At 47.2% G+C, this 46,212-nt stretch carries 34 protein-coding genes; 25 read left to right on the top strand and 9 right to left on the bottom strand.

Features of this window, described 5'->3' with window-relative positions:
- From PF479_RS17460 to PF479_RS17490, 7 genes are all read left to right on the top strand, one after another.
- Nucleotides 1-440: hypothetical protein (locus PF479_RS17460; RefSeq protein ID WP_298009303.1), on the top strand; the 440-nt coding region annotated here is incomplete at its 5' end.
- Nucleotides 441-460: 20 nt separating this feature from the next.
- Complete coding sequence (locus PF479_RS17465; protein ID WP_298009306.1) at nt 461-1,408, top strand: hypothetical protein; 948 nt, start codon at nt 461-463, stop codon at nt 1,406-1,408.
- 12 nt (nt 1,409-1,420) lie between these two features.
- Complete coding sequence (locus tag PF479_RS17470) at nt 1,421-2,488, top strand: GGDEF domain-containing protein (RefSeq protein ID WP_298009310.1); 1,068 nt, start codon at nt 1,421-1,423, stop codon at nt 2,486-2,488.
- Between the two features lie 122 nt (nt 2,489-2,610).
- Complete coding sequence (gene prfA, locus PF479_RS17475) at nt 2,611-3,681, top strand: peptide chain release factor 1 (RefSeq protein ID WP_298009313.1); 1,071 nt, start codon at nt 2,611-2,613, stop codon at nt 3,679-3,681.
- Entirely contained in the window at nt 3,678-4,526 is an 849-nt protein-coding gene (gene prmC, locus PF479_RS17480; protein ID WP_298009315.1) for a peptide chain release factor N(5)-glutamine methyltransferase, read from the top strand. Before prfA ends, prmC begins: the two co-directional genes overlap by 4 nt.
- A complete protein-coding gene (locus PF479_RS17485; RefSeq protein WP_298009318.1) occupies nt 4,523-6,559 on the top strand; it encodes a RelA/SpoT family protein in 2,037 nt (678 codons plus the stop codon). Before prmC ends, PF479_RS17485 begins: the two co-directional genes overlap by 4 nt.
- 14 nt (nt 6,560-6,573) lie before the next feature.
- Nucleotides 6,574-7,092, top strand: coding sequence for a tRNA (cytidine(34)-2'-O)-methyltransferase (locus PF479_RS17490; RefSeq protein ID WP_298009321.1), 519 nt, complete (start codon nt 6,574-6,576; stop codon nt 7,090-7,092).
- 15 nt (nt 7,093-7,107) lie between these two features.
- Here PF479_RS17490 and PF479_RS17495 read toward each other — a convergent pair whose 3' ends face one another.
- Entirely contained in the window at nt 7,108-8,871 is a 1,764-nt protein-coding gene (locus tag PF479_RS17495) for a formate--tetrahydrofolate ligase (protein WP_298009324.1), read from the bottom strand.
- Between the two features lie 237 nt (nt 8,872-9,108).
- Between PF479_RS17495 and PF479_RS17500 the strand changes: the two genes are divergently transcribed.
- Nucleotides 9,109-9,936 carry a hypothetical protein gene (locus tag PF479_RS17500; protein ID WP_298009327.1) on the top strand — a complete coding sequence of 276 codons (828 nt, stop codon included), beginning with the start codon at nt 9,109-9,111 and terminating at the stop codon, nt 9,934-9,936.
- Nucleotides 9,937-10,018: 82 nt separating this feature from the next.
- On the opposite strand, the gene PF479_RS17505 is transcribed toward PF479_RS17500, so the two are convergent.
- Nucleotides 10,019-11,053, bottom strand: a complete 1,035-nt coding sequence (locus tag PF479_RS17505; protein WP_298009330.1) for a peptidoglycan bridge formation glycyltransferase FemA/FemB family protein — start codon at nt 11,051-11,053, stop codon at nt 10,019-10,021.
- Nucleotides 11,054-11,056: 3 nt separating this feature from the next.
- Nucleotides 11,057-13,219, bottom strand: coding sequence for a methionine--tRNA ligase (gene metG / locus PF479_RS17510; RefSeq protein ID WP_298009333.1), 2,163 nt, complete (start codon nt 13,217-13,219; stop codon nt 11,057-11,059).
- Nucleotides 13,220-13,422: 203 nt separating this feature from the next.
- On the opposite strand from metG, the gene hflK reads away from it, so the two are divergent.
- Both hflK and hflC read left to right on the top strand, forming a co-directional pair.
- The gene (hflK, locus tag PF479_RS17515) at nt 13,423-14,412 is read left to right on the top strand and encodes an FtsH protease activity modulator HflK (protein ID WP_298009336.1); all 990 of its coding nucleotides are present in this window, start codon (nt 13,423-13,425) and stop codon (nt 14,410-14,412) included.
- The gene (gene hflC, locus PF479_RS17520; RefSeq protein ID WP_298009339.1) at nt 14,409-15,392 is read left to right on the top strand and encodes a protease modulator HflC; all 984 of its coding nucleotides are present in this window, start codon (nt 14,409-14,411) and stop codon (nt 15,390-15,392) included. Before hflK ends, hflC begins: the two co-directional genes overlap by 4 nt.
- A gap of 72 nt (nt 15,393-15,464) precedes the next feature.
- Here the strand turns inward: hflC and PF479_RS17525 are convergent, their stop codons facing one another.
- From PF479_RS17525 to topA, 3 genes are all read right to left on the bottom strand, one after another.
- Nucleotides 15,465-16,901: a sodium:glutamate symporter gene (locus PF479_RS17525; protein WP_298009342.1), complete on the bottom strand. Its 1,437-nt coding sequence runs from the start codon at nt 16,899-16,901 to the stop codon at nt 15,465-15,467.
- 134 nt (nt 16,902-17,035) lie between these two features.
- A complete protein-coding gene (ftsH, locus tag PF479_RS17530) occupies nt 17,036-19,264 on the bottom strand; it encodes an ATP-dependent zinc metalloprotease FtsH (protein WP_298009345.1) in 2,229 nt (742 codons plus the stop codon).
- A 191-nt stretch (nt 19,265-19,455) separates the two neighbouring features.
- Complete coding sequence (gene topA, locus PF479_RS17535; RefSeq protein ID WP_298009348.1) at nt 19,456-21,948, bottom strand: type I DNA topoisomerase; 2,493 nt, start codon at nt 21,946-21,948, stop codon at nt 19,456-19,458.
- Nucleotides 21,949-22,084: 136 nt separating this feature from the next.
- Between topA and PF479_RS17540 the strand changes: the two genes are divergently transcribed.
- Together PF479_RS17540 and PF479_RS17545 are read left to right on the top strand one after the other, a co-directional pair.
- A complete protein-coding gene (locus tag PF479_RS17540; RefSeq protein WP_298009351.1) occupies nt 22,085-23,635 on the top strand; it encodes an NAD(P)/FAD-dependent oxidoreductase in 1,551 nt (516 codons plus the stop codon).
- Nucleotides 23,636-23,703: 68 nt separating this feature from the next.
- Complete coding sequence (locus PF479_RS17545; RefSeq protein WP_298009354.1) at nt 23,704-25,218, top strand: UDP-N-acetylmuramoyl-L-alanyl-D-glutamate--2,6-diaminopimelate ligase; 1,515 nt, start codon at nt 23,704-23,706, stop codon at nt 25,216-25,218.
- Nucleotides 25,219-25,309: 91 nt separating this feature from the next.
- Here the strand turns inward: PF479_RS17545 and PF479_RS17550 are convergent, their stop codons facing one another.
- Nucleotides 25,310-25,771, bottom strand: coding sequence for a divergent PAP2 family protein (locus PF479_RS17550; RefSeq protein WP_298009357.1), 462 nt, complete (start codon nt 25,769-25,771; stop codon nt 25,310-25,312).
- A gap of 147 nt (nt 25,772-25,918) precedes the next feature.
- Here PF479_RS17550 and PF479_RS17555 point away from each other — a divergent pair, with 147 nt between their 5' ends.
- Genes PF479_RS17555 through PF479_RS17570 form a run of 4 tightly spaced genes read left to right on the top strand, consistent with a single transcriptional unit; the run spans nt 25,919 to nt 31,605 of the window.
- Nucleotides 25,919-27,007, top strand: coding sequence for a D-alanine--D-alanine ligase family protein (locus PF479_RS17555; protein ID WP_298009360.1), 1,089 nt, complete (start codon nt 25,919-25,921; stop codon nt 27,005-27,007).
- Nucleotides 27,008-27,054: 47 nt separating this feature from the next.
- On the top strand, nt 27,055-28,134 hold the full coding sequence (locus PF479_RS17560; RefSeq protein WP_298009399.1) for a 6-phosphofructokinase: 1,080 nt from the start codon (nt 27,055-27,057) through the stop codon (nt 28,132-28,134).
- Between the two features lie 5 nt (nt 28,135-28,139).
- Nucleotides 28,140-30,230, top strand: coding sequence for a polyphosphate kinase 1 (gene ppk1 / locus PF479_RS17565; RefSeq protein ID WP_298009363.1), 2,091 nt, complete (start codon nt 28,140-28,142; stop codon nt 30,228-30,230).
- Between the two features lies 1 nt (nt 30,231).
- Entirely contained in the window at nt 30,232-31,605 is a 1,374-nt protein-coding gene (locus PF479_RS17570) for an HAD-IG family 5'-nucleotidase (protein WP_298009366.1), read from the top strand.
- Nucleotides 31,606-31,610: 5 nt separating this feature from the next.
- On the opposite strand, the gene PF479_RS17575 is transcribed toward PF479_RS17570, so the two are convergent.
- Nucleotides 31,611-33,398 (bottom strand): family 20 glycosylhydrolase, encoded by a 1,788-nt coding sequence (locus PF479_RS17575; RefSeq protein WP_298009369.1) that lies wholly within the window; start codon nt 33,396-33,398, stop codon nt 31,611-31,613.
- 224 nt (nt 33,399-33,622) lie between these two features.
- Between PF479_RS17575 and PF479_RS17580 the strand changes: the two genes are divergently transcribed.
- The 6 genes from PF479_RS17580 to PF479_RS17605 all read left to right on the top strand — a co-directional run bounded on the left by PF479_RS17580 (nt 33,623) and on the right by PF479_RS17605 (nt 41,875).
- A complete protein-coding gene (locus tag PF479_RS17580; protein WP_298009372.1) occupies nt 33,623-34,798 on the top strand; it encodes an ROK family protein in 1,176 nt (391 codons plus the stop codon).
- A 91-nt stretch (nt 34,799-34,889) separates the two neighbouring features.
- Nucleotides 34,890-36,182 carry an ABC transporter substrate-binding protein gene (locus PF479_RS17585; RefSeq protein WP_298009374.1) on the top strand — a complete coding sequence of 431 codons (1,293 nt, stop codon included), beginning with the start codon at nt 34,890-34,892 and terminating at the stop codon, nt 36,180-36,182.
- Nucleotides 36,183-36,275: 93 nt separating this feature from the next.
- Nucleotides 36,276-37,190: a carbohydrate ABC transporter permease gene (locus tag PF479_RS17590; RefSeq protein ID WP_298009377.1), complete on the top strand. Its 915-nt coding sequence runs from the start codon at nt 36,276-36,278 to the stop codon at nt 37,188-37,190.
- 2 nt (nt 37,191-37,192) lie between these two features.
- Nucleotides 37,193-38,299, top strand: a complete 1,107-nt coding sequence (locus tag PF479_RS17595) for a carbohydrate ABC transporter permease (protein WP_298009379.1) — start codon at nt 37,193-37,195, stop codon at nt 38,297-38,299.
- A gap of 70 nt (nt 38,300-38,369) precedes the next feature.
- Nucleotides 38,370-40,799 (top strand): glycoside hydrolase family 2 protein, encoded by a 2,430-nt coding sequence (locus PF479_RS17600; protein WP_298009382.1) that lies wholly within the window; start codon nt 38,370-38,372, stop codon nt 40,797-40,799.
- A gap of 119 nt (nt 40,800-40,918) precedes the next feature.
- Entirely contained in the window at nt 40,919-41,875 is a 957-nt protein-coding gene (locus PF479_RS17605) for a chemotaxis protein CheX (protein WP_298009384.1), read from the top strand.
- Here PF479_RS17605 and PF479_RS17610 read toward each other — a convergent pair.
- Entirely contained in the window at nt 41,867-42,517 is a 651-nt protein-coding gene (locus PF479_RS17610; RefSeq protein ID WP_298009387.1) for a haloacid dehalogenase-like hydrolase, read from the bottom strand. The two genes, PF479_RS17605 and PF479_RS17610, sit on opposite strands and share 9 nt — an antisense overlap.
- A gap of 194 nt (nt 42,518-42,711) precedes the next feature.
- Here PF479_RS17610 and PF479_RS17615 point away from each other — a divergent pair, with 194 nt between their 5' ends.
- From PF479_RS17615 to PF479_RS17625, 3 genes are all read left to right on the top strand, one after another.
- Nucleotides 42,712-44,010 carry a glycosyltransferase family 4 protein gene (locus PF479_RS17615; protein WP_298009390.1) on the top strand — a complete coding sequence of 433 codons (1,299 nt, stop codon included), beginning with the start codon at nt 42,712-42,714 and terminating at the stop codon, nt 44,008-44,010.
- A gap of 376 nt (nt 44,011-44,386) precedes the next feature.
- A complete protein-coding gene (gene hydG / locus PF479_RS17620; protein ID WP_298009393.1) occupies nt 44,387-45,769 on the top strand; it encodes a [FeFe] hydrogenase H-cluster radical SAM maturase HydG in 1,383 nt (460 codons plus the stop codon).
- A gap of 9 nt (nt 45,770-45,778) precedes the next feature.
- Nucleotides 45,779-46,212, top strand: a 434-nt coding sequence (locus tag PF479_RS17625; protein WP_298009396.1) for a radical SAM protein, incomplete at its 3' end; no start/stop codon positions are given.

Here is a 46,212-nt window from a genome sequence, read left to right on the forward strand (position 1 = left end):
TGGTTATCCCTTCTGATATTGCCTGGGTTCCCCCAGTCCCTGCGGCAGCTGGTGACATTGCCTGGAGCAGCAAGGTGTATTACTATCAGAAGATCAATAACTGGATCAGCTGGTTTTACAAGGAAAACAAAGAGATTTTCGGAGTGAGATATTACACGGAATCCCTTGATACGGCCGGTAATGGAAAACCAAAAAGATCATCCCTGGCCTATGAACATACCCTCTCCAGAACAGTACCCGCATGGTCGGATGACAGCTGGTTTTCTGATTACCTGGACTGGATTTTCACTGATAATGATGAAGAGAATCTGTCAGAAACAGTGATCCGTTATGAAATAGGAACCAATGGCCAAAAAACCGTTAAGTCTTCCACAAAAGTGGTTCCCACCTTTGGAGAAACGTTCACCATTGACAATCAGATGGATTATACCTTTGAATAAGACCTGATATGAGAATTTCAATGAATAGACCTTCCCTCTTATGGGGGAAGGTGTTTCTTAATTTAATGATCATCCTCCTTCCAGTGATCAATCTGTCGGCGATGAGCGAATCAAATACACTGGTAACCGTCGTTGTTCAGTTTGAAATGAAGACTGACATGATCCGCTCTGAAGAATCCTATAGAATGGCCATGGAAGAGGCGATGGCAAAAGCCATGGCAGAGGGAGAGGCTGATCTTGTCATTTTTCCTGAATATCTGGGTGTTTTTGCTTCTTTGATTCCCTGGTATTCCTACCTGAGTTCTGAAATGCCCATGGAAGACGTTTGGAAAACTCTGGTTCATGACCATCCCGGATTGACCATTAATGAGCTGTTTATAAGGGAATCTCAGGAATGCGATAGCTTTCTGAATGACTTGTGGGGGGATTTAGCGTCCCGATATGATGTCTTTATCCTCAGCGGTACCCGCTTGAATTACAGCCGGGACAGAAAAGGTCTGGTGAATCAGGCTGTGGTGTATAACCCCCGGGGGGAAGTCGTCTACAGGCAGAATAAATACTTCCTGACAGAGTTTGAAGAGGATATATTGAATCTCAGATCAGGGGATATTCGCAAAACTCCGGGATTTATGGTGAAAGATCATCATATCAGACTCACCATCTGCCGTGATACCTTCCTCAAAGAGTGGGAAACACTCTACAAAAATGGTGATCTCTGGATCGATATCAAGGCCAATGGAGTAGAATACACCGAAGACCAGGTAACTCTTTTTACCAGGGCTTTACCCGCCCGATTGGGTCAAACAGCCATTCCATTTGGCATTACCGCCTGTCTGACAGGACATTTTCTTGATTTATTATGGGAAGGTGAGTCAAATTTCCTTTATAATGAAAAAGGTAAGGTCAGTTATCTGGATGTAAGTGAAGCCGTAGACAGCTTTGAAATCTTGAGGAGACAAATTCCCTGACCCGGAGGATGAATGCAAAGGCTCTCCAGGCGCACACAAAAAATATTATATCTGCTCCCTTTCCTTCCAGTCCTGAGTGTGTTTGCAGATGTTTCAACCACGAAGAAGATTCATCAACTTCCCTCAGAATTGAAATTTTCCCAGGATCTATTTCTGATTATATTGATGATTCTTGTGGTCCTGGTTTCCAGAATACTGATCCGTATCACTGAAAGGAAACGCCTTACCCGCCTTTTGAAGAATTGCAATGAAACCATATTAATCTGCGATGTTTCGGGAAACCTGAAAGAGCGTATAACTGGTATTTTCTGGGAGGGCTCTCTTTTAGATTTTTTTGAGAAGGAAAACCACTGGGAGCTTGTCCAGAGTCTTCAGACTGTGGCCGCCATGGCTCCGGATCATCTGATGTGTTTGAATCTGACGTCCCTGGATCTGGAGCAGGAACGATACTATCAGATTGTTCTGCAGAATATGTTGAAGTACAGAAACATCCAGGGCATTTCAGTGACCATAACAGACATTTCTGAAGCAAAATGTCTAGAGAACCGCTTGTTCCGTTCCAGAGAAACAGCCAGCCATGAGGCCCGGCATGACCCTCTCACAAGCATTCCCAACAGACTCTATTTCAATGAAGCCATCAAACGTCGTTTTGCAAGGTTGGAACGCCATAAAGAAGAAACGATTAGCCTTCTGATGATGGATCTGGATCACTTTAAACAAGTCAATGATTCCAAGGGGCATGATGTGGGAGATCTTGTTTTAATCCATTTGAGCAAGATGTGCAGCGAAATGATTCGCGGAGCCGATGTTTTTGCCCGGTACGGAGGTGAAGAATTCATCTGCTATCTTGATGATCTAAATCCAAAAGATGCCCTGGAAGTTGCCGAAAGAATGAGATTGAAGGTTGAAAAATCGGAAGACTGGCCCGAAGGAGTCAAGCTGACGGTCAGCATCGGCATTGTAGAATTCAAGGGAGAAACCCTGCCGGATGATCTCATCAAGAAAGCTGATATAGCCCTTTATAAAGCGAAAGCTACCGGCAGAAACAGGGTCTGTGTTTTTGATGATGACTGCAGATAATTGAGAGTTCAATTGAGAGTGTCTTTACTTGCGGATAGAGCTTATTTCTGATATAAAAGGGGATTGCGCTGACATGAGTGATTACAATCCCTTAGGTTTCTCTTATGCAGCAGGGAGAATAGATGCTTAAAAAACTCGATGGTCTGAAGGGCCGTTACAATGAACTGACTAAACTGATCTCTGATCCGGAACTGGTGAAAGATCAGAAAAAATATAAAACTGTCATGCAGGATTACACTCATCTGTCGGAGATTATGGAGGCGGCCAACTCCTATCAGGAATTGATCTCCTCACTGGCTGATGCCAGGGAGATGCTGTCTGCCGAAAAAGACCCGGAAATGAAAGAAATGGCTAAGGAAGAAATTGACAGCCTCGAAAAGGATGTTGAGGAGATGGAACAAAAAATCCGATTCCTCATGGTCCCTAAGGACCCTCTTGACGGAAAAAATATTATCATGGAAATCCGGGCCGGAACCGGTGGTGACGAAGCGGCTCTTTTTGCAGCCGATCTATACCGGGCCTATTCCCGCTATGCAGAAACAAAAAACTGGAAAGTTGAAATCATGTCCTCCAATGAAATTGAACTGGGGGGATTCAAGGAAATTGTCTGTTCCATCAGCGGCAAGAGTGTCTATGCCGACCTCCGTTATGAATCGGGAGTTCACCGGGTCCAACGAGTTCCGGCCACTGAGTCAGGCGGCCGTATTCATACTTCGGCCATCACCGTAGCCGTACTGCCCGAAGCCGAAGAGACGGATCTGAAAATCAGGACAGAGGACCTGAAGGTCGATGTGTTCCGCTCTTCAGGTCCCGGGGGACAGAGTGTAAACACAACCGACTCTGCCATCAGGATCACTCACCTTCCCACAGGAGTGGTAGTCATCTGTCAGGATGAGAAATCCCAGATTAAAAATAAGGCCAAGGCCCTGAGAGTCCTGAGGTCCCGGCTTCTTGAAGCGGAAGAGGCAAAAAAGAATTCAGAAAGAGCCGAAGCCAGACGAAGCCAGGTCGGCTCGGGAGACCGGTCCGAGCGCATTAGAACATATAACTTTCCTCAAAACCGTGTCACCGATCATAGAATCAATCTGACACTGTACAAGCTGGATGCGGTCATGCAGGGAGATCTTTCTGATTTTTTTAACGCCTTGAAGATGAGTGCACAGGAAGAGGCATTAAAAACCGAGAGAATATGATAGACCTTCAGGAAAGAATCATCCGTGAAGTTCTGAGAGAAGGGTCTCAGAAATTAAAAGATTCGGAAACACCCTGGCTCGATGCGACAGTGCTTCTGGCCAGTCTGCTGAAATGCAGCCGTGAAAAATTACTGGCCTCTTATCCTGAGAGACTGGAGGAAGAACTCTTCCACTCTTTTATGGACCTCATTGAAAAGAGACGATCAGGGCATCCTGTAGCCTATCTGACAGGGAGCAAAGAGTTTTTCGGGCGGTCCTTTTTTGTGGAACAGGGAATTCTCTGTCCCCGGCCCGACACTGAAGTACTCATTGAAGCCGCTTTGGATCAGATTGAAAGGCGGGGGTATCGCCGAATTCATGACCTTTGCGCGGGGAGCGGCTGCATTGCCCTGACCCTGGCTCTGGAGAACAGTGAGCTGCGGGTCAGCGCTTCTGACATTTCATCGACTTCCGAGTCTGTTTTTGAAAAAAACAGAAATAACCTGTGTGCCGGGAATGTCAAGTTCAGACTTGCTTCCCTGCTCAAAGGCCTGGAAGGTCCCCTGGATCTGATCGTCAGCAACCCCCCTTATCTAACAACAGTGGAAACTGAGGACAGAATGGATCAGAATTGGAGGGAGCCGGCACTGGCACTGGACGGCGGAGAAGATGGGCTTGATCTGATCAGAGAAATTATCCGGGATGCCCCCCTCCTTCTGAACAAAAAGGGAATGCTCATGATGGAAGCCGATCCACGCCAGATGGATGAAATGGAGCGATTAATGGGAGCAGCAGGGTTTGATAAAATTAAGAGGGTCCAGGATCTGGCCTCTCATGAAAGAGTCATTCAGGGAGAGATTCCATGATTGATGTTGCTCTGGTTACTCCGGATAAGGTGGAAGTTCTTATTCAGGAATTTCTAGAAAAGCTCGGCCATTTCAGCGAAGAGGATCAGCAGGAAATACTAAAAGCCTGCCGCTGGGCTCAGGAGCTGCATTCAAAGCAGAAACGGGCCAGTGGTGAACCTTATGTCATCCATCCCATTCATGTTGCAGAGATACTTCTGAGTTTGCAGCTGGATGCCACGGCGATCAAGGCAGGACTCCTTCATGATATTCTGGAAGACACGACTGTCACCAGGCAGGAAATCAAAGACCGCTTCGGTATGGAAGTTTTTCATCTGGTCAATGGTGTTACAAAAATCAACATCGTCAATGTTAAGAATAAACGTGTTCAGGAAAGAGAAACCATCCGCAAGATGATCCTGGCCATGGATAAGGATATCAGGGTTGTCCTGATCAAGCTGGCAGACAAGCGGCACAACATGAATACCCTTCAGTACATGCCCGAGGATAAGCAGAAGCGAATTGCCCGGGAATGTCTGGATATTTATGCCCCTCTGGCAGGGAAGCTTGGTATCTACTCCCTGAAAACAGAGCTGGAAGACCTGTCTCTCAAATATCTAAAGCCTGAGGTTTATGATGAAATAAAATTCTTCCTCAGTCAAAAGAAAGAGGAGCGTGGAGAGTTTCTGAAACTGGTTCAGGAACAGATTATCAAAGCGGCAAGGGAAGAAGAGATAGAAATCAGCATAAAAACAAGGGCCAAACACTTCTATTCCATCTATCTGAAGATGAAACACAAGGGGAAAGAACTCAATGAAATCTATGATTTTCTGGGTATCCGAATCCTTTGTAAAACCCAACCCCAGTGTTATGCCCTTCTGGGTCTGGTGCATCATCTTTACAAACCCCTGTCGGGACGTTTTAAAGACTACATTGCCATGCCCAAGGAAAATGGCTACAAGAGTCTGCATACGACGGTAATGACATCATCAGGAAAGCCCCTGGAAATTCAGATTAGAACCGATAAGATGAATAATACCGCCGAATACGGTGTTGCCGCCCACTGGGCCTACAAGGAAGGAAAGCAGACGGCCGATTTGGATAGTTATAATTCAAACCTCCTGAAAAAGCTAAGGGATATCAACAGTGAAGATTATGGTACCAGCGATTTTTTCAACAGTCTGAAAGAAGATGTACTCACGGATACCCTCTTTGTGTTCACCCCCAAGGGAGACACCATTGAGCTTCCCAGCGGCTCAACAGCCATTGATTTTGCCTACCACATCCATACGGATATTGGCGATCACTGTCTGAGCGCCAAGGCGGATGATATGATCATCCCTCTGAATAAATCCCTTAAAAACACTCAGACGATTTCTGTTCAGACCTCTGCCAATGCCCATCCTCATCTGAACTGGCTGCGTTTTGTAAAAACAACCCGGGCCCGGTCAAAAATACGAAACTGGCTGAACAGACACGATAGTGATATTGTCATTGACCGCCATATAGTTGCCAAAAAGGCCTTGAAACGCCAGTCAACTGCACCAGCACCAGTCAAGAATGCCCTGGAAGAAAAGCCTTTCCAAAACAAGATGATGGACAGCAGCAAAATCGGGATCAGCATCGATAAAGAGCGGAATATCATGATTAAACTGGCTGGCTGCTGCAACCCTACAGCAGGAGACAAGATCATCGGTTTTATTTCACGGGGCCGGGGTATCATTGTGCATAAAGCCGACTGTTACAACCTGAAAGGCATCAATGATTTTGAAGAGCGGAAAATTGATGTGGAATGGGAAAATTACTCCGATAAGGCGACCCAGAGTTTCAAGGTGGGCGCGCGGAATGTGGCAGATCTCTTTTCAGAAATTGAAGGAGCCATCCGCAAGTACCAGGGTCACCTCATCTCCGGCAGTATCAATGAAACCGACAGGGGAGATCTGGAGGGATATTTTACGGTGGAAATGAACAAAATGGATGATTACAAGAAGATAGCGAAAAGCATAAGAACCATACCTTCCGTAATGAATATACAAAAAGTGAAACAATTTTAAGGAGGATAGGACCCATGAGCCTAAACATTGTCTTGCATGAACCGGAAATTCCCCAGAATACTGGAAATATTGCCAGAACCTGTGCTGCAACCGGCGCAGCTCTGCATCTGATCGAACCCCTCGGTTTTTCTATCGATGAAAAAGCAGTTCGCAGAGCCGGTCTTGACTACTGGTCAAAACTGTCCCTCTTCGTTTATGCCAGCATCGAAGATTTTTTTGAACAGAACAGCGACGGTCCCTACTTTTTCTGCACGACCAAGGCTAAAAATACCTATGCCGATGTGTCCTACCCTTCTGGAGCCTATCTGATTTTTGGAAAGGAATCCAAAGGTATTCCAGAAGAGATCCTGGGTACACACCCGGGAAACTGTATCCGGATTCCCATGAAAGAGGAAATCCGGTCGTTGAACCTGTCCAATGCGGTGGCCATCATTACCTATGAAGCCCTGAAGCAGCAGAGTTTTCATGGGATGGAGCTGGAGGGAGAACTTCACAACCTTTCATGGGAAGAGAGCCTGAGCCAAACCAGTTGAACCCGGACTGCCTGATTAAAACAACCCGATAATACGCCCGGTATCGGTATCAATATCGATACCCATAAAGGCCGGTTTGCATCCCAATCCGGGCATGGTCATGATATTCCCCGCCAGGGGATACAAAAAGCCTGCTCCCGCACTGAGGCGTATGTCCTCCACAGGAAAACTGTATCCTTTGGGCGGTACATTCTTCCAAAGGGGGTTATGAGACAGGGAGTACTGGGTTTTCGCCATGCAGATAGGCAGCTCATCGTATCCCATATCGCTGTAGGTCTTTATTTTTTTCTCTGCAACAGACGAATATTCCACCTTAGCGGCCCCATAAACCTCTGTAGCCAGGATTTCAATCTTCTCCTTGACGCTTGTCTTCAGATCATAGAGATAACGGAATTCTGAGGGAGTGTTGCTTGCTTTGATGACAGCTGCCGCCAGATCGGCCGCCCCTTCTCCTCCCAGCTCCCAATGGCGTGAAATAACAGCATCCGCCGCACCCGCCGCCAGGGCTTCTTCCCTGATGATCTGCCACTCTTCGGGATCATCCGTCGGAAAGACATTGATGGCCACAACCACGGGTACCCCGAATTTCGCGACTGTCTGAATATGGGCGATCATATTGGCACAGCCCTTTTTAAGAAGCTCCGTATTTTTTTCTTTATAGATAGGATCAAGCTCCTTCCCCGGAGTGACCGCCGGTCCGCCTCCATGCATCTTTAGAGCCCTCACAGTGGCGACCAGCACCACCGCATCGGGGGTCATCCCGCTGGTACGGCATTTGATATGAAAGAATTTCTCCATCCCCACATCGGCCCCGAAACCGGATTCAGTCACCAGATAATCGGCCATCCGGATTCCCATTCTGTCGGCAATGACAGATGAATTCCCGTGGGCAATATTGGCAAAGGGGCCCGTATGAACCAGAGCAGCCTGCTCTTCCATGGTCTGCATCAGATTGGGCATCAGGGCATCTTTTAAAAGGACTGTCATGGCACCGGCCACTCCGAAATCTTCGGCAGTCAGGGGTTGTCCTTTTTTATCCAGAGACATAACCATCCGGCCGATCCTTTCCCGCATGTCTTTTAAATCCCGGGACAAGGCAAGGATCGCCATCAGCTCACTGGCAACGGTGATATCAAAACCACTCTGTCTGAGGGGACCATCTCCCAACTCACCCATGCCGACCATGATATTCCTGAGGGCTCTGTCATTCATATCCAGAACACGCCTCCAGAGGATGGCATAGGGATTTGGATTCAGCCGGGTCAGCCCCTGTTTGGCAAGGAAGGCGTCGCTCCAGCGGCTCTCATGATAGATCCGGGCATCCAGACCCGCCGCACCCAGGTTGTGGGCGGCAGTGACCGCATGGAGGTCTCCAGTGAGGTGAAGATTGAACTCTTCCATGGGGACAATCTGGCTGTACCCTCCTCCGGCAGCTCCGCCCTTGATTCCAAAGGTCGGACCCATGGAGGGTTGACGGATGGCACAGATCGCTTTATGACCCAGATAGGCCAGTCCTTCGGTCAAACCGATGGTCGTTGTCGTTTTGCCTTCGCCCAGGGGAGTCGGTGTGATAGCAGTAACATCGATATATTTTCCAGAGGGCTTTTTTTCCAGATCCTTCAGGGCATCCAGACGGATTTTCCCCTTCTCCGTCCCGTATGAAATCAACTGGTTCTCTGGAAGACCATACTTTGCGGCAATCTGAAGGATGGGTTGGATAGAGGCAGATTGAGCGATGTCTAAATCTGAGGGGGGGGGTGATATGCGGGTAACGGCCATTTTATGCTCCTGGACAAAAATTTCTTATGCAATATCAGCCCCTCACCGGGAGCGGCTTTTTGCACAAATCTATAAGAAATGATAACCCGGTTAGGTAAAAATAGGTTAAGAAATTTTACAGGGTCTGACCTTTATACATCTGAACCATATGATCTTTTTATTAACCTTTTTTCTCTTTTTTTGATTCACGGGACGAAATATTTCCGTTGTTTTATGTATCAATAAAAGGAGTCCACTATGAAGATGATGATTCTATCAATTTTACTGGTTCTGTTCTGGGGTTGCCATAATATGGATGAACCTGAAGCGAGTCCAAGCGGATCTATTAGAATAAGCATCGGCAATAACAACAATAAAGCTATTGGGATGGAAGATTCAACTACAGCCTCGAGTAATACGGATTTGTACGAAGTTTTAATTTACAATGAAACAACTGTCATATCTGCACTGCTGGATCTAAGCAACAGCACGACAACTCTATCTGTTGAGGTAGGGAATTACACGGTATTGATTCTTGCGGGGAACTGCTCCGGTTCGGAAGGAATATTATTAGGATCAGGATTTCAGGAGTCTGTAGCCGTTACAGAAGATTGCCTGACCGATGTCTCTGTTGCATTGACATCTATCAGCCATGAATTCACGGTACCTGAATCAGTTTCCTGCACAGAAACTTACACAATTTCCGTTGCCGGAAATACAAATAACCCGCTGCTGCAAGTCAGCAGCGGCGGGACTATCATGGAGAACAAACCCTATATAGAAATTGGCGATGATGCTACCAATCGTTATTTAAGCTGCTCCCACTCCGGTTCCTCCTGGTCCGGAACCATCGATCTCAATGCGCCGATTCTTTCGGATCAGACAAATATCCAGCTTTACGGGAGTAACATAAAAATTGTTGATCCCCAGTTCGGCCTTGATAGTGATCTGAAAATATTCGGGTCGATAAATTGGAAATGGATAAACAGCTCCCTGATCCCTGAAGGGATCAGGATGGAATCAGACAAGAATATTGAGTTTACCAGTGCCAATACGGGACTGAATATCGAAATTATCTGGAGTTGATATATAAAGGAGAAAAAGGCCGCCGATTTTGCTGCCTTTTTAAAATCCCAGAGCAATCATATACCTGCAATAACACCTCAAGCTAGCGCTTCTTCCAGCTCTTGTAATAATACTTTCTGGCAGCTTCCAAAAGGCGGTAAAAAAGATAAATCAGACGGCTGTAGGGATAATCCCAGGCTCCTGGTCTATGACGGATTTCTCCACCAAATCCAGTTTTAAAACGATACAGTCCCGCCATGGGATGGTCCGGGTCCTCACTGGGAGGAATTCCGAACATGTCATAACTGGTGCAGCCCCGTCTGCAGGCCTCCTGCAGGGCCGCTGACTGCAGAGCATAAGCGGGCATGAGGTTTCTTTTTTCATTGGATGATGCCCCGTAGAGATAAACCGCTTCCTTCTGGTGAAAAAGAACGATAATTCCTGCCAGAAGTTCAGCTTCTGAATAAGCCAGAAACAGTTTTAAACGAGCTTGCTTGTTGTCTGAAAGAAGAGAAAAGAGGTTTTCATAGTAGGAGAGAGGATGAATTCCAATTTTATCCCTCAGGGCAGTGATCCGGTAGAGTTCGTACCACTCCTTCAGCCTGTCGGCACCGGCGATCTCCACAGTGACTCCTTTTTTGGCGGCCAGGCGAATGTTGTAGCGTGTCTTTTTATGCATCCCCGGAAGCAGGGCATCGTATCCCTCCCGGAGGTCAAGAACCACCGTGTCGGGAGGCTGAATGTCGAGAGGAGCCTTTTTTAAAATGTCCGGAAATACGGGAGCCAGGGTATCAAAGGTAGAATATTCAGGTAGATCGTAACGGATAAAGAAACAACCCAGGGGCAGGATGCCCCTCAATTCCATGGACAACTCCACCAGAAAGCTGTCTCTGTCCTCCTGTCCTGCAGAGGCGGGAGGCCCTCCGGGGACATAGGCCAGAGACAGACCGGCAGGAAGGGAACGGATGAGGATCAAGAGAACACCTTCTTTCTCCCCCCGATTCCAGCGTATGGCCTCGGCTTTCCAGCCGAAAGAGGCTTTCTGTTTTGCCCAGAAGGCGGTCTGGAGAAAACCAGCCGTTTCTGCCCTGGAGCTCAGTTCTTCCAGGGAAATTCGTTCAGCAATCAGGACGGCCAAAGATCAGCCTACTTCTCCATTGACGACTTTTTCGGTTCTCACAGGCTGTCCGGAGATGCATAAGGCCGTTTCTCCCACCATGACGGCATGGTCTTTCACAAGGATGGGACCCTCAAAAAAACGATCAACCTTGATCTTCTTGCCGGGGGCGGTCAGATCCGAGTTATCTCCTTCCAGAAGAACTCTGTCACCGGGCTGCCCGCTTGCAGAAAACAGAACTTCCATGTGTTCCTTGTTCTCGGCGGCGAGGAGCATTCCGTTGCTCTTTATCCCCCGCAGTTTGGCTGGTTTCAGGTTGAAGGCCAGAATAATATTCCTGCCTTCAAGCTCATCAATGCTGTAATGTCCCACCAGTCCGGAACAGATGGTTCTGCTCTCCGCCTCGCCCCCGTCCAAGGTGATAACATACAGTTTGTCGGCCTCGGGATGCTGGTCAACCTTGAGAATCTTTGCGACCCTCAGGTCGATGACTGCTCTGAAATTGGACTCGGGATTGTCCTCAGCTCCAGCAGCGGTTCTATCGGCCTGAGAACCTGCAAAGCGGAGAATCTGTTCTTCCACAAAGTCGTCTTCCAGCTTCTTAAACAGGATTTCAGGCTGTCCGATGGTGCCGACACCCTTCATTTCACAGAGATGTTCCCATTTCAGGTCTCTCAACCCCAGTTGGGAAGCGATGCGGTCGGATGTTCCCGGAAGATAGGGATGAACCAGAATAGCCAGGTCTCTCACCAGGTAGAGCAGGTTCATAAGGAGGCTGGCTGCCGCCTCGGGATCGTCATTTCTGGTTCTCCAGGGTTCACCTTCCTGAAAAGCCTTATTCCCCAGGCTGGAGAGATAGAGCATTTCCTTAAAGGCATCCCGCAACTCGGCTCTATCCAGCTTAGAGGTAATGACCGCCTCTCTTTCACTGATATCTTTCCAGAGGGCTTCATCTACCTTTCCCTCTGGGATTTTACCGTCGTAAAAGCGGTTTGTGAAGGTCAGAGTTCTGTTGACCAGGTTTCCCAGATTCCCGATGAGTTCGGAGTTTACCTTTTCCTGAAAATCTTTCCAGGTGAACTGGGTGTCCGATTTTTCGGGTCTGTTATAGAAAATATAAAATCTCCAGACATCCGCCGGGATACCTGTGTCCTGACAATCGTTGCCGAAGACACCGATTCCCTTGCTTTTAGAGAATTTTGTGTTTTCATAGTTAAGGTATTCACTGGAGGACATATGATGAAGCATGGTCCAGTTTTCTCCCGATCCGAGCAGTGTAGAGGGAAAGATGACAGTATGAAAGGGAATATTATCTTTACCGATAAACTGAAAGAGTTTCACATTTTCAGGATTCTGCCACCAGGATTTCCACTCGGGAGTATAACAGGCTGAAATGGAGATGTACCCGATGGGAGCGTCAAACCAGACGTAGAAAACCTTGTCTTCAAAGCCCTCTTTAGGAACGGGAATACCCCATTTCAGGTCTCTCGTGATGGCTCTCTCTTTCAGGCCGTCCCGAATCCAGCTCTTTGTCATTTGAATGGCATTTCGAGCCCAGAAACCGTCTACTGAGGCTTCTTCCATCCAGGCTTCCAGCTTGGGAAGCACAGCGGGAAGGTCAATATAGAGGTGACTGGTGTTTTTTAATTCCGGGGTGGCCCCGCAGGTTCCGCAACGCGGCTCGATCAGTTCGATGGGCTCCAGAAGTTTGCCGCAGTCTTCACACTGGTCTCCCCGGGCATTGATAGATTCACAGTGAGGACAGGTCCCATGGACATAACGGTCTGCCAGGAAACGATCGCAGCTGTTGCAAAAAAGCTGTTCAATCGTTTTTTCATTGATTAGACCAGCGTCATCAATTTTTTTAAAAAGCCCCTGAACGATTTCGGTCTGCTCGGGTGTTGAGGTTCTTCCAAAATAGTCAAACTCAATATTGAACCATTTATAGATATCTGCATGGACCTTATGGAAGCGGTCACAGAGCTCCCGGGGAGTCACGCCTTCTTCCAGGGCCTTTGTTTCGGTGGCGGTTCCGTATTCGTCGGTGCCGCAGACATAAAGGGTTTCATAGCCGTACTGGCGGCAAAACCTGGCAAAAACATCGGCTGAGAGAACCTGTATAAGATTTCCCAGGTGGGGAATATTATTTACGTAGGGTAGTGCTGAAGTCACAAGTCTTCGTTTCACGGCCAAACCTCGCTGAAATCTTGATTTATTGGATTGTTTCAATCGGATTATCATAAAAAGGGTGAAAGGAATTGTCAATGCCGCCTCTTAGGGAGAACAAACGATTATCCTTGACCTGAGAGGCCAGGTTATATACCTTTTAAGACAGAGTTAAAGGATTACATGTCCAAAGACTCGATAATTTGAAAATAAGGAGCCTATCCATGCCTGAAAGAGATGTCTCTCCTGAAAAAGGAAAGATTAATTTGCCGATGAAGCCAAAGTACATTTGGATCATATTGATTGTTGTCATCGCAGCATTCAGTATTATGAGCGGTGTTTATGTCGTAGACCAGACCGAAGAAGCGGTTGTACTGACACTGGGAAAATATAACCGGACAACCGGAGCGGGACTACAGTATAAAATCCCTCTGGGAGTGGAAAGAGCCTACAAAGTTCCCACCAAGGTAATCCAGACCATGCAGTTCGGTTTCAGAACCGACAGCGCCGGAATCAATACAGTCTATTCAAAGAATGACTATTCCAATGAATCCCTCATGCTTACCGGGGACCTGAACATTGTAGATGTTTCCTGGATCATTCAGTATAGAATTGTTGACCCCCAAGCCTGGCTGTTCAATGTGAACAACAAGGAAAAGACAATCCGGGATATCTCCCAGTCCGTCGTAAACCTGCTGGTAGGAGACCGGGCCATTCTGAATGTTATCGGATCTGAAAGAATAAGCATCGAAGACCAGAGCATCCAGATGCTCCAGGCCGTAATGGATGATTACGGAATGGGTATACAGGTAACGACCGTCAAGCTTCAGAACATAGTGCCCCCCGTGGGAGAAGTTCAGGATGCCTTTGAAGACGTGAATAAAGCCATTCAGGATATGAACAGACTCATCAATGAAGGGAAAGAAGCCTATAACAAGGAAATCCCCAAGGCAACAGGTCAGGCTCAGCAGTTGATTCAGGTGGCAGAGGGATACGCAACAGAGCGTGTGAACAAAGCAAACGGTGATACGGCTCGATTCTCGGCTGTATTGACAGAATACAACAAGAATCCTTCCATTACCCGGGACCGGCTTTACTATGAAATGATAGACGAGGTCCTCAAGAAAGGAAACCCTGTTGATATTGTAGACAAGAATCTTAAAAACTTTGTCCCCTTCAAAGCCATTGGCGGACAGACAGGAGGTGTACAGTGAACAGTTCAATAAAGATTTTACTTGTCGCAGTTGTTCTTTTCATATTGGTTGCATTTATGGGACCTTTTTATATTGTTCCCGAAGGTGAGCAGGCAATCGTTACCCGTTTTGGTAAGATTGTGAAGGCTGAAACCGATGCCGGATTGAAGTTTAGAGTTCCATTTGTGGATAATGTTTCCCGATATTCCAAGAGAATTCTCAGCTGGGATGGTGACCCCAAAAGACTTCCCACATCTGAAAACCAGTTTATCTGGGTCGATACAACCGCCCGTTGGATCATCAGTGATCCTGCCAAATTTTATGAATCTGTCACATCCATGAACCAGGCCTACGCCCGGCTTGATGATGTCATCGACTCGGCTGTGAGAACCATCATTGCCCAGAATCCTCTGGCCGAATCTGTGAGAAGCACAGACCAGATCAGAAAATCTTCTGTTAAAACCCAGGCAGCGCAGGTCATCACCGATGAAGAAGGGAACGGTCCAAACTTCTCGATTACCACTGGAACAAACTTTTCCAAAATTAAGAAGGGACGTCAAATAATTTCTGATCAAATTCAGACCAGAGCCAAAATTTTAACACCCGAGTATGGAATAAAGCTGATAGACGTTGTTATCCGTCAGATCCGTTATTCTGACGACCTGACACAGTCTGTCTATGCCAGAATGATCACAGAACGAAACCAGATTGCCCAGGCCTATCGGTCTTATGGTGAAGGTCAGAAAGCAGAATGGATGGGAAAACTCGAAAGAGAACAGAAATCAATCCTTTCAGGAGCTTATGCCAAGTCTCAAGAGATCAAAGGTCGGGCCGATGCAATATCAACAAAAATCTATGGTGATGAATATGGACGTAATCCTGATTTCTATAACTTCTGGAAATCTATGGAGTCCTACAGTACCACCCTGCCCTCTTTGAATAAGACATTGACAACAGATATGGATTATTTCAAATATCTCTATAATTCCACAGGTAGATAAACTCTTCCTATATAAAAAACCGGGGCAGTTAAAACTGACCCCGGTTTTTTTTGATACTTTGAGTTAAACCCTTTACTTTTTCACCTTCAGATGCTTCTGGGCCAGCCAGAGATCGGCAGGTCGATTAAACCTGTTCTTACCGGACAGAATTAAATAAAGAACGAAACAGAGAAGCACATAGAAGGCATAGATACCCAGAACGATATAAGTCTGTACCAAAGAGCCTTTAAGGGCGCCATAAGCTGGCATATTAGCTGTAAGGATAATAGGAATCACCATGAGGAAGACCATCCCCGAGGCATACATGTAATCCTTGGATGCGGGTGTCTCGAACTCGGGATCGATGATTCTCAGAAGAGCAAGGCCCGTTGGCAGTGTTCCTGTAACACAGCCATAGATCAGAATGGCCCTGTAAAAACTATGATCTTCAAAGATCCGGCTGGACAGCCAGATATGAGTGACGATGGTAATAAAACCACTGATCCCGGCAACAACCAGAATGGGAATCCAATAATCCACCAATACGGCGATAGAAATGGCTCCCACCGAAGCGGCTACCATAAAATCGACGGAAAAACCGGCCACTCGCGTCAGCCTCTGATCATCTACAATGTATTCCAGATTCAGGATGACCAGAATTTTTTTCACAACCATGGCCATGACGGCAGAAAAGATAAACATGATTCCCCAGAGGTTCACAGCCAGTTCAGATCCCAGAGGACCGGCAAAAGCCAGGAGCCAGGACAGAAGGCGTAGAAACAGGTAGCTGAGCAGATAGGTACCCAGAATCATGGCGGCATTGAAAGACAAGGGGTCGATGGCTTCGGTGGAAGTCTTATTTGACACCATTTCGCCGGGTGCCTCCTCCCCTCTTTTCACAACACCTGCACGGACAGTCGCTTTATCCAGACCGGACATCTGTTCGGGATAGATCCATTTCTTTTTGAGACCGAAATTAATCAGAAAAATCCCCCCGAAACAGGCTAGCAGAAACCCGAGAGCACCAAAAGTGAGACCAACCGAAGCCAGTCCTTCAAAACCCAGATCTTCCCAACCGCTTCCGATGGCAAAGGCCTGGCCTGGTCCCAGTGAAAATCCGAGAGTAGCGAAGAGGCCGAAACCGGGAAAGAGATTCGGAAACACGGTGTGTATCATAATGAGGGTCAGGACTGTCCCGACAAAGCACTGCAACCCGTATTGGGCGACAAGAGATGTGGCCATTGAAAACACGGCTTTTCTGTCTGACTTAACCTTTTTTCCAACGCGAAGAATCATGGCGATAAATGAAATATTCAGAAAATGAAAAACCATGTTTCCAAGAGAAAGGGTGGTCCAGCCCCAAAGGGGTCCTATCCAATTGTAAAATATCAGGAGAATAAATCCTGCAGTCAGAGAATTGGGTATCAGATATTTCTGAAAAAAACTGATTTTTGACCGGATCAGTGTTCCCAATAATAAGGCGATGGAGATAATGCCGAGATCAATAATAAAAGTCCAATGAAAATTCACGAGTGCCTCCTGTAGCCATTGACACAATACACCTTTAATTTACAACAGAAAAGGCATTTTTGTCAAAAAAAAAGGTCCCAGTCTCCTTTTGGGAGACTGGGACCTTTGCTCAGGATTTACACTGAGAGAATGAATTAAACCTTATCGTCGGGGATCTCTTTTTCTTCATCCCCTTCCATGGTCAGAGGCACTTCCCTTGTGAAGGGAGACTCTGATTTATGATCCGAATTGACCTGGGGGGGTTCATTACTTTCAGCCAGCTCTCTCGCCTTATTCCGTGCGATGATGGCATCGTTCCGTTTCTGTCCTGTCATGGCGGCCCGTTCTGTGACCTTCATGTCCCGTTTCTTTCGGGTGACAAGTTCGTTGGCGCCGGTATCATTGGTTCTAATGATCTCCAGAAATTCCTCGTTGCTGATCACTTCTTCATCCATCAGATGATCGGTCACCTTCTGCAGGAGATCTCTGTGTTTTGTCAGCATATCTACAACCACCTTGTAACGCTCTTCCATAAGCCTGGATATTTCTTCATCGATGTACTGCTGGGTCTGTTCAGAATATTCTTTCTGCGGTCCACTGCCGTCAAGGTAACTGCCGCTCCGTCTTGTGAGAGCCATATTCTTGAAGCGTGCACTCATGCCGTATTCGGTAATCATGTTGCGGGCGATATCCGTACTCTTCATGATATCATTGGATGCACCGGTTGAGATCATATTGAAGACAATTTCCTCCGCAGCCCGTCCTCCCAGAAGGATATCTATCCGCCCGATCAGTTCATCCTGAGTCATAAGAAAACGGTCTTCCGTCGGGGTCTGAAGGGTATACCCCAGGGCTCCCATACCTCGGGGAACAATGGATATCTTATGCACTGGATCGGCATCCGGTGTAAAAGCGGCCACCAAGGCATGTCCTGTCTCATGATAGGCCACGATTTCCCGCTCCCTGGGATTGATCAGACGGTTCTTTTTCTCAAGACCGGCAATGGTTTTTTCAATGGCCTCATCCAGGTCCTTATGAGTCACTGCCTTCCGTCCTCCCCGCACAGCCAGAAGGGCGGCTTCATTGACGATATTGGCAAGGTCAGCACCAACAAAACCGGGTGTGGCCTTGGCGACATTTTTTAATTCAACCGAGGGGTCCAGTGTGACTCCGACGGTATGGATTTTCAATATGGCTTCCCGTCCCAGAAGGTCGGGCTTATCCACCAGAACCTGTCTGTCAAATCGACCGGGTCTGAGGAGAGCCGGGTCCAGAACTTCCGGTCTGTTGGTGGCGGCCAGGATGATAACACCCGAGGTGGAATCGAATCCATCCATTTCCACCAGCAGCTGGTTCAGAGTCTGTTCACGCTCATCATTGGTACTCATGGCTCCGGCGCGGCTTTTTCCAATGGCATCAAGTTCATCGATGAAGATGATGCAGGGCGCTTTTTCACGAGCCTGCTTGAACAGGTCCCTCACACGGGCTGCTCCGACACCGACAAACATTTCAACAAAGTCGGCACCGCTCATCCGGAAGAATGTCACTGCCGCTTCGCCGGCTACAGCACGGGCCATCAGGGTTTTACCTGTTCCTGGAGGTCCTACCAGGAGAACACCTTTTGGAATTTTACCACCAATAGCGGTGTATTTATCCGGGGTCTTGAGAAAATCGACGACCTCAATTAATTCATCTTTTGACTCTTCACAACCCGCCACATCCTTGAATCGTGTTTTCAAATCTTCTTCGGCGACAATCTTTGAATTATTCTGACCAAAACTCATGACGTTTGATCCGCCGCCCATGTTACCCATTTTTTTGAAGATCATCCGCCAGATGTAAAAGAGAATCAGAAGTGGGATGACCCAGCTCAGCAGGATCTCTACGAAATAATTCCTCTTTTCCTGTTCTGCATAGAACTCAACTCCCTTACTTTCCAGAAGAGGAACGAAGGTTGGATCATTGATAGGTACTGTTTTAAAAACATTCCCCAGATCTTGGGAGGGTGCGTTCCCTGACAGGCGTTGGGAGATGGTATCAACCACCTGAGAGGCATACTCGTCGGATGTATAGGTCATGCCATAGTAAAAAGAAGGGGTTATCTTGACCCGTTTGATTTCACCCGCAGTAACTTTTTCTTTGAAGTTGGAAAACTCGATGACCTCATCAGGGGTTTTCAGAAACATAAAATTGAGTATTGCCAGTACAACGATGACAAGGAGAAAGTACCAGAAAGAAAATTTATATTTTCCATTTTTGAATTTCTTGACTCTTTTTTCCATATTCTCTGGTTTCAACTCATTCCGGAGCTTCTGTTTCCAGTCATCATTGTTATCCTGTTTGCCATTGGCATTCAGTTTATAGTCATCAGTTTCTTTACTCATCTGTTACTCCTGCCTGACCTGTCTTCAGATTAAGGCTCTTGGTCTGAATTCCCGAATTGCGGGACTTACAAAACCATTATTATTAAAATACGGAATCTCCTGGGGGAAGTAAAGTTAAAAAAGTCCTGTAAATCCCCCCCACTCTGGCGAACTACAGGATTATCTTTAGACTATGGAACTGCCCTAATGTTTTACTCTTTTTCTGGTGATTCTTTTTTCTTAACGGGTGCCGCTTTTTTTACTGCTGCCGCTTTCTTTACCGGTGCCGCTTTCTTTCCTGCTGCCGCTTTCTTTACTGCTGCCGCTTTCTTTCCTGCTGCCGCTTTTTTTACTGCTGCCGCTTTCTTCTCCGGGACTTCTTCCCCGGGGAGAGGTTTTGCATTCCGGCATTTCGGGAATGCTGTACAGGCCAGGAATGGTCCCCGGCGACCCATTTTCACTTCCATGGGACTTCCACATTTCTCACAGACCTCACCTTCCACTTTGGGGAGAATGACAGCCTTGCCGTCTTTGTCTATGGGCATGGTATTTTTACAATCAGGATATCCGGAACAGGCCAGAAAAGGTCCTCTGCGACCCATCTTCACTTCCATTGGCTTTCCGCATTCATCGCAGTCACGCACAATTTTGGGCAGTTCTACGGGTTTACCCTCTTTATCCAGAGACAATGTATTTTTACATTCAGGATAGCGGGAACAGGCCATGAATTCCTTGCCGTACCGGGATTTTTTCTTGATCATATTGCTGCCGCATTCGGGGCAGGGGATGACTTCTGCAGGTTCTGCATTCTCATCTTCATCCAGTTCTCCGGGCATGGGGATAAGGCCCTTGCATTCGGGATAGGTAGAGCAGCCCAGGAAGGCCCCGTTTACGGAATAACGAACCAAAAGAGAACTGCTGCAGAGAGGACATTTTTCATCTCCGTCCCAGGGACGGCCTTTCAATGGTTCCGCCTCTTTCAAAGCTTTTTCAAGTTTCTCGTCAAAGGGTTTATAGAAATGATCAATCAGGGTGACCCAGTCTTTGTGTCCCTGTTCAACTTCATCCAGGCTGTCTTCCATACCGGCAGTAAATTTCAAATCCATGATGTCATCAAAATTTTCCACAAGAATATCATTGACCGCCATGCCCAGTTCGGTGGCATGAAAGGCCCTGCTTTCCAGGCGTACATAACCTCTGTCATTGATCGTTTTGATGATTGGTGCGTAGGTAGACGGACGGCCGATGCCCTCTTTTTCCAATGCCTTCACCAGACTCGCTTCAGAGTAACGGGAGGGCGGTTTTGTGAAATTCTGAGTAACATCCAGATTATCCAGATTCAGAGGATCATTCTCTTTTACGTCGGGCAGGTTCTGATATTTTGCATCTTCCTTCTTTTCACTATCGGGAATCAGAATGCTATGTCCCAGAAAGCGTACAATTCTTCCTTTGGCTTCCAACTCGGCTTCTCCCGATTCTATGGTAACCGTAGTGATATCATACCGGGCTGGAGGCATCTGTGAGGCAACAAAACGCCGCCAGATCAATTCATAGAGTCTGTATTGATCCCGTGTCAGATAGGGTTTAACCTTTTCAGGGGTTAACTCGACAGAACTGGGACGAATCGCCTCATGAGCATCCTGAGCATTCTTTTTGGTAGAATACTCCTGAGGTTTTTCAGGGAGATATTCAGGATCAAAGTTTTTTGAGATATAGTCCCGGACTTCTTCTATAGCTTCCGGTGCAATCCGGGAGGAGTCGGTTCTCATGTAGGTGATTAAACCCTCTGTGGAACCATCAATCTCCATTCCTTCGTAGAGTTTCTGGGCAACCGACATGGTCTTTGTTGTACCAAAGCTCAGATAGGTACTGGCTCCCTGCTGGAGGGTGGATGTGATATAGGGAGGACTAGGGCGGCCTTTAGCTTCCCTTGTCTCGATTTTTCGTATTTTAAGATTGTTATTTCTCACATGTTCAGCAACCACGGCAGAGGCGTCTTCAGTGGAAGCGGCGGGACTGCCCAATTCGAATTTTTTCCCCTGCCAACGGACAAGGGCTGCTTCAAATTGTTCTTTTTGAACCTCAGGTGATGAAACCAGAGCTTTAATTCGCCAGAACTCTTCCGGTGTAAAAGCCTTGATTTCCCGTTCCCGGTCGACAACGATACGAACTGCCACAGACTGAACCCGTCCGGCACTGAGGTTCTTGGCAACTTTCTTCCACAGGAAAGGGGAAAGGCTGAACCCTACCAGCCGGTCCAGGATTCTCCGGCCCTGCTGGGCATTGACCCGGTCCATGTCAATCCTGCCGGGATTTTCAAGGGCATGCAGAACGGCGCGTTTCGTAATGGCAGAATAGGTCACACGGTGAGCATTTTCATCACTGAGATTCAGGGCTTCCTTTAAATGCCAGGCAATAGCCTCACCCTCGCGGTCGGGGTCAGGAGCCAGGTAGATTTCATCGGCCTTGGCTGCGGCATCCTGCAGCTCTTTGACGGTTTTTTCTTTGCCTTTGATTATAATGTAGTCGGGTTTGTAGTCATGTTCGAGATCTATTCCCAGAGCTTTCTTGCCGCGACCACTGCTATTCAGGTCGCGGATATGTCCGACCGATGCTTTGACAGTAAAATCTTTACCGAGAATTTTTTTAATTGTTTTTGCTTTTGCGGGGCTTTCCACGATCAAAAGTTTCTTTATTGCTGCCAAGAGTTCCTCCAGGAAAATATGTAAAAAATCAGGACCTTGGATAAATAAATAGTCAAGGAATGCTTTATTGTCAAGTTGTTATAATATTCTATCCCCGCTGCTTGTTCACATATGCCGGGTAATTTATGATGTTTTAATGGGCCGAACAGAATTGGATATCAAGGTCTCCTGTAATTATAAAGGGACAGATCTTGAAACGCAAATCAGAAAGAATCTTCACATAAAGGTATTTGAATATACCATACTTAAGAAGAGCCTGGACAGCCGGCGCAAAGACCGGATTCACTGGCAGATTCGACTGAGGGTCCATTCAAATGAGATTAGAGAGACAAAAAGAAAGGGAAACTCCCCCAGTCCCGACAGGTTTATCATACCCCGTATCAACACAAAAAGCAGAGTCATCATTGCCGGCACAGGTCCGGCAGGAATCTTTTCTGCCCTGTATCTCCAGAAAGCCGGATTTATGGTTACCCTTCTGGAAAGAGGACGGGATGTCAGGCAAAGAGCAAAAGATATAGAAAAATTGGAAAACTCCTCAGAATTTACCGAAAACAGCAATTACAGCTTCGGTGAAGGAGGTGCTGGAACATTTTCTGATGGAAAACTAACCTCCCGGAGTAAGCATATAAAGAAGGAAAGACAGTATATTCTGGAGGAGTTTGTCAAAAATGGTGCTCCCGAAGAAATCCTTTACCTGGCCCACCCTCACATCGGCAGCGACAGACTGGTCCCCATTGCCGAAAATATGCGCATTGATTTTCAGAATCATGGGGGACAGATCCTGTTTGACTGTACCCTGGAGGATATTCCCGGAACAAGCCGGAAAATTGGAAGCATCCAGACCAGTCAGGGTGAAATTCAGGGGGACTACTTTATCCTGGCAACAGGGCATTCGGCTCTGGATACCTTCCGGATGCTGATCCACCGGGGTGTCTTTTACAAGGCTAAAAACTTTGCACTGGGTTTCCGGATGGAGCACTCTCAGGAACAGATCAACAGGATTCAGTGGGGGAGCCCGTCCCTGGAGGGTGTGAAAGCCGCCGAATACAGACTGACCTCCGCCGCCGGGACTCTTCCTGTCTACAGTTTCTGTATGTGTCCCGGAGGAAAAGTCGTCCCTGCCGCAGCTTTCAAAGGCAGCAATATTGTTAACGGCATGAGTTTTTACAACAGGAACGGTCCCTTTGCCAATGCAGCTCTCGTGGCAGGCATTCCCCCCGGCCTGATTAAGGAGAACGAACCAAGCGCTCTGGAGAGCCTGGACTGGCTGGAATCTCTGGAACACAGTTTTTTTGAGGAAACCCGAGGCTACAGGGCTCCTGCCATGACCATCAAAGATTTTCTTTCCTCTTTTTCCACGGGAACACTCCTCCCTTCTTCCTATGAACCAGGACTGATGGCATCGGATCTGACCAGACTGCTCCCGGAAGGAGTGATTACATCCCTTCAGGAAGGACTGAGAGATATCTGCCGCCGCCTGCCTGGATGGGATGAAGGGCAGCTGATAGGTCTGGAGAGCAAAACATCCTCACCCATCCAGGTTTTAAGAGACAGAGACAGCGGTCTGACAGAAGGTTTTGATAACCTGTTTGTCTGCGGAGAGGCCTCAGGATGGTCCGGAGGCATAATCAGCTCCGCATCAGACGGACTTAAAACCGCCCGGGCTCTGGCACAGAACTGTCAATAAGCTGAGGAGTAGAGAGGATAGATCGAATTTTACTTGAAAAGCCTTTACTGTGCTGATACGATGAAGCAATGAAAACAATAAAAATTATATTTAAAGATATTAAGATTCTGGACAGCCGCGGTGAAATGGATCAACCCGTCAGCTCTCTGGAGTATGATTCAAGGAAAGTGTCGACTGGGGCTCTGTTTTTTGCCCTGGAAGGTGTCCATACGGACGGCCACCAATACATTGATCAGGTCATCCATCAGGGAGCAGCAGGAATCGTATACTCCAATGATCTGGATATTTTTGTTGATGGCATCACTTACATCAAAGTAGAAAACACAAGACAGGCCCTATCACCGGCTTCTGCTTCTTTTTATGACTTTCCCTCGAAAGAACTGAAAGTCATAGGAGTGACCGGAACAGACGGCAAGAGCACCACAGTCTCCTTTATCCACCAGCTCCTGGAGATGGAAGGCATGAAAGCCGGATTCCTGTCTACTGTGAACTACCAGACAGGAAACCTGGCGAAGCCCAATCCTTTCAGACAATCCACACCAGAAGCCCCTCATATCCACAAGATACTGAGGGAAATGGTGGACAATGGATTAGAATACGCCGTTTTAGAGGCCACTTCTCACGGACTGTCCCACAAGAACTCCCGTCTGGCCGATGTGGAGTTCAATGTGGCCGTCCTGACAAACGTATCGCATGAACACCTTGAATTTCATGGGACTGTAGAACAGTACAGGCTGGATAAGGCCAATTTATTCAAGATGATTGCCGACTCTCCCCTGGAAGAGACCTTTGGTGTTATCAATGATGATGATCAGTGGACTGAAATTTATATGGATGCCATTGGTGAAAAACCAGTCTTCCTCTATAGCCTGAAAAACAAGAATGCCGACCTCTGGTGCAGTGACTATCAGAGTGATGAGGAAGGGATTGCCCTGACTTTTCATCTTCCCAACGGCAAAAAAGAGAGCCGCTTGAATATGCCCGGTCTCTTTAACGTTGAAAATGCGATGGCCGCCCTTTTGGTTGTTTCAGAAATTCTGGAAGAAGATACCCTGGAACTGCTGGATCATGTTCCCAAGCTTGTAGGTGTAGAAGGCAGAATGTCTCCAATCAGCGGCAATATGCCCTTTTCCGTTCTGGTGGACTATGCCCACACACCCGGTTCTTACGAAAAGATCCTTCCCCTGGTCCGCAGCGATGTGCAGGGCAAACTGATTGTACTCTTTGGTTCAGCGGGAGAACGGGATATTGAAAAACGCTCTGAACAGGGTGAAATTGCTGAAGAATACGCCGACATTATCATCCTCAGCGATGAGGATCCCCGGGGAGATGATCCCATGGATATCCTGAAGGACATCGCCGAAGGAATAACATCTAAAGATCTGGATAAAACCCTCTTCCTCATTCCCAACAGGAAGGAAGGAATGAAAAAAGCCATTGAACTGGCTTCAAAGGGAGACATGATTCTGACTCTGGGTAAAGGCCACGAAAGCAGCATTATCTATGATGATGGTCCCCGTCCCTGGAAAGAAGCAGAGGTGCTGAAATCCCTCTTGATAGAGGCCGGGTTCACTGTCGAATAGACGAACAGAGTCGGGTTCATAAAAATGGAATCCCCAATGCATTCCAATGCCTGGGGATTCCCATTTTTTTCTCAATTTATATCATTTAATTTCAGTGTTTAAGACTCAAAGTCCCTGTACAGAAAAATCCCACAATAATACCCAGAAGAGTTCCCATAAAGACCTGGGGATAGGTATGACCCAGGAGTGTTTTCAAGGCCTTGGGACTATTCCCTTCTTCGAAGAGATGTGATAATTCTACTATCAGACTGTTGAGGATCTCTGCATGCTGTCCTGCGGCCCGCCGCACTCCAGTAGCGTCATAAATCACAATGGAACCAAAAACAATAGCAATCGCAAAATAGGGGCTTTCCACACCGTACACCAGACCACAGGCAGTAGAAAGAGCCGCAACGGCTGCGGAATGGGACGAGGGCATACCACCGGTTTCTGTCAGTCTGTCCCAGGCCATACGTCTTTCCAAAAATAAGATGAGAATGACCTTGGCCAACTGAGCAACAAGCATTCCCATAAAAGCGGAATAAATGAGGGGATTGTAAGTGAAAAAATTCATTGTTCCTCCGGAAAACCCGACAAATGGAATACTTTCAGTCCGGATTCCATTTTATATTCTTTTCTTTCGAAGAAGAATCAATAGTGTACAACATTAGCATGACAACCATGACTTGAGAAGAGGTTTCAATCATGTTAATCTATCTTCATGAATAAAACATCGGTAGCCCTGCTTTATGGTGGACGCTCTGGAGAGCATGAAGTCTCCCTTCGTTCCGCAGCCTCAGTTTACAAACATATAGACCGTGAAAAATACTATATTCACCTCATCGGCATCAACCGCCAGGGCGTCTGGTTTCTTCAGAATACCCCCGGGCCCGTGGAGGATGTTCTCTCCATAGAGGAAGACGTGCAGATGATGATTTCAGTCATCCCCGGCAAGGGATTGAGTTCTTCAAGGGGACCGATCTCTGTGGATGTGGTCCTTCCCATCCTGCATGGGACCTTCGGTGAAGACGGGACCCTTCAGGGGCTGCTTGAAATTGCAGATCTGCCCTATGCCGGGGCTGATGCGGGGAGCAGCTACCTCAGCATGGACAAGGATATTGCCAAGATTATCTGGCAGCATCACAATCTTCCTGTCGTTCCCTTCAGGAGCATCAGGAAGAGTCAAACCGAGGCGAAAGATTTCGACTGGAAGGATCTTCTGGAAGATTTAAAAATGGAATTTTCACTTCCCTTATTCATTAAACCCTCCCAATGCGGTTCTTCAGTGGGAGTGTCCCGGGTGGAGAAGGAAGACCTTTTTCAGGAAGCCATGGAAAAGGCATTCCGGTATGATTTAAAGGTCCTGGTGGAACCGGCAGTCAATGCCCGTGAAGTGGAGTGTTCGGTGGTAGGGAACGAAAGCCCCAAAGCCTTTCCTCCGGGAGAACTGGTTCCCAGCCATGAATTTTACGATTACGATGCCAAATACATTGATCCCGATGGAGCAGCCCTGGTCATTCCTGCCGTTCTCTCTCAAAAAGAGGCTCAAAATGTCATGGATATCGCTGTAAGAGCCTATTCGGCTCTGGGATGCAGCGGGATGGCCCGGGTTGATTTTTTTATGGACAGACTCAGGGGTGAGCTGTATCTGAATGAAATAAATACCATCCCGGGATTCACCAGCATCAGTATGTTTCCATTGATGTGCGAATCCGGCGGACTGGACTATGCGGATCTTCTGGATGAACTGATCAATCTGGCTCTGTCTAAATACGAATCCAGGCATTCCTTAAGGTTCAGTTTGATGTAATTTGCTAATCATATTCTAACTTTCTATACTTATGATACGGAGAGATGATGGCAGGAACAGTAAAAAAGATTGGTATTCTCACAGCAGGCGGCGATTGTCCAGGTTTAAATGCGGCTATCAGAGGTGTTGGAAAAACAGCCATTCTTAAATACGGCATGAAAGTCTATGGTTTCTCTTCAGGCTATCTGGGTCTGATCAATGGAGAATACCGAAAGCTGAATGAGAAATCTCTGTCGGGAATCCTGACCCTGGGAGGGACCATTTTAGGTACATCAAGGGAAAAACCTTTTAAACCCCAGGAATATGAAGAGTATATCGGGAGTAAGCCCGAACGCATTCTGGAAAACTATGACCGCCTGGGTCTTGATACCCTGATCTGCATCGGTGGTAACGGCACGATGAAGACGGCCGGAAAACTACAGGGGATGGGTCTGAATGTCATCGGTGTCCCCAAAACCATCGACAACGATGTCTGGGGTACGGATGTGACCTTCGGGTTTGATTCGGCAGTCAACATTGCCACTGAAGCCATAGACCGGATGCACACGACGGCCAACTCCCATAAAAGGATCATGGTGGTAGAAGTCATGGGCCATCACACGGGATGGCTGACCCTTTTTTCAGGCGTGGCCGGCGGAGGAGATGTCATCCTTGTGCCGGAAATTGAATGGAAGCCTGAAATTCTGAAAGACTATCTCTTAGGCCGGCTGGATGCGGGGAAGCCCTACTCCATTGTCGTCGTTGCAGAAGGAATTAAAATTCCCAAAAAGGGGAGAAAGAGGAAACAGGAATCTGCCGGAACTGCCGTGGCTACGATGATTCAGGAACTCACAGGCATTGAGACCAGAGAAACCATTCTGGGATACATTCAAAGGGGAGGATCCCCCTCCCCCAGGGATAGAATGATCGCCACCGAGCTGGGAGCCTATACCGCAGGCATGGCATCCAATAAGGAGTTTGGCCGTATGGCTGCCTATAAGGGGTATGACCTGATTTCGGTCGGCCTGGACGAAGTCGCCGGCAAAATAAAGTATGTCCCCCGGGAGCATCCCCTGATCCATCATGCCCGTTCTATCGACACCTGTTTCGGTGATGGTATGCCTGATATTATTAGAAGGAAAGGATAAGGAATATGGCCGTTAGCACATCATCCCTTAAACGGGATTATCCTTTCTTTAATAAAGAAATGAGCTGGCTTTCCTTCAATGCCAGAGTCCTCCAGGAAGCCGAAGACCAGAGGAATCCCCTGGGAGAGCGGATGAAGTTTATGGGGATCTATTCCTCCAATCTGGATGAATTCTTCAGGGTCCGTGTGGCCATGATCAGACGTCTGTGCCAGATGGGTCAGGAGGGAGTCCGAATTCTGAAAGAAGATCCTGCCGAAGCCATCCTTGAAATCCAGAAGGAGGTGGCACTCCAGAGAAAACGCTTTAATCTGACCTTGAAGTCTCTCTACAGTGAAATGGACGAGCAGGGCATACAGCTTCTGGATGATGATAACCTGGATGAAGACCAGATTGCCTTCACCAAAGATTATTTTGAGAGGGAAGTCCGGCATAAAATCTTCCCCATCATGATTGATAAACGCTATAAGCTGCCTGAGATGAGGGATAAAACCCTCTACCTGGCTGTTGAGATGAAAAGAATGGTTCGTCAGGAAGAAAAAACGACCTACAGCATCATCGAAATTCCGACGAAGGTCCTCCCCCGATTCATCAAACTACCCAACCAGGGGGATGATCAGAAAATCATACTCATAGACGAAATTGTCAGGGTGGGACTGCCCTCCATTTTCAGGGACAGCCACTACCACAGCTTCCGCGCCTGGAACTTCAAAGTGGTCCGTGATTCAGAGCTGGATATTGATGAAGATGATGATAGCCTCAGTTATATGAGCAAGATCAATCAGAGCATCCAGAAGCGTAAACTGGGGGATATCATCTGGTTCCTCTACGATACCGACATGAATGAAGAGCTGCTGAACATGTTCCTCAAAAAGATGAAATTCCGAAAACACGATACAGTAACCCCGGGGGGACGCTATCATTATTTCAGTGATTTTATTCGTTTTCCCAAATTTGTAAACCTTCCCTGCAGCGAATCGGATCAAGCCTTGAAGCATCGTCACTTTCCCACGGGAACCAAGATATTTCCTGCCATCAAGGCCAAGGATACACTGCTCTACTTTCCCTACCATTCCTTTGATACTGTAATAGACCTCCTGAGGGAAGCTTCTATTGATCCCCATGTGGAATGCATCAAGGTGACTCTCTACCGGGTGGCAAATTATTCCAGTGTTGTTAATGCTCTGATCAATGCCCGGAAGAACAGAAAGGAAGTTCTGGTCATTATGGAGCTGCAGGCCCGGTTCGATGAAGAAAATAATATTTTCTGGGCCAACATACTGAAAGAGAATGATGTACAAGTGGTTTTTGGTGTGGAAGGACTCAAGGTACACTCCAAACTGCTGCTCATTTCCCGGAGAGAAAAAGGAAAAACCGTCCGCTACGGCGGTATTGGAACGGGAAATCTGAATGAAGACACCGCCAGGATCTACACGGACTGCTTTCTTTTATCCGCCCATAAAGAGATTCTGGAAGAAGTGGATGCCCTCTTTGACTTTTTCGAAAACAACTACAGACATCGCCGGACCAAACACCTTCTGATCTCGCCCTATGGCCTGCGTTCCGGCATCTGCGAACTTATCGATCAGGAAATAGAGTGGGCCCGGAAGGGAGAAAAAGCAACCATTCGTATCAAGCTGAACAACCTCAGCGACGAAGGCATCATTCAGAAGCTCTATGAAGCCTCCCAGGCGGGAGTCAAGGTGAAGATCATTGTCCGGGGACGTTTTTCCCTGGTACCCGGTGTGCCTGGATTCAGTGAGAATATTGAAGCCATCAGTATTCTGGACAGATACCTGGAACACGCCCGCTTCTTTATTTTCAGGAACGGGGGAGACAATAAATGCTACATCACTTCAGCCGACTGGCTGGTTCGAAACATAGACCGCCGGGTGGAAGTAACCTGTCCTATCTACAGAAAAAGCCTCAAACAGGAATTAAAAAGCATTTTCGACATCCAGTGGTCAGATAACAGTAAGGCTCGTATACTGGATAAGGAACTTAAAAATATGTATGTCCCCCAGAATGAGGGAGAGGAAATGATCCGTTCCCAGGACGCCGTATATAAGTATCTGATACAAAAAACTGCCCGGAGTTAATATGCCCGTTTTTATAAACCGCGTCCTGAATATGAAAAATATCAAAGTGATTGGTTTTGATATGGACTATACTCTGGTCCGTTACCATACCGAGGCTTTTGAAAAACTGACTCACTCACTGGCGGCCCATCGTCTTGCCGACAGGCCGGACTACCCCGAGGAGGTCAAACATCTTGATTTTGATTTCCAGAGAGCCAGCGTCGGCCTGGTCATCGATAAAAGGAATGGAAATCTTCTTCAGGTCAGCCGTCACGGAAAAGTCAAGATCGCCTTTCATGGCCTGGAAGTTCTGGACTACCACAAACAACAGATCATTTACCAGGAAATGGCTATTGACCTGAGAGATCCGGATTTTCAGAGTCTGGACACCAGCTTTGCCATTTCCTACGGCGTTCTCTTCAGCCAGCTGGTTCAAATGAAATCAGATGGATTCAGCTTGCCCGATTATCGCCATCTGGCAGAAGATGTGAATCATGAGATAGACATCCTCCATCAGGATGACAGCATCAAATCCAGGCTCAGGACAGACTTTGACCGTTATGTCATAAAGGATCCCAAGGTGGCGGGCATGCTGGAACGCTACAGGGATTACGGCAAAAAGTTGATGATCATCACCAATTCTGACTATGGCTATACGAGGCAGTTGCTGGACTATGCCCTGAACCCCTACCTGAAGAAGCACAAAACCTGGCAGGATCTTTTTGATATTGTCATCACTTTTGCAGAAAAACCCCGTTTTTTTGAGCAGAAGGGGCGCTTCCTCCGCATCGATCCGAAAACTGAATTGATGAGCAACCATACGGAAGCTGTGGATTCCGGAATCTATCAGGGAGGAAATTTCCACAAGCTTCAACAGGATCTGGGGTTTTCTGGTAGTGAGATTCTCTACCTGGGTGACCACATTTACGGGGATGTTGTTTCCATCAAGAAAACCTGCAATTGGAGAACAGCACTGGTTTTGGGTGATCTGGAAGATGAAATTCAAGGGCTGAAAAAATCACAGAGCGTTCAGGAAGAGATCAATCGTCTGATGGGAGAAAAGCTCATCCTCGAAAAGGAAATAAATATCCTGGACTCCAAGCGCTTTGAAGGAGAGAATATCCCCCGGAGCAGGCTCACACCACTCTTTGACAAGATGGATGGCCTCAATACTAGGATTTCCGATCTGCTAGGGCAGTATAAAGCCTTCTTCAATCCCTACTGGGGAGAAATTCTTCGGGCGGGTTTTGATGAAAGCCGTTATGCCGAACAGGTCGAAAAATACGCCTGCATCTATATGACCAAGGTTTCAGACTTATATGAATATTCGCCTAAGACCTACTTCAGGCCTTTTAGACGGGTCATGCCCCATGAAGACATGACCCTGCTGAGCTGAAATTCCTAAGAGGACAGGCGCTCTTTCCAGGAGAGTAACTTAATCAGACTGTCATCCAGCCCTCCCGGCCGGCTGCTTAAGGCCCAGGATCGGCTGAATTGATGCCCCAGGGCAGTCAGCTGTTTATTCAGACTCATTCTCTCTTCGGCGGGAATCTTCTCCCAGTCGACTCCTCCCGTATCAAAGAGTATTGTCGATAGTCTTACTCCCATTCTGCATAAGGAGAGAGTCATTTCCAGTTCTTCCCGGAATATGACGGAACCTGTGCTCTCCACATCTGACAGAAGCCGGGAGCACTCATCCAGAATCTCTCCGGCTCTGCCCAGTCCGGCACAGCGGCATTTTTCATATTGATCCCGGACAAAGGGATAAAATGGATCCATCAGGAGATAGTTGAAGAGGGATCCGTTATGGAGAGAGACTGGATTTTCCAGATAAAGGGACGCCAGTTTCCGCAGAACCCGGGCTGACCGGCCGGAAGAGTCCCGAAACAGGAAGGTCGACAGGGCTGAAGTCCAGGTTGATTCCTCCATCTCCTCCATGGAGGAGGCACCGCCCCAGGCGGCCTGGGAAGCCATCAAAAATCCGGGCCAACTGACAAGGGGCTGCTGCCAATGTCCGTTATCACCCCAGTCTGTAACCATGTACCCCAGGGCGCCATTTTCCTCGGCCCAATAGGCGCCATTCCTGATATTTTCAAGGGCGTTTTCCCAGCGCCCTGCGAGAGAATGCCAGGAAGACGTTCCGGTACAGACGTAAAAATCAAGGCCGGCATCCTTAAGCACACCCGTTTCTTTCTCGAAGGGATGATCCCTTTCATAGCCCCAGTTGACCGCGATGAGATCTTCGGGAATTTCCGGAACCAATTCGGGATAGTTTAAAACAATATCCGCCCAGAACTGGACGGTAAATCCCCTACTGGTGGCTTCGTTTGTCAGTTTAATGAGAAAATCAAGATACACCCGGCCTTCCCCCTTCTCTTTTACGAGGTCTTGACTCCTTCCCAGACCCAGGTCAAAGGTCTCATCACAGCCGATATTGAACTGTCTGCTGGAAAAACAGGGGAGAAGCTGATCATAGAGGTCCTTCACAAGTTCCAGAGATTCATCGCATCCGGGATAGAGGGTGGTGGAAACGGGATGGAAAACACCCCAGGAATCTGTAAACCCCTGAGCCGTCTCGGCCAGTGAATGATATTTTGAATGCTTCAGCCATCGCTCCATATGGCCGAATGAATTCTGATTGGGAACAAGTTCCATCCCGCGGTCCAGACAGTACAGATCCAACTCACGGATTTCGGAGGGGGTAAAGGGTGAGGCATCCCTCCAGACCTCTTCGTGCCCTTTGTAGGCAAAAGTATGCTCTGTATAAAGCTGTATCTGATTGTACTTTAAAAGGACGAATCGCCGAATCATCTGTTTTAGATAATCCATCTTATAGACCCTGTCCCGACTCACATCCAGCATGACAGCCCGGTTGAGAAAAAGGGGTTCATCCTCGATGGTACAACAGTGTATTTTCCCCTCCTCCTGAGAACTCAAGACCAACTGGGTCAGGGTCAGTAAGGCATTATAACGTCCTCTCTGTGAGGACGAACGGATTGTCACGGTCTTTTGTTCAATTGTGAGAACATAAGCCTCGAGACTCAGCTCTCCGTCGGGCTGAACGATAAGATCTTCAGGAATCACCTTCAGCAGCGGATCTTTTAAAGCATCCATCAAACCGGCAGGTACTGTGTAAGACCCCTCAATTTCTGTTATTTTCGAGGGACGGGGTATAATATTTTTGTCCAAAATCTGCTCCTTTTGATCCGAATCGATACAGTCATTGTATTCATATATTCCTACGTTAACACTTTACATAAACCATCCCGTTTGTTCAACCAGGCAACAAACACATCTATAAAGGCACTGAAGCATATTTTAGAATAATTATGTTGACGGAATAAATGTATCATGTAAGAATAACATTAGTTGGTTTATGTCGCAACCAACTAATTCATCATTTTGAGGTTCCGTTGAAACTAAATGCAATCAGAAGAAACAGAATAGTCAACACCTCCAGAATCATCCGTGAAATATGGACAGCCCGGTCCATATCCAGGGTCGATCTCTCCCGGAGGCTGGACCTCAATAAATCAACTGTGACTAATATTGTCGGCGGGATGCTGGAAAGCAAACTGGTTCTGGAAACAACCGAAGGTCCCTCCTCTCCTCAGGGAGGCAGAAAACCTGTCAGCCTGGAGATCAACAGAAATTATGGATATATTCTTGGTTTTGAAATCCGCCCCGAATCCTATACCGTAGTGGCCGTGGATATCCTGGGAGACATTCTCTTTTCGAGAACAGAATCCATCAATATCGACTCAAAAAATTTTAGATCTCTGTTTTTTGAACTACAAGCCGGTCTTGAAGAGGAATTAAACTGGATTGGCCGTCCACTCATCGGCATCGGAATCGGTGTTTCGGGAATCATTGATGCTCCCAACAGGATTATCAAAGCCTCCATTCCTCTAAAATTTACCGAGCCATTTGATTTCTACAATGAAATTGCCATCCACTCAAAAGTGCCGATTTATATAGACAATGATGCCAATACCTGTGCCTGGGGAGAGCTTACATTCCATAGAACACAGAACCTAAAAAACTTCCTCTTCTGCCTTATTGAATTCAGAGACATCTCCAGATCCAAGGCTCCAGAACAGACGGCCATAGGAATTGGCATCGCCCTCAACGGCAATGTGTATTATGGAAGGAATTGTTCTGCCGGTGAGTTCAGAAGCATCTACTGCAATGATAAGAAAAACACGGGACAAGTCTCTCTGGACTATCCCAGGGACAACCCTATCCGGGAAGAACCAGAAATCATAGAAAGTTTTATCAGAGAAATTTCTCAGCACCTGGCCCTCTTTGTGAATACCTTCAATCTGAGTCAGGTATTTCTGGGTGGTGACCTGGGACCTCATATGACGGAACGTTTCAGAACCATACTGAATGAAGACATAAGCAAGAACTGGCCTTATCAGGAGAGGGTCGACTGTGAGGTCCGTTTCTCAACATTGGGTGATAAATCCGTGGCCTATGGCGCCGCAGGATTGGTGATGAACAGGATCTTTATTGATCTGGAAGTTTTGGAAGCCGAAGATGTACAGCGATTCGGCTCCCTCGAACTAATCGGGAATAGCGCGCTCTGATCCGGATGTCTCCCTTCAGAGCAGCGATGATCCATATTTATTATTTCAGGAATCCCGGCCGGAACGGCCGAAATATTTTAGGAGGCTTTTTATGAAAAAATTTCTTGGACTTCTTTTAATGACAGTCCTACTTGCAGGTTCTTTGTTTGCAGCAGGTGGTAAAGACAACGCCGCAACTGAAGAAAACAAAGTGGTTGTAGTGAAAACCATGGCATATGGTGACAACTCCAATCAAGAAGGTGTGAACTGGAAAAGAATCGTAGATACTTTTCACGATAACAACCCAAACATCAAAATTGATTTTGAAATGCTCTACGATGAGGCTTACCACCAGAAAGTAGTGGCAAGACTGGCTTCCGGCGATATTCCTCACATGGCTTACATGGGTGCCGATGCACGTTGGGGAGCCGCCTGGAAAGAAGCCGGACAGCAGTTCGATCATAGAGACATTATTGATAAAACTCTTTATGACTTAAAACTGATTCCCCCCATGGGACCCAATGGAGAAATTTATGAGATTCCTCTAGGGACCTCCAACATCACAACAGTTCTCTACATGAACAAAGCACTGGTTGAGGAACTTGGTTTTTCCCAGCCCAAAACCTATGAAGACATCAAAGCTATGGTTCCCGCCGCACAGGCAGCCGGTCTGGATGTTATATCCATTGACGGTGCTGATGGCTGGGCCTGGGGTTCCTGTCTGATGTCTGCCATGATTGCCAGAACTTCCGGAGATCCACAGTGGGTTTCCAAGGCTGTGGCAGGAAAATACAAATTCACAGACAAAGAGTTTATTGATGCTCTGAGCTACATCGATATGATGTTGGCCGATGGTGTAATCAGCTCTAAGGCAGTACTGGTAGACTATGGAACAAACATCTCCAACTTCAGCAACGAAAAAGCACTGTTTATGGTACAGGGACAGTGGGCTGCCGGTGGAATCGAAAATCCCGAAGTATCTGAAAACACAGTTATGATGGCATGGCCCAAAATGCCCGGTGAAAAATCCAAGACAAACGGTTCTGTAGCTGCGGCTATCCAGGTTGGTTACGGTCTTACAAAAGCCGGTGCTGCCGATGCAGAAGTCAAAGAAGCAGCTTTAAAATTCCTGAGTGTCTTTTACAGCGAACCTGAAACAACTCAGAGACTGAGAGACGGTGCAATCGTCGCTCCTATCCTGAAAGGATACAAAATACCTGCGGATCTTCCCGCTATTATGAAACAGAAAGTCGGTCTGGCTCAGACAGCACTGAACACCGATGTAATTGATGCATTCCTCAGCGGAGCTCCCAACGATGCTCTGAATGCGGGAATGCAGAAAATGGCATCAGGTCAGGCTTCAGCCGCCGAAGTTGCAGCCGAAGTTGAAAGACTTCTCCGCTAATCCTATAATTTATTAACAACAGGGGGGTATGAAAATATCCCCCTGTTTTTGAAGAAAGATCCCTCTTTCAAAGCATTTTTCAGGAGTTATTCATTGAACCGACGAGATCGAAAAGCACTTTTGGTGTACATAGGAATGGTGGCCCCGGGACTTTTGGTTTACCTCTTTATCGTAGCTTACCCTGTTTTCTACTCGGTTTGGCTCAGCATCACCGATTTTAACCCCAACAGGGGGGGGGAATGGTCTTTTGTCGGGTTATTACAGTATAAAACCATGGTAGAAGACCCCTATTTCTGGCATTCCCTTAAAAACAATATGATCGTCGTGGCTGTTTCCGTATTCGGCCAGATCCCTGTGGCCTTTGTTTTAGCCTATATCCTTTTCAGAAATAAAGTTAAGGGCGGACCTTTTTTTCAATCCATGGTCTTCCTGCCCCAGTTCCTTTCCACAATCGTGATCGGGATTCTCTGGAAACGCATGTTTTCCGCAGACGGACCCGTATCAAAACTGATCCAGATCGTGTCACGCGACCCCATGGCTCAGTTTGACTTAATGTTGAGAGAAAATACGGTGATGTATCCTATTGGCTTTGCCTTGATCTGGATGTACACCGGTTTCTATATGATTATTTTTCTGGCCAACCTTCAAAAAATGAATGTGAGCATGATCGAAGCCGCTAAAATCGATGGAGCCACAGAGCCTCAGATTTTCGGCCGCGTCATCCTTCCTCTCATGGTAGGAACCATTGTGGTCTCCACCATCCTGGCCATTGCGGGTTCACTGAGAGGTTTTGACCTGATTTTTGCCATGACCACTCAGGGACTTCAGAGGAATAATGCCATGGTACTGCCTATATTCATGTACCAGACAGCCTTCCAGGACTACAGGAATGAGATGCGTTTTGCCTACGGTTCGGCTATATCCAATGCCATCGTATTTATATCCATAGGCTTAATCCTGTTCAGTAATTTTATAGGACGCAAGTTCAACGCCCAGGAGGAGTATTAATTATGACGAAAAAAATCAGTCCTAAATCCACCGGCGAAACTGTCGGAACCATACTGTCCTATTCTATTTTTGTCTTATGGATGCTGATCACCATTATTCCTCTGGTCTGGATGCTCTATTCATCCTTTAAATCCAATGAAGAATTGACCAGAGACATCTATGCCCTACCCTATGATCTTCTGCACAATAGTGATGACACCTATATAGTCATCGCCCCTTCTCTGAATGTTATCCCCGATTATGATATTAAAAATGATAACCGGGAAAGGCTCATCATTGAATCCACCACCATATCACCCACAAGAAGGCTGATGGTTCATTTTCTGCTGAAGGAAGACCTTCCGGCGGACCTGGCATCCAGACTTCCCGGAGATCCTCTGATCATCAATGAACTTCCTAAATCGATGCAGCGGAAGATTCACTGGAAAACGATATGGTTCAACTACCGTTCTGCCTGGGAAAGGGGCGAATTGGCGGGGAAATTTGTCAACAGTATTATTTATGCCGGTATTTCCACATTTATGATTGTCATATTAGGCAGTATGATCGCGTTTGCCATCAGTAAGATGCAATTCAAGAAGATTTCAATGGCTGTGATGGGCATCATTGGATTGGGATACCTGATCAGTATCAATTCGGTGATCATTCCACTCTTTCTGATGCTCTCTTCCGTCGGACTGACCGACACACATCTGGGAATTATACTTGTGTATGCAGCCTTCGGAATGCCTCTATCGGTTCTGCTCAGCACTCAGTTTATGAGAGGCCTTCCCAGCAGTCTTATCGAGTCAGCCTATATTGATGGAGCCTCTGTTTTGCGTACCTTTATCAGCATTATAATACCCATGACCGTTCCTGTTATCATTACGATCAGTATAATCTCTGCACTTGGAATCTGGAATGAGTTTCTCCTCGTACTGGTATTGGCGAGTTCTGACTTTACCAAATCCCTCCCGGTGGGAGTCTTTTCCTTCTCCAGCCTGACCAGTACACAACTGGGATGGCAGCTTGCAGCCCTCGTAATAGCCACAATACCCGTTATGGCCCTGTATTTTGCCTTCAACCAGCAGCTCACCAAGGGTGTAGTTGCGGGAGCCATCAAAGGCTGATAATACAGATTTGAAAGAAGAAGGGTACCGGTATTAATTCGGTGCCTTTTTTCGTCTAAAAGGAATTAAAATGACAAAAATTAACTTATCAGGTACATGGTCTCTCCGTTCCTCTGATGGTCAGGTCAATACGACCATGGAACTTCCAGGAGACATTATCACGGCTCTTATAGATTCAAAAATCATCCCCCACCCCTACAAAGACAGGAATGAACTCGAGCTGCAGTGGGTCAATCAACTGGACTGGATTCTGGAAAAAAACCTGGAGATTCCAGATATCAGCGGAAGCCTCAAGGTATTCCATGCAGAAGTACTCGATACAGTAGCCCGTGTGGAGCTGAACGGCCGGGAGATCGGCCGCAGCGATACGATGTTCGTACCCGCCCGGTTTCCTCTGGAGGAGTCACTGAAAGAAGGAACCAACAACTTTAAAATCTACCTGGACTCTGCCGAGAGAACAGCCTGTGACCGGGCTGAGGAGTACCCCTATGCGGTGCCCACCCAGACTGCCCCGGTCCAATCCCCCCACAGGAATTTTTTAAGGAAAGTTCAGTGTCATTCCGGATGGGACTGGGGTCCCTGCCTGATGACAGCAGGAGTCTACAACGCAATTGAACTTAATTTTTCGGATATTTTTCTGGATAAATTCCATTTTGACCTGGATTCCACAGGCAATTCCTGGACAGTCAGAATCCAGGGGGATATATTGTCCGGAAAAAATCAGAATGCAGAGCTCAGGATGACATTGGCAGGGACAGAACTTGTGGAAGACATGCCCTTAACAAAAGGAAGACAAGCCCTGGAGAGAACCCTGCGTGTTGAATCCCCCGATCTGTGGTGGCCCAATGGTGAGGGAAAACAGGCTCTCTACCCTCTGAAGATTACCCTGGGTAGGGAAGAAAAAACCCTGAATATCGGTTTCAGGACCATAGTGGTCATCAATCATGATTATGAGACCGGGGTTTCGCTGTTTTTCCGGGTGAACGGCAGAGATATTTTTGCCAAGGGAGCCAACTGGATACCCACAGATGCTCTTCCCTCCGGGCAGGATGATTCTAAATTGAAGAACCTTCTGGAATCCTCAGTCAAAGTCCACATGAATATGCTCAGAGTCTGGGGCGGCGGTCAGTACGAATCAGAAGACTTTTATAATCTCTGTGATGAACTGGGACTGCTTATCTGGCAGGATTTTATGTTTGCCTGCTCTTTGTACCCGACTGATAAGGGTTTTCTGCAAAGCGTTGATCAGGAAGTACGGACTCAGATTCTCCGCCTTAAAAACCATGCCTGTCTTGCCCTGTTCTGCGGAAACAACGAAGATGTGGGAGCCCTGACATGGTATGAAGAATCCAGAAAAAACAGAGACCTTTACCTGATAGATTATGACCGTCTGAATGAAGGAGTCATAGCCAAAGCCGTAAGTGAGCTGGCTCCCGGGCATAAATGGTGGCCCAGCTCTCCCAGTGCGGGAGAGGGGGACTATTCTGACTGCTGGCACGATGACAGCCGGGGAGATATGCATTACTGGTCGGTCTGGCATGAGGGGAAACCCTTCGAGAGTTACTATGACATTCTTCCCCGATTCTGCAGTGAATTTGGATTTCAGTCCTTCCCCTCTTTTAACATGGTCAGGGATTATGCCGGGGAAGAGGAGTGGAATGTGACCTCCCCTGTGATGATGCACCATCAGAAAAACGAAAAGGGAAATGAAATCATTATCTCCACCCTAAGCCGGTATTTCCGTTTTCCCCAGAGCTTTAAGGATTTCCTCTATCTGAGCCAGGTACAGCAAGCCTGGGCCATACAGACAGCTGTGGAGTACTGGCGGGGCAACCGTCCTACCTGTATGGGAGCCCTGTACTGGCAGCTCAATGACAACTGGCCGGTAGCCTCCTGGGCATCCATTGACTACTCGGGGGCCTGGAAACTGCTTCACTACTCTGCAGCCCGATTTTTTGCCCCTCTCCATATTGCCGGATGGATGAAAGACGGAAAAATCACAGCGGTGGCAATGAACGACAAGAGTCAGCCTGTAAACGCCAGGGCCATCCTGAATTTCCGTAATTTTCAGGGAGAGATCGTCAGAACTCTGGAAAGAGAGCTGATTCTGGAAGCTGCCACGTCACAGCAATTCTATTGTGAGGATCTACCGGGAGATTCGGAGAGACAGAAAGAATTCCTGGAGCTGATTCTGGAATCCGAGGGGGGGACCTCCCGGAACATACTGCTTTTGCAGCTTCCCCGCATGTGCTCTCTGGAGAAGGCGGAAGTGAAAATGAGTTTACCAGTTTCAAAAATCGGAGGGAATCAGCAGATTGAATTGACGACGGATAAACCGGCCTTTTATATCTATATCAGAGGAGAAAAAGGAGATATCTTCTCTGACAATGGTTTCCATATGATCCCCGGCGAGAAGAAAATCATCGAATTCACCCCCTCTGATGCCGAAAGGAAAAGTCTGGAGGACCTGGAACTGACTCATCTCAGACAGACCTATTAAATTATCCCAAAAGAGTATTTCAGGGGAGTCATCCCGAAAGAGTGATGTTTTCATTTCTTTCGCTGCCCATTTAGATTATTATTAATGAGTATACATCTGATAAAATCCGGGAGAAACCCATGGAAGAAAACACTCGAATCAGAAGCAAAGTGCTGACCTTTGATACGGACATAGTTATACTGCCTCAATTGAGAAAAATATTTGATGCTAATCATCTGACCGGATTGCGCTCGATTGGTGATCCTTCCATTGTGGATATCATACTGGACAAAAACATCCACCTGGGAGCCCTTTTTGTGAACAATGATGGAGACTGGCTCAATTTATCTGCCCGCCTGAAGGAGATCAGGCCGGAACTCCCCCTCTTCCTCCGGGTTGAAGAACTATCTGATATAAAGGATATCCCCAAGGAGAAGTCCTGGCTCTTTGATGGAGTTTTTCATATCAGCGAGGAAGAAAAAATAAGTAATCTCTTGAAAAACCATATTTTTATACGGGATTATCCCATTGAAATGATCCGTCATATTATTGATTTTTCAGTAAAGGCCATAAAATCCATGATTCCCGAGGGGATTGTGCACTGTCAATCTCCCCTGATGATTCATGACAAGGTCATATACGGTGAAATGACATCCCTGATCCCGATCAACACCGACTGGTGCCGGGGTTATATGATGCTTCAGTGTGATACGACTGAACTCCATCAAATTCTCTCAGGCATGAGTAATCCTGCCTTCAGAGGTACCGTGGAGGAAGTTGTACCATCTGTCATCAGTGAATTGACGAACCTGATGTGGGGTGGTTTTAAGACAGTATTCCTCAAGGAAGGATTTCTGGATGAGAACGGACCGGATATTCAGGTACCCATCCTGGTCAACCACAAGCTTAAAAATATTTCCTTTGGCGGAGACATCCCCCAGCTTTGTTTCGAATATATACTGAAAGATACCATCGGTCTGAAAAGACAGACCAGGATCGTTCAGAAATTTATTTTCAACCTGAACTGGAACCCCGACAGGGTGGCAGAGTACGATTTTCAGAGTCTTGTGGATGAGGGAGCAATCATACTATTCTGACAGACCGGGCTTGAGTATGGCCCAGGAACGCTGCCTGCACAGGGCTTCCAGCTCCGGTCCCGGATGAACCGCAACGGGACAGGCACAGCTTTCCATCAGTGGAAGATCATTCAGACTATCCGTATAAAAAGCACATTGATCCCAGGAAAGAGAATTTTCCTTTAAGTACCGGGCCGCCCAGTATACCTTACCCTCTTTGAAGCAAAGAGGCTTTCGCATCTCTTTGAATCTTTTTTCTTCAATAATGTAATCACTGGCCAGACAGGTATCCAGGCCCAGGAGCCTCTGAAAGGCGGAACCGATCACTCCGTCCTGCGCCGTAATCAATACATTTTTGATTCCCTTCTGTTGATTCTCATGGATTATTTCTTTCATGGGGGCATAGATATGCCGTCTGGAGACCCACAGGGCAAAGTCAGCAGCCATTTTTGCATATTTCAGGGGAGTCATGGAGCGGGCCCGAGAGAGCTGATAGGCCCCATATTCGTCTTCGGTCAGTGTGTGATTGTAATACAAGCGGTTGATCCGTCTCAGTCTGAATAAATCAGGGAGGCCTTTCAGGCTTCTCCGGGAGCGCCAGAGGGCCCAGAGCAGATCGGTATCCCGGGAGGTCAGTGTTTCATCAAGATCAAAAAAGGCCAATTGAATCCCCTCAGGAGGGGTGTGAATGCATTCTTTCATTGTTAGAGAGTATAGAAGCCGAGGGGAATCGGCAAGTCCCGTCCCTCTATTGAAGTATGAATAAACAATGTAAGGCATCCCGCAAAAGAAAAGGAGTGAACCCAGTCCTTTTATAATCTATAATATTTTATATGAAAAGTATCAGGAGTGTATGCATGAATAAAAATATAGGATTTGTTTCCTTCCGGATTGCCGGAACTGACGGAGTCAGCCTCGAAATTGTCAAGTGGGCGGATGTACTGAAGAGTATGGGAAATAACAACTTCTACCTGGCTGGAGAACTCGACCGTCATCCTTCGGTGTCCATGGAATTCCCGGAACTGCATTTTCACCATCCTGTGACCAAGAAGATCTATGAACAGTGTTTCAGCCATAAGAACCGCCCTGAAGAGTTGACCGGCGATATTCATTACTGGCGGCAGGAATTCAAAAAAGTTCTGTATCAGTTTGTAGCGCGTTTCAAAATAGATGTCCTGATTCCTCAGAATGCCGTCACCATCCCCCTGAATGTTCCTTTAGGTCTGGCTATTACGGAGTTCGCCGCCGAAACAGGGATACCCGTGATTGCCCATCATCATGACTTCTTCTGGGAGAGGAAGCGATTTCTGACCAATTGCATCTGGGATTATATCAATTCCAGTTACCCCCCCCACCTTGGTAATATCCAGCACGTTGTTATCAATTCATCAGGACAGAATCAACTGGCATTAAGAACAGGAATATCCTCCACCCTCATACCGAATGTCATGCATTTTGAGATGGAGCCTCCTGGAAAGGATGATTACAACAGTGATATACGCCAGGCTCTGGGTGTGGAAGAGGATGAACTGCTCATACTGCAGCCCACGAGGGTCGTCCAGAGAAAGGGAATTGAGCACGCACTGGAAATGGTCTCCCGGCTGGAAAGAAAAGCTGCTTTCGTAATCTCCCATGCCTCGGGAGACGAGGGCTTCGAATATGAGAAGAGGGTCCGGGATTATGCCCGGCTGCTGAATGTCCGAGCCATCTTTGTGGATGACATCATCCTGGATCAGCGGGGTACTACGGCGGATGGCCGCAAAATTTATACCCTCCAGGATATTTACCCTTATGCAGATTTTGTCACCTACCCCTCCCTGATTGAAGGTTTTGGCAATGCCTTCCTGGAAACCGTCTGGTTCAGGAAACCCATACTGGTGAACAACTACTCCATCTATGCCACAGATATCAAACCCAAGGGTTTTGAGGTGGTGGAAATCGACGATTTTATTACCGACGAAACTATCAAAGAAGTACAATACCTCCTGGATCATCCGGAGGTTGTCAAAAGGATAACTGAAAAAAATTATCAGCTGGGCTTACAATACTATGGTTTTACCACTGTCCAGACAAAATTGACCAGCCTTATGGCCAATATCTTTGGGAGCAAATTTGTTCAGGAGTGTATTGAAAAGGAACAAAAGCCTCAATTGTGATGCTTTTTATATTATTTCTTATATTTCCCTTGCATCGTTAGGCATTACTAATTATATTTAAAATAAATAAAGCATGCCTGTCAGGCTGTTTTAGGATTTAACGATCCTCTTGGGACGTCGGATCAAATGACATAGATTCCTTTATAAACAGTTTTTTAGGCCCCCTGTAATGGTGTAATACAGGGGGTTTTTTTTTGTTTATTTAATTATCCAGGTAACAATCGTTACAAAATTATCGAATAATCCCCTTTTAATGTTGACTCTTTCCCTCATATTAGAAAATACTGAAGATCCTCTGAGGTCGCCCGCCTGTGCCGGTTGCCAAGGAATCAAAAATAAAACTGAACCCCAGGGAACTACCTGAAGGAGAGGAACTATGTCATACCCGGAATTTCTCAATATTACTGAGCTGAAAGAACTCGCATCCCGCCCGGCACCAGCGGCGGTTGAGGTCGAGACTATTCTGAACAAGGCTCTCAAGCTGAAGGGACTGAATACAAAAGAGGCTGCCGCCCTGCTGGCAGTGAGGGATGAAAAACAGATCCACAGGATCATGGAAGCCGCCGCAAAAGCCAAGGAAACCATTTATGGAAAGCGCATGGTGATGTTTGCCCCCCTGTATTCAGGGAATCACTGCAGCAACAACTGTCTGTACTGCGGTTTCAGAAAAGATAATAAAGACATCACCCGGCGTAAACTGGAACAGGATGAAATTGCCCTGCAGACCCGGATGCTGCTGAAGGAGGGACATAAGCGTCTTCTCCTCCTCTCCGGAGAATCCGGCCATTACCCCCTTGAATATTTGAAAGAATCCCTTGAAACCATCTACAAGGTTGAAGAGAAGGGAACCTCCATCCGGAGAGTCAATGTGGAGATTGCCCCCCTCAGGGTTGACGAGTTCAAAGAACTGAAAGAATGCAATATCGGGACCTACATCTGTTTTCAGGAAACCTATGATCCTGATCTCTACAAGAAATATCATATAAGCGGACCCAAGGCGAACTATGAAAACCGCCTGTATGTGATGCACAGGGCTATGGAAGCCGGCATAGACGATATAGGAATCGGAACCCTCTTCGGTCTGGCTGATCACCGCTTTGAAGTGCTTGCCATGCTGCGCCATGCGGAAGAACTGGAGCGCCTCTACAACTGTGGACCCCATACAGTGAGCGTTCCAAGGATCGAGCCGGCTCCGGGATCTGCACTGACCGAGAATGTGCCCTTCCCGGTCGATGATGATGCCTTCAGAACCATCATTGCCGTCATACGTCTCTCTCTGCCCTACACGGGCATCATTCTGTCCACCCGGGAATCGGCGGAGCTGCGGCAGGAACTCTTCCGTTACGGTGTCAGTCAGATATCCGCCGGATCAAAGACTTCCATCGGGGGATATACAGAGAAAGAAGCGGAGAATCAGCAGTTTGCTCTGGGCGACCACCGGAGTATGGAGGAGGTCATCAATGATATGGTGGGCATGGGTTTTATCCCCTCCTTCTGTACGGGCTGTTACCGGAAAGGCCGGGTGGGACAGGATTTTATGGATCTGGCCAAACCGGGACTGATCAAACACTACTGTCTTCCTAACGGGATTGTCTCCTTTGCGGAGTATCTGATGGACTATGCCGGTGATAAGACCCGGAAATCCGGGTTTGCCCTGATTAAAAAGTTGACCGACGAAGAGAGTGATCCGGTCGTAAAAGGCAATATCACATCCTCTCTTGAAAAGATTAACGCCGGTGAGCGGGATATCTACCTATAGGGGGGCACCATGATCAAAAAGGAACTGAATCAGAAGGTAGAGGCCCTCAGCCCCGATGAGATAAGAGAACTCTTCTACAATGCATCCACCGAGGAGCTTGTCAGAAGGGGCGGTGAAACCTGCTGCCGGGTTCACGGCCCGGAGGTACTCCTCCGGGGACTCCTGGAGTATACCAATTACTGCGGCAGCAACTGTCTGTACTGCGGGATTCGCCACGATAACAGGGCGGTCCATCGCTATCGTATCGAGGAAGAAATGCTTCTTGAGGCGGTACAGGCCGGTTTTGACCGGGGCATCCGGACTTTTGTCCTCCAGGGAGGTGAAGATGCCGAGTATGGTCACGAAAGGATCTGCCGCCTGGTGGAGGCCATCAAAGACCAGACAGGCGGAAAGGCGGCCCTGACCCTCAGCTGCGGCATGAGAAGTCTCAGTCAGTACAGGGA

Source organism: Oceanispirochaeta sp. (assembly GCF_027859075.1).
Classification (GTDB): Bacteria; Spirochaetota; Spirochaetia; order DSM-2461; family DSM-2461; genus Oceanispirochaeta.

What these genes read in the sequence shown, in the direction of transcription:
- PF479_RS17465 (WP_298009306.1), top strand. Translation starts at nt 461, where the DNA reads ATGAATAGACCTTCCCTCTTATGGGGGAAGGTGTTTCTTAATTTAATG.
- PF479_RS17470 (WP_298009310.1), top strand. Translation starts at nt 1,421, where the DNA reads ATGCAAAGGCTCTCCAGGCGCACACAAAAAATATTATATCTGCTCCCT.
- prfA (WP_298009313.1), top strand. Translation starts at nt 2,611, where the DNA reads ATGCTTAAAAAACTCGATGGTCTGAAGGGCCGTTACAATGAACTGACT.
- prmC (WP_298009315.1), top strand. Translation starts at nt 3,678, where the DNA reads ATGATAGACCTTCAGGAAAGAATCATCCGTGAAGTTCTGAGAGAAGGG.
- PF479_RS17485 (WP_298009318.1), top strand. Translation starts at nt 4,523, where the DNA reads ATGATTGATGTTGCTCTGGTTACTCCGGATAAGGTGGAAGTTCTTATT.
- PF479_RS17490 (WP_298009321.1), top strand. Translation starts at nt 6,574, where the DNA reads ATGAGCCTAAACATTGTCTTGCATGAACCGGAAATTCCCCAGAATACT.
- PF479_RS17495 (WP_298009324.1), bottom strand. Translation starts at nt 8,871, where the DNA reads ATGGCCGTTACCCGCATATCACCCCCCCCCTCAGATTTAGACATCGCT.
- PF479_RS17500 (WP_298009327.1), top strand. Translation starts at nt 9,109, where the DNA reads ATGAAGATGATGATTCTATCAATTTTACTGGTTCTGTTCTGGGGTTGC.
- hflK (WP_298009336.1), top strand. Translation starts at nt 13,423, where the DNA reads ATGCCTGAAAGAGATGTCTCTCCTGAAAAAGGAAAGATTAATTTGCCG.
- ftsH (WP_298009345.1), bottom strand. Translation starts at nt 19,264, where the DNA reads ATGAGTAAAGAAACTGATGACTATAAACTGAATGCCAATGGCAAACAG.
- PF479_RS17540 (WP_298009351.1), top strand. Translation starts at nt 22,085, where the DNA reads ATGGGCCGAACAGAATTGGATATCAAGGTCTCCTGTAATTATAAAGGG.
- PF479_RS17545 (WP_298009354.1), top strand. Translation starts at nt 23,704, where the DNA reads ATGAAAACAATAAAAATTATATTTAAAGATATTAAGATTCTGGACAGC.
- PF479_RS17550 (WP_298009357.1), bottom strand. Translation starts at nt 25,771, where the DNA reads ATGAATTTTTTCACTTACAATCCCCTCATTTATTCCGCTTTTATGGGA.
- PF479_RS17555 (WP_298009360.1), top strand. Translation starts at nt 25,919, where the DNA reads ATGAATAAAACATCGGTAGCCCTGCTTTATGGTGGACGCTCTGGAGAG.
- PF479_RS17560 (WP_298009399.1), top strand. Translation starts at nt 27,055, where the DNA reads ATGGCAGGAACAGTAAAAAAGATTGGTATTCTCACAGCAGGCGGCGAT.
- ppk1 (WP_298009363.1), top strand. Translation starts at nt 28,140, where the DNA reads ATGGCCGTTAGCACATCATCCCTTAAACGGGATTATCCTTTCTTTAAT.
- PF479_RS17570 (WP_298009366.1), top strand. Translation starts at nt 30,232, where the DNA reads ATGCCCGTTTTTATAAACCGCGTCCTGAATATGAAAAATATCAAAGTG.
- PF479_RS17585 (WP_298009374.1), top strand. Translation starts at nt 34,890, where the DNA reads ATGAAAAAATTTCTTGGACTTCTTTTAATGACAGTCCTACTTGCAGGT.
- PF479_RS17595 (WP_298009379.1), top strand. Translation starts at nt 37,193, where the DNA reads ATGACGAAAAAAATCAGTCCTAAATCCACCGGCGAAACTGTCGGAACC.
- PF479_RS17600 (WP_298009382.1), top strand. Translation starts at nt 38,370, where the DNA reads ATGACAAAAATTAACTTATCAGGTACATGGTCTCTCCGTTCCTCTGAT.
- PF479_RS17605 (WP_298009384.1), top strand. Translation starts at nt 40,919, where the DNA reads ATGGAAGAAAACACTCGAATCAGAAGCAAAGTGCTGACCTTTGATACG.
- PF479_RS17615 (WP_298009390.1), top strand. Translation starts at nt 42,712, where the DNA reads ATGAATAAAAATATAGGATTTGTTTCCTTCCGGATTGCCGGAACTGAC.
- hydG (WP_298009393.1), top strand. Translation starts at nt 44,387, where the DNA reads ATGTCATACCCGGAATTTCTCAATATTACTGAGCTGAAAGAACTCGCA.